The sequence below is a fragment of the Paracoccus sp. NSM genome (genome assembly GCF_052379855.1).
GTDB lineage: Bacteria > Pseudomonadota > Alphaproteobacteria > Rhodobacterales > Rhodobacteraceae > Paracoccus.
In genome coordinates this window covers 1-57671 of sequence record NZ_JBQTCG010000011.1, presented here as the reverse complement: position 1 = coordinate 57671, position 57671 = coordinate 1, and the positions used below count along the sequence as shown (strand labels likewise).

The window sequence follows — 57671 nt, the reverse complement described above, 5'->3', positions numbered from 1 at the left end:
CGCGCAAGGCGTGCTGTCCTCCGACCGGATCACCGAGACCGACATCCTCGACGGCCGGTGGGACAATGCGGCGGTCGAGGTCTGGCGCGTCAACTGGGCGAGCCCCGCGCAGCGCGCGCTTCTGCGCCGGGGCGCCATCGGCCAGATCCGGCGCGGGCGGCTGGCCTTCGTGGCCGAGGTTCGTTCATTGGCCCATGTCCTCGGCCAGACGGTCGGGCGGACGTTTCAGGCCAGTTGCGACGCCGCGCTGGGCGATGCGCGCTGCGGCGTGAGCCTCGAGGCCCCGGCCTTCAAGGGGACTGGCGCGGTGATCGATGTGCTGCGGGATCGGGCGTTCACGGCGTCCGGCCTCGCCAGTTTCGCGGCGGGCTGGTTCGCCTTCGGGCTGGTGGAATGGAGTAGCGGTGCAAATGCCGGGCGGCGGGTCGAGGTGCTGTCGCATGACCTCGTCGATGGCGTGGCGATCTTCACCCTGCTGGAAGCGCCGGTGCGACCGATCACGGCGACGGATGCCTTCGTGGTCCGGGCGGGCTGCGATAAGCGCCTCGCCACCTGCGGCGCGAAGTTCGCCAATGTCGCCAACTTTCGCGGCTTTCCACATATCCCGGGGCAGGACGCCGTGCTGCGTTACGCGACGAAGGACGGCGGGCACGAGGGAGCGGTGCTGTGACACCGTCAGTTCCGGCCGCCGACCCCGCCCGCGTTATAGCCGTCGCGCGGTCGTGGCTCGGCACGCCGTACCACGACCAGGCCAGCCTGCGCGGGGTGGGCTGCGATTGTCTCGGCCTCGCGCGAGGTGTCTGGCGCGAGGTGGTGGGACTGGAGCCATTACCGATCCCGCCCTACAGCCGGGATTGGGGCGAGACCGGGCCGCGCGAGGTGCTGGCCGATGGGGCGCGGGCGATGATGCCGGAGATCGCACCCGCTGACGCCCCAGCCGGTGCGCTGATCCTGTTCCGGATGATGCCCCGCGCCATCGCCAAGCATGTGGGGATCCTCACCGGCCCCGACACCTTCCTCCACGCCTATGAACGGCTGGGCGTGATCGAGGAATCTCTGACGCCGACATGGCGGCGGCGCATCGCCTTCGCCTTCCTGTTCCCCGCACGTTGAGACCTTGCCATGGCCACCCTTGTCCTCGGTGCCGTCGGTTCCGCCATCGGTGGAGCCTTTGGCGGCGCGGTCCTCGGATTTTCCGGGGCCGTCATTGGCGGCTTCATCGGCTCGACCGTCGGTTCGGTCGTCGACAGCTGGATCGTGTCCTCGCTGGCCCCGGCGCAGAAGATCGAAGGCCAGCGCCTCGACAGCCTGCGTATCACCTCCGCGACGGAAGGCGCGATCATCCCGCGCCTTTACGGGCGCATGCGGATCGGCGGCAACATCATCTGGGCGACCGATTTCCGCGAAGAGACGAAGACCACGACGCAGGGCGGTGGCAAGGGCGGTGGTGGTGGCCGGGTCCAGACGACCGAGTATCTCTACTATGCCAGCTTTGCCGTGGCGCTGTGTGAAGGCCCGATCACCGGCATCGGCCGCATCTGGGCCGACGGCAAGCCGCTCGACATGACCGGCATCACCTGGCGCTGGTATCCGGGGAACGAGACCCAGACGCCTGACCCGTTCATTTCGGCGAAGATGGGCGCCGCCAATACACCAGCCTATCGCGGCACCGCCTACGTCGTCTTCGAGGAACTGCCGCTCTCGACCTACGGCAACCGTCTGCCGCAGCTGTCCTTCGAGGTCTTCCGGCCGCTGGCGGATCCCGACACAGCCGAGGGGCTGGTCAAGGCGGTGACCATGATCCCCGCATCGGGCGAGTTCACCTATGCGACCGAGGCTGTCCGCAAGACGGTCGGGGCAACGACCACCATCTTCGGCCAGAACACAGGCGGGACGACCTCGGCCGAGAACCTGAATGCGCTGCCCGATGAGGCTGACATCGTCGTGGCGCTGGACCGGCTGCAGGCCATGGCCCCGGCTGTCGAGAGCGTCAGCCTGGTTGTCGCTTGGTTCGGCAATGATCTGCGTGCCGGGAATTGCACCATCAAGCCGGGGGTGGAGGTGGCGACGAAGGTCACCAGCCCCAAGACCTGGACGGTCAATGGCGTGGCGCGGACGAATGCGCATCTCGTCAGCCGTGACGCCGAGGATCGCCCGGTCTATGGCGGCACGCCCGCGGATTTCGCGGTGGTGCAGGCCATCCGCGAGATAAGGCGCGCGGGCTGCGGGTCACCTTCTATCCCTTCCTCCTGATGGATGTGCCGCCCGGGAACACGCTGCCGAACCCCTATTCGAACAGTGCCGCCACGCTGGGTCAGCCTTCTTTCCCTTGGCGCGGCCGGATCACCTGCTCCCCTGCGCCGGGATATACCGGGACCGCGGACAAGACCGCCGGGGCGGCCACGCAAGTCTCGGCGTTCTTCGGTGCCGCCGCTCCCGCGCAGTTCGCCGTTGCGGGCGACACGGTCAGCTGGACCGGCCCCTCGGGAGACTGGGGCCTGCGCCGGATGATCCTGCACTACGCCCATATCTGCGCCGTGGCAGGCGGGGTCGATGCCTTCCTGATCGGCACCGAGATGCGCGGCCTGACGACGATCCGCTCGAGCGCAAGCGCCTATCCCGCCGTGACGGCCTTCAAGGCGCTGGCGGCGGACGTGAAGGCCATCCTTGGGCCCGGCGCCAAAGTCGGCTACGCCTCGGACTGGTCGGAGTATTTCGGCCACCAGCCGGGAGACGGCAGCGGCGACGTCCATTTCCATCTGGACCCGCTCTGGTCGGACGCGAATATCGACTTCATCGGCATCGACAACTACATGCCGCTCTCCGACTGGCGCGACGGCTTCGACCATGCCGATGCGCAGGAAGGCTGGTCCGCGAACCATGATCGCGGCTATCTGCAGGCCAACATCGCGGGCGGCGAAGGTTTCGACTGGTTCTACGCATCGGCGGCCGACCGGTCAGCGCAACTGCGCACGCCGATCACCGATGGCAGCGCGGGCAAGCCTTGGGTCTTCCGTTACAAGGATCTGCGTGCCTGGTGGTCGAACCCGCATTTCAACCGGCCGGGTGGGATCGAAAGCGCAACGCCCACGGCATGGGTGCCGCAATCGAAGCCGGTGTGGTTTACCGAACTGGGCTGCCCCGCCATCGACCGGGGCACGAACCAGCCGAACGTGTTCTTCGACCCGAAGTCGTCCGAGAGTTTCACGCCCTATTTCTCTCGCGGCTGGCGCGATGACGCCATCCAGCGCGCCTATCTCGAGGCCAGTTACCTCTGGTGGGGAAGCCCGGCAAACAATCCGGTGTCCGCGATTTACGGCGGCCGGATGGTCCATGTCCCCGAATGCGCCGCCTGGACATGGGACGCGCGTCCCTATCCGTTTTTTCCCGAACTGACCGGGATCTGGACGGACGGCCCGAACTGGCGGCTCGGGCACTGGCTGACAGGACGGCTCGGCGCGGTGTCGCTCGCCGCCCTAGTGCGCCACCTCTGCCTGCGCGCTGGGCTTGATGAGGCGTTGATCGACGTAAGTGGCCTCTGGGGCGCGGTCGAGGGCTATGTGATCGTCGCCCTCGAAAGCCCCCGCGCGTCGATTTCCACGATGGCCCGGCATTTCGGCTTCGATGCCATCGAGACCGAGGGAGTGATCCGCTTCGTCATGCGCGGGCGGGCATCCAGCCTCACCCTCACCGTGGATGATCTGGTTGCCACCCGCGAGGGCGAGGCTTTTGAGCTGACCCGTGGCCAGGAGACGGAACTGCCGCAGGCCCTGAAGTGGCAGGTCGCGCGGGCGGACGAAGACTATGACGCGGCCCTCGTCGAAGCCCGCCGCATCACCGTCGATACGACCCGCATCGCGTCCGAGTCCTTCCCGATGGCGATCCCGCCCGAGGAGGCGGAACGCCGCTGCCGCCGCGCGCTGATGGAAGTCTGGATCGGTCGGGAAAGCGCTACCTTCCGTCTGCCGCCCTCGCGCCTCGCCCTCGATCCGGCCGACGTGATCCGGCTGGCGCATGACGGCCGGGAGGTCGAGTTCCGGCTGGTGTCCGTCGCCGATGCCGAAGCGCGGGGCATCGAAGCGGTTCGCCAGGACCGTGCCGCCTACGATCTGCCGCCCGGTGATCCCCGCCCGGCCTCGCTTTCCAGCCCCGTCGTCTTCGGCACGCCCGAGGTGGCGATGCTGGACCTCCCGCAGATTTCGGAGGACCAGCCCGCCCATCGCCCCCTGATCGCCGCCCATGCCAGCCCATGGCCAGGCGAGATCGCGGTGTTTCGCAGCGCGTCTACCGACGGGTTCAACCTCCTGACCACCTTCGGCACTCGGGCACGGATCGGCATGCTGGCCTTCGACTTCTTTCCGGGCCCAACCTCGCGGTTTGATCTCGGCAACGCGCTGGTGGTCGATCTGCTGTCAGGGGCGTTGGAAAGCGTGACGGATATTGCCCTCTTCGGCGGGGCGAACGCACTGGCCATCGAGGCCGCCGCTGGCCAATGGGAGATCGTCCAGACTGGCCAAGCCGAACTGATCGCACCCGGCCGCTACCGACTGACCCGCCTCCTGCGCGGCCAGCGCGGAACGGAACATGCCATGGGCATCCCGGCCCCGGCTGGCGCGCGCGTGGTTGTGCTGGATGCAACGCTGGCATCCCTTCCCATCGCAGAATCCGATCTTGGGTTGCCGTGGAACTGGCGTGTGGGCCCGGCCGCGCGTGCGGTCAGTGATGCGAGCTATGCTGCGCTGGGCTTCACACCGACCGGACGGGGGCTTGTCCCCTTCGCCCCGGTCCATGTCGAACAGCCCTGGCGGACGGCGCGCAGCCCGGGCGATCTGACCATCCGCTGGACGCGGCGATCCCGCGCGCTGGTCGCCGATGCCTTGGAGCAAGTCGAGGTGCCGTTGGCCGAGGACCTGGAAAGCTACGACGTCCAGATCCTCGACGGCGCGGCCGTCAAGCGCACGCTGACCAGCAGCACGACCTCTGTCCTCTACACCGCAGCGCACCAGACCGCCGATTGGGGCGCGCCCCTTGGCCCCAGCCAGACGCTGGCGATCCGCATCTACCAGCTCTCGAACCGCCTCGGCCGCGGCACTCCTGCGACCGTGATCCTCCAGTTCTGATGGAAACTCCCATGTCCGACACTACGACCCATCTGGGCCTGCCCTACCTCCTGGCGGCCCAGGCGCAGAAGCATGTCACCCACAACGAGGCTCTGCGTCTGCTTGATGCCATGGTCCAGCTTTCCGTTCTCGACCGCACGCGGACTGCACCGCCTGCCAGCCCGGCAGACGGGAACCGCCATCTTGTGGCCTCGGGTGCAACAGGTCTCTGGGCCGGGTGGGATCTAAACATCGCCTTCTGGGTGGACGGCGCGTGGATCCGACTTGTGCCGCGCACGGGTTGGCTGGTCTGGGTCGCGGCCGAGGGGCTGTTCCTCGTCTGGACCGGTGCGACATGGGAGGTCGTGGGCGAGCCCCGCGACGTGTCAGACGCGGTATTCAGCCTGGTGAATGACGCCGATCCCACGAAGAAGGCGACCTTCTCTCTCGCGGGGATCAGCGCGGGCACCACACGCAGTTACACGCTGCCGAACACCTCCTCGGAACTTGCGATCCTCGCGGGCACCCGGACCTTCTCTGGCAACAAGACCTTCTCGGGGACGGTCACGGCGTCCGGGACATTGACCGTGTCTGCGGCCAGCGCCTCGATCGGCACGGCGACGACGACTGCCACCTATGGGATGGGCACCGGGGCCACGACCACGGGCGTAACCAAGACCGTGAACCTCGGCACCGGCGGCGCCTCCGGATCCACCACGGTCGTGAACATCGGCTCAGCCACCGCCGGGGCCGGGGGCACTACGGTGGTGAACACGCCCACGGTCACCTTCGCTAATGCCGTCACGCAGGTCGGCATGCCGCAGGCGAACCTGACCGCGCAGCTTCTCGGTCTCGGCGGGGCCACGGCCGACAGCTACAACCGGCTCTCGGTGAACACCCCGGCGGTGCTGCTGAACAACGCCGGGGCCGGGATCGAGGCGACGGTGAACAAGGCGGCATCTGCGAATGATGCCGCCTTCGCCTTCAAGACCGGCTTCTCCACCCGTGCGCTGATCGGGTTGCTCGGCAACGAAGACTTCAGCTTCAAGGTCAGCCCGGATGGGTCGGCCTTCTTCGATGCCATCAGGATCGACCGCACGAACGGCCAGGTAGAACTGCCGCAGCCCACGGTCCTGCCCGGCCTCAGCGCGGCGCCGTCACCGCCGCCTGCGGGTAAGGCCGCCGTGTATGCCCGCAGCCGCGCAGGAGCGCCGTGGATCGATGTGATGCGCCCCTCAGGGCGCGATTTTCCGCTCCAGCCGCATTTCGGGGTGAACCGCATCGCGACATGGTCGCCTTCGGTTACAACGACGATCACCACCGAAGGCATGCCGATCACTTCGGTCGGCACAGTTTCGCACCCGACGCTGGCCGCGACAAACCTCGCCGCCTCGATGCGGCGCTGGCGGCTGACCTCGGCGGGGGTCGTGGACTCGGTCGCCGACCAGCGATCCGCGGGCTGGGCATGCTGGCGCGGCAATGCAGCTGGCCTCGGCGGCTGGACCTTCGTGACGCGGATTTCGCTGACGACCCTGCAGGCGACCGGCATGGGGTTCTTTGGCCTCTACGGATCGACGGCCGCGCTGGCAACAACCCTGACGCTGGCCGCAGCCGTCAACTGCATCGGCATTGGCTTCCAGCGTGGAACCCACACCCGCTGGCAGCTGGTCGCGAATGACGGCACTGGCGCACCGACCTTGACTGACATGGGAGCGAGTTTTGCCATCGCCACGGGCGGCGTGCTGACCCTGTTCATCGCGGCCCCGCCGAATGGTTCATCCGTCTGGGTGCGCGTCGTCGACGAGGTCTCCGGCGCGATCTTCGAGCAGGAGATCACCGCCGACCTGCCTGCCGCGACGCAGTTCCTGTCGCCGCGCCTGTTCCTGAACACCGGCGCGACTGCCGCTGCCGTCGCCTACGACTGCGCCGGGGTCTACCTGGAAACCGACTTCTGACCGACCGCGACCCGCGGCAACGAAAGGACCATCATGAACGACCAGACCACTCTCGCCGGGGAGGTCGCGCGGGCCTTTCGGGACCACGGGATCACCGCCGCGCTGACCGCCCTGATCGGCGGCACCATGGCCCTGATTGCGGCGATCACCCGCAAGGCCTTTACGAACGAGGCCCTGCTGGACCGCCTCGACCGGGAACTGATCGCCGACCGGGACCGGATCGACCGGCAGCGCAGCGAGGATCGCAAGGCCGATGGCGACCGGCTCGACCGGATCGAAACGGACATCCGTTCGATGCGGGACATGCTCTTCGACGCCTTCCAGCGCGGCCGATCCGACTGACCTGAACAACCACTGCGACTGCCACATCCCCCCGCCCCAGAGGCGGGTTTTTCATTTGGAGGATCCACCTTGCCAACCCTGACCTACCCCCACTGGCGTGATGTCCCTGAGGCTGCATGGCGCTGGCCGAACTTCTCGGCCGCCGAAATCGCCTGCCGCGGCACCGGCGCGATCAAGATCAACACCGAGGCCATGGACAAGCTGCAGGCCCTTCGCGACCGGCTCGGAAAGCCGCTGATCATCCGCTCCGCCTATCGCAGCCCGGAACACAACCGTGCTGTCGGCGGGGCCCCGGCCTCCAAGCACATGCAGGGCACGGCCTTCGACATCGCCATGGCGAACCACGATCCCGCGGCTTTTGAGGCGGCGGCGCGGGCGGTCGGGTTTCTGGGGTTCGGGTACTATCCCCGCTCCGGTTTCATGCACATCGACCTCGGGCCTTCCCGGTCCTGGGGCGATCCGTTCCCGGCGCGGCCGGTGCCCTTCGCCCCGGAGTTGCCGCCCGCACGGGAGGCTCTGGCCGAAAGCCGCACCCTGCGCGGTGGCGGGGCCGCCGGGGCGGCGACCGTTGGCGCAGCCGGAGTGGAAATGTTGCAGGACGTCCTTGCGGAAACCCAATCCACCATCCAGCCGCTGGTTCCCTACCTCGACACCCTGCGCTGGGTGCTGATCGTCATCGCGTTGATCGGCATCGCCGTCACGATCCACGCCCGGCTCGACGACTGGAAACGGGGCCAGCGGTGACCCTTCGGCTCCTCAAACATGGCCCGGCGCGGAGGGCGCTGGGCCTGATCCTCACCGCGGCTGCGGTCCTGCTCTTCCTCCTGAACCTGCGCCGCGCCGGTGAACGCGCTGGGCGCGCCGCCGAACGCCTTGATGCCCGAGAGAGAAACGATGCCATCCACCGCCAGATGCTCGACGCCGCCGCCCGCCGCCCTCCTGATCGTGATGCTCTGGCTGACCGGCTGCGCGATGGGCGCTTCTGACGCCCGCGCGCCATGTCCGCCCGTGGTTGAATACAGCGCCGCCGAGCAATCCCGGGCAGCTGACGAGGTTGAAACGCTACCAGAGAGCTCCGTCATCGTCCGGATGCTCGCCGACTACGCCGTGTTGCGCGATCAGGCGCGGGCGTGCCGGTGAAATCCGGGCCGGGCGAAGCGCCTTACAGGAAGCGCCAGAAGCCTCGACCGTGGCGCATTGCCCGGCCCGGTTCATGGATTCACGCTGTCAACGAGCGGCAGGGCTTCGCTGCTTGTCAATGATGGCAGATCCAGTCATTCCAGTCCCCTGCCGCGATGGGCACAATTGTGCACCTGAAAGGGGCTCGCCCGTCGCCCTCACGGTAGTGCGGGGGACATTTCTTCGACGCCAGTCAGGATTCGGCCACGAATGCGGTCCACGAGGTCGGCGCCAGAGGAGATGTCAAAGCTCGCCGTTTCCAGCACTGTCTCCTGACCCGTCACCCGAAACCGCGCGCGGATCCCCTCTGCGTCGCCGAGGGCCATGTGGTGGGGATAGAGCAGTGTCAACCGCGGCGCCTTGTAGAGGTGGGCATAGGCCATCATCTGGTACACGTCCGCCTGCGACACCCCCTGCTTAGGATCGTCGATCCGTTCGGAAATCCGCTTCCATTTGGTGTCGATCACATGGGCGACCTGACCAGCGCGCCAGATCAGAATGTCGGGCTTGGTCTGGAACACCGCCCGATCATCTTCAATCGATGTCAGACAGAACAGGCGGCCACCCTGCAGTGTCACGCGGAATTCGGAACCCGCCAGGGCCCGCGTGACCAGACGGCCGATGTATTCCTCGAAAAGGGCATTCATCTCGAACAACAGGGCCGATCCCTGCCCTGACCCGGCGCTGGTCGTTTGGTACCGGTTGCGCAGAAATAGCTGCGCCATTCCAAAGAGTTCCTGCCACGCGCTGTTCGTGCGGTCGATGACGACATCGTCCCATCGCAGGGCGGGGATCTGCACTTCCGCCACATCAGCATAGACGAAGGCCAGTTCCCGCAGCCGCTGCACGTTAGTCGCGTTGCGCGACATGCCCGCCAGATGCGCGATGGTCGCCTTCATGATCCGGTTGAGGGCGATATCCTCGGACAACTCGTCATAGCGGCACGCCAGGCGGCCCGGGTTTGCGAGATGGCGGGTGAACTGGCGAGGAATATCCAGCGATCCCCGCAAGGTCGCCAGGTCATCGTCGTGAAGGGTGTAGCGGCGCGGCATGCCCCGCCGCACCGCCTCGGTCAGCTTGGCGCAAAAGATGCGGATCAGGATTTCCAGCAGCGTTTCGCGCTGCCAGTCGAGGTCGGTCATCCGTCCGGTCTGGATTTTCAGATCGAGCGCCACCGCGAGCATGTGGACAAGGCGCTTGCGGATTTCGCGGGTCTCCTGGGCCGAGCCTTCCGTTTCACCGACGTCGATCTTCGGCAGGATTTCCAGCGTGCAGCCCGGCACCGCCAAAACGCCGACCACCCCCCGCGCCCGCAGGTCATGGCGACGATCCTCTAACACGCCCCCGCCGCCGCGCCCGGCGAAGGGGGATGCCTTTGCCAGTGCCACAAGGCGCTGGGCAAGATGCGGAGGGATACACCCTTCCCCATCGCCATGGGGCACGGCCTCCCATTCGCGAACGGAGTAGGCGGGCATCAGGCCGCGAACTCGGAGAAGTCGAACTGGTCCTTCACCCGCCAGCGCAGTCGCTCGCCGCTGAAATCATCGGCGGCAATTCCCGGCGGCGCAGTCAGGCGGCGCGCCTCCAGAAACCGGGACGGCCCCTGCGGGCCATCGCCCAGAACGGCAGCGACCTTGGACCAATCCTCGTAGAAATACTCGGACAGGAGGGGAATGACCTTGTGCCGCATGACGTCCTCGACGTCCCCGGGCGATTTGCAGCCGGTGAAATAGGCGTGCCCGATCTGGTGTTCGCGGTCGAAGAGATACTCGATGCGTTCGTTGATCGTGGTCAGCAGCTTCTGCAGGTTGATCCCGCCGACATTCGGGGACAGGACTGAGGGGTTAGGCATCAGTTCCTTGAACGTGAACCGACGGCGCAGGGCGGTGTCGAGCAGTGCAATCGAACGATCGGCCGTGTTCATGGTACCGATGATGTGCAGGTTGCGCGGCACCCCGAAGCGCTTCTTCGAGTAGGGCAAGGTCAGCTGGATTTCGTCGCGCTGCCCGAGGCGTTTGTCCGGTTCCAGGAGCGTGATCAGTTCACCGAACACCTTCGAGATGTTGGCCCGGTTGATCTCGTCGATGATCAGAACATGCGCAGCTGCGGTATTTTGCTCGACCCTGACCTTGGCGCCCGACCTCTGCAAGCCGCCAATTATGGGACGAGTCTGCATCGCGGCAGTTGCGGAAGCCGCGGCTGCGGGCACCAGCCAGGCTTGGTCAGGATGGCTGGCCCAAGTGGGCATGTTGTGTTTCTCCCATCCACCGGTCGGCTCAACACCCGTCTCACGACCGGCGCGCACGAGGCCTTCACGGTATTGGTTGAGAGAGAAGCCCTGCGGGTGTGTTTCCGCCAGTTGCAGCGCGACGTCTTGGGCAAGCTTTCGGAAAGTGCCATCTCGCACAGGCGGAAGTTGACCGACTGTGAACAGCTCTTCCGCCAATCTCGGTTGGGGTTGAAGGTCATCGTTGTCCGCGCCTTCGACCGCGGCCGACGGAAACACATCTGCATTGGGCTCCGGGGAATCCGGCAGCGCTTGCATTGCATCTGCATCCTGCCCGAGGATCACGGCGTCTTTTGCACAGGACTCTGCACGCCGAGCAACTCGCTGGAATATCCCGGCGACTGGTTCAAGGCGGAAGCCTGCGCCATTTTCCGACGGATCCTCCTCGTCGATGACAGGTCTCAGTCCTTCGACAAACTCCTCGTAAGACATCGACTGGTGGAAGGTCACGAACTCGATCCGGCCCTCGGACATCAAGCGCCGGTATTCCGCCATCAATCGCTCACGGTTCTTCGCGCCGGTGAGGTCGACCGCAGCAGCATCGCCCAAGCAGAGACGAACCGCCTCCCACGCCGTCTGGTAGGTCTTGCCGGTGCCGGGAGGTCCGTAAAGGATCAGGTTGGTCGTCTCGATCTGAGGGGCCTGGGACATGGACGGGTCCATCGCCTTTCCGTCCTGCGTCAGGACAAAGGTATACTCGGTCGTGGTGCTGCGCTCTGGCCCGGATCGCGTGGGCGTCGGGACCGAGGCCAGCTTCTGGAACATATCGCCTTCCAGCGCCTGACAGACATTCGCCCAGTTCTTCACAAGGCCCGACATGTCGTGCAGGTCGCCTGCGCGGATGGTTACCGAGGTAAGTCCGGCCTCTCGGGCGGGCTCGATGAAGTATTTGAAAGCCACGAGACGGGCGCGTTCCGCTCCTCGCATCAGATGTGTGTGCTGGTCGGGTAGCGGCAACGGGGTGTCATGCTGGTCGACGATGACGTAACCCGCCGCATGCAGTCTTGCGGCCGCGTCCCCCGGCTGGCTCCACCCACCATTGAATGTGCTCGAAGCCTTGCCGAGAAGGTACCCGACAATCGGTTTCGTCGGAAAGCGCTTGTCCTGGCGCGGGCGGCTGGACCGCACCCAAAAATCCTTCGGCTCTCCGAAACTCGAAAACGCATCGGCATGGGCACCGGACGCGCGGAACTGGTCGTAGGCGTCCATTGCACCCTCGATCCGGTCCCGAGTGAAGGCGTCATCCTTGCCAGTGGCCCCCTTGCGAATGATCTGGTACCCGAGAGCCTCAAGTTTGGCGAAGGCCTGCGCCTCTCCGAAACCGTTGAAGAACTCCTTCGCTGCGAGGGCGCGACCGTCGGGAAGATGCCCCAAGGCTGCCGCGACAGTTGCCTTCGCGGGATAGGACTGATCCTTGCCTTCATCGCTGACCCAGACCTGTGGGCTGGCAAAGCCACCTCGGGCAAGGAACGCCTTCAGGCCCAACTCATCGCATTCCTGCATCGCAGCCTCGACTTCCTTGCGGGTGAGGCGGTCGACCAATGCCTGGTGTTCGGCCTTGTCGGGCACATTGGATTGTTCGGTCAGGAAGGAATGGTACAGCTTCAGGGCCTGCTGGAGGCTGGCAAGACCGGTTCGCAAGACACCGTCGATGGGGACAGGCGAGGGATTGGGGCGTTCTGCACGTTCATCCTCGGCGGTGTAGGCAAAACGGTTCAGGATGCTGTCCCGATCCTCTTGCGCGAACAACTCGTCCAGATCGCCTAGATACTGCTCAACGCGCTTGGCACTGCTCACGCGGGAAGAAGCGGTCGCGTCCGTCTGCCCCTGCGCCACCAGCCATTTCCGGAACTCGTCCTGTTTCATCGCTTGCCCGTCTATCTGCTTGAGAGGTGCTGATCCGAGGGCAAAATCCTTCGTCGTCATTTCACCGTCTAGAAAACTACGGGATGATGATGGCTGGAACCCGATGCGCACGCAACTGCGAGTTGCCTGAGACGATGGGCAGATGGATTTCGTGGCCCCGAATGCAAAAAGCCCCCTGTGAAGGGGGCCTCGTGTAACGTTGAGTTGTTGTTGAGGTGTTTGCGTTTGCTTATACACAAGCGAAACGCTCAACATTTAACTCTCTGGTATTATTGGTATTTTTGGTTGCGGGGGCAAGCAACCACCGCAATCTACCTGAACTTAGCTGCTCGATTTGATACGGGACAAACAAAATCCAAATGTTTCGCCCCACCCGGATGATCCGCGAGAACCGACATACGCGCCTCAGCACAGCGCCGCGATAGCTCCTCGCTAGCCTCTCCTGTGTTTACCACAGCGGCGAGGCCACGAGATCATCACGACGCGACGCGACATCCATTGGTAACTTGCTTTAGGTAGGACGTGCTGAATAAGGATGGAAGCCAGGAAACATTTGCAAGGCCACCATTCCCATGTTGCGTGCCGTCTCGATTGCCGCGGTCGGGACGTTGATCCCGGCGCTGTTGCTCTATTTGTGGAAGGTCAGCTACGGGTTCACCGACCTCGCCGTCATATGGCTATTCTTCATCGCAGCGCTGATTTTCATGGGGAACAGGCTCCTCGTGCTGCAACGCTGGAGAGCCGAGCGGCGCGTGGTCTTGCGGGACGACTCTGTCATTGCGCGATGGATGACGGGGCAGCTCTGGGCGTTCGTCTCGTCGATGCTGCTGGTTGCGGTTCTGATCCCGGCCCTTTCCTGGCGCGCCCTGACCATGCCGGCCGATGTCGCGGGCATTCTGTTCGTCCTGTCATTTGCAGCGGGAGCAGTGTTCATGACCCTGCGCTTGGTCTTTCGGCGCCATTTCATGGCGCCGTTTGACAGGGTCTTCGCGTCTGGACCGAGCACCTGGACCGTGGGGCTGCCCTTTGCCTTCATCCTGTTTTACGTCACCTGGCACGCCCCCCACATCCCGACAGAGATGGGATCGGCCTCGTTCGTGCAAGCTCTCAGGACCGATCTGCATCAGCTGCCTTCGCGCGACAGCTGGCTGTCCCAAGTGCTCCGCCTCGCGTCGAACCTCGAAAGCGTCAAGCTCTGGATCGTAACGCAGGCCGACCAATATCCCGCAGTCGCGGCCTTCTACAATCTCGGCATGGTTCTCTTCGGCCTTCTGGTGGCGCGGGCCAGCATCGTCATCACCAATTACATCGAAACTCATTACGACGGCAGTTCGACATGACACAGCAGAATGACGGCCACGGGCAGGACAGCAACACCATGCAGACGGCTGCCCAAGAGGCTGGCAGGACCAGGGGCTTGGCCCGGTGGTATTGGGGGACCGCCGGCCTGCTCATCGTCGTCGCCCTGGGAATGAGCACTTTCGCCGGCAGGCAGGTCACGCAAGGCGGGCCCCAGGGCCAGGAGCAAGCTGAAAGCGCCAGGGGATGGACCGACGCGGCAATGAGAAAGGCCGAGCAAGCGGCGATGGAGGTCGTGAACAAGATCGACCCGGAGCTGGAGGCTGCTTTTGCGCCCGTCTATGCGGGGATCCCTCGCTACCTGGATTTCCACTATTCGCTGAAGGGCGAATGGCTGGAGCTGAGCGCGAGTGTGCTCAACCAGATGGAGAGTGAGCTCGAACGACACCTTTTCGACGGTTTGGACGACAAGATCGAACGCATTTCCCAAGAACTGCAAATCGATTTCCATCAACGGTGGCGAGCATCGATCGAGGCTTCATTGGCAGAGAGCCCAGCGGCCACAGGACCATTCGCCGAGTTGGCGAGACTGTCCATCGAAGATGCGAGGGACCGAATCGAGAAGACAGCTGTCGTGGTCGGAGTCGGAACTGCCGCGCTCGCGGTCGTGCCGCGCATCGTCGCGAAGAAGCTTGGCACGAGGATCGCCGGCAAGGTCGCCATCAAGACCGGGGCGCGAATGGCCACGGTGGCCAGCGGCGCAGGCGCCGGGGGGATCCTGTGCAGCTGGGCGGGACCGGCCGCAGCGGCCTGCGCCGTTGGAGGGGGGGTGATCTCGTGGGTCACCGTGGATTTGGCCATGATAAAGCTGGACGAGCACGTCAACCGTGACGAGTTCCAGCAGAAGTTGCGGGATCTGATCAGCGAACAGAAGGCGGCAATCCGGACTGACCTGCACAACCTTGTCACTGAGCGCCTGCTTGGCAGCGCACAGGCCACACGCAAGGACACCGTCATGACGATCTCGCTCGCCGAGTTGCCCGACTACATAAGGCGGGTGGCTTGCGAGGCGGTGGACAAGATCATGCCGCATTAGGGGCCGATGGTGGACACTCTCAGAGGCCGATCGCCTGCAACGGTCAATACCGTGATCGACCTTCTCGAGCAGCACGAGGACGACCGCCTCCTGGCGCCGTGGGTCGATCGCGTCCGGGACAGCATTCGGGGTGAAGACCTGAGTAACAAGCTGGGCGACCACGTGAAGATGAGGGTCGAGGTGCCGCAGGATCTTCAGAACAGCTACGAGATGCGCGCCGATCTGATGATTGGCAATACGGAGATCGCGACCCGATGGATCGCGCCCGACCTCGACGGCAATTTCGTCTTTCGCATCCCGGTCGTCGAGGAGAACGGGCTGGCATTGGCTGGATCTCAACGGTTCTACGTCAATCTCTACCAGGATCGTGGGCTTGGGCGGCGGAATAGACATTTCTCGGGGGGAACAAGCTTCCTGCCCCACACTATCCTGCCCGAAGGCCCCGGCCTGGCGGTCACCGGGGAGATTGCTGTTACGACACATGCGGCGGGCGAGATCGGGAGCGGCCCCCGCGTCTCGGTCGAGATCCCTGTCATAGGCGCGCCGCTTGAGGAAGTCCCGCCGCCGGAGTTCTGCACGATTTAGCCTTTCGGGTCCGCCTTTCAAAAGACGGGCTGGGTTCCCTTCGCCATGTCTGTTCCTCAGCGTCGAAGGCGGCGCGGTGGCTTAGAAGAGGCTGTATCGGCTCTGTCGCGACGAAGGGTTGGCGGTCAGATGCCGTCACGGCAGCAAAGCGGACCCGAGGAACGCGCCCGCCGATGCCCTTGGCCCTGATGCAAAGCCTTAAGCGGCCCATTGACTACTCATGCTTCATACATCGCCGCCAGAAGATCAGGGTTCTTTCCGGATCCTTGCAACTCGTCAAGCGCTGCAGACAACAACGGCTGCCACTTGACAGCTACCCGCTCCATTTTTTCCAGCCGCCGTGCGCGCCGCGTCATATCCTCCATCGCCCGTTCGACCGCGAGCGCCAACTGATCAGCAAGAGAGTCGTGCCCGGTTACGAGCGCTCGAGCAGACTTCAGCCGCCAGCGGAGTAAGCCGACAAGCAAGAACGGCGCATAGCTGAACCTTGTGTATTCTGTCTCAAGGCTTGCCTCGAACTCCTCGAGCACACGAGCACCAAGCAGATCGACGTCGGCGCGCTCAAGGAAGGTCGGGCTTTCGTCAGAGCGTGAAAGCAGAAAAGCTGCGGCGGCGGTTTCCTGCCGCCAGTTCCAAGAGGTTCGTGGGGTCTTGAGCAACAACGAGAGCGCCGCGCCTTCATGGTCGGAGGACTTGATGATCCGACCCAATCCTTGACGGATGAGGATCCAGGCCTGTGATGATGTAGCGAGCGGATAAGGCTGTGAGAGCAGGCGCGCTTCCCATGCGTCAAGCAGAAGGGATGCAACCTCACGCGGACATCGCCGGAATTGCCATGTCAGAAATTTCAATGGTGCCGTGTCTGGCTCCATGCTTCCATTCAGCATCTGCTTGAGGTTAAGAAGAGCCCGCCGCGTTAGCTCATCAAGTTGTTCGACCGAATGAGCCGGCGCTTCCGATGGAATCTCACCATCGCTCGAAATGCAGTAGTGACCATTCGGTCGTGCTGCGAGCTTGGTCGCGAGTTCCTCCCAGTCAGGCCTGCTTTTCCGGGAGTTCTGATCGAGCAACGTTATCAGTCCAGGCCCTCTGGGACTATCTTCCCAAGCGAACATACCACAGGGCAGGACAAGTCGTTTCGGAATCGTCGGTGGTGGCGTCGCGAGGTCATCAAGGAGCTCTTCCCAAGTCTGATCCAGAACTTCTGCTGCATCCCAGTCTACCATGAATTGCATGGACAATGTGGGGGCCTGCATCATGATCTTGGCGCGCCCTGCTGCTGGAACCTGTTCGACCCAAAGGTCGACTGGCGCGGCCTCTGGCGATTGTCTGCCGACCTCGACAAGCGCCTTGCGCGGTTTGGCGTGTGTCTCCTTCCTGAGATACACTTGGAACCGGTCCTGCCCGCCCAGAAGCAGAAAGCGTGCGGGCTTTGGGCTTCGATACAGCCTCCCGGCAGGCAAGGTCTCGGACTCGTCGATCAACTCATAATTCCGGGCGCCCTCGGCCCCCTGCACTATGGTTGCAACCCGCGGAAGGAAATCGAAATAGACCGTCTGCCCGCTGGCGTGCCGTCCGGCCGCGATCAATGCCCCCTGCGCCACCGCCGAGACCGGAAGATCAAGAAATGGAACGGGAAGCGAATCCCGCAGCAGATCCACGATGAATTGCCTCACCCCTCCCTCGGTCAGGCTCTCGAAGAGAACGAGGTCGCAACCTACCAGACAGGAAGCAACAGCGTTTGGCAGGGCTTCGAGAGGCAAGGTCAACTGATCCGGCGGCAACAGAACATCCCATTCCCCGTTCGCTCGACGCAATGGCTCGGGCTTCGAGATCAAGCCGAATGCCAGCCTGCCTATCGACCGCGCACTCAGGAAATGCTCTACACGGTTATCTGCGGCCTGCAGCAATATCTGCGCCTTAGCAGTATCAATGAGGCCGTCGTAGCCGAGCGATGAGTTGAAGAGACGGCCCACCTGCCGACGCTCGGGAGCGAGGTGCAAGATGTCACCCTTCCTCTCGGCCCGAATACGAAGCGTCTGCACGCAGAAACCATCTCCGACGTGACCGATAATACCGATCACAGCACCGTCACGGATTGCGCTGGCTATCGTTTCGGCATGGATCGCATAAAGGACAGAAAGGACAGACCTCCAGACCAGGAGAGACTTACCAGCTTTGGCAACTGACAGAGCCGTAAACAGGCGATCCTGCAGGGGCTCTGTAATGCGGTCAGTGTCCTCAATAGAGGCGACGGAGAAGTTGGCCCCCTCGGCTAGGCCGGTGAAGGCTGCGGCCAAGACCGTCGGAGAAGTGCTCTCCTCTTGCATCAGCGATCGGATCGCGTGCCGACGATCCGGATGACCGAACACGCCCCAGCCACCCCCGCGCCCATGCGGGGCCAGATCGGCCTGAGCGCCGCCGATCCAACGAGCGCTCTTGCCGTCCCCGGTGAGAACCACATCTGGAAGAACGGCGCCCTCGACGACTTGCACAACGCCTAACTCTTCTTCATCGCCAGGGCGAGCGACCCAGTTACGCGCAGCGCCGTCGCGCCAGCCATTCACGTCGAAGCCACAGAGCTTTCGGATCTTCATAGGCTCACCGCCAAATATCGCGTCGGATGAACTCCCTCAGCGCCTCCATGCCAAGCGCCAAGCTGACGCCGGACGCATCGAACGCGATGGCATCAACCTGCGCTTTGCCTCTTGATGCGACAAGATGCTGGGGATCTCCCTGTGCCGGCGTGAGGATGAGACCGTCACGCATGATCTCGCCCGATGTGACCTGTCCGATCTCGCTCAGCATCGAGGCTGCTTCTTCGGCGCCGACCTGAATGTCGAGCCGCCGCATCGCATGCGGGGTCCAAACGGCTATCCGCCTCGGCAGTTCGGATCTGGTAGGATCTGTCACCCGCAAAGAGACATGGGCACGGGCTAGGGTCAGAAGCGCGCCCGGCTGCTCCGGTCGCGCCTGAACCTCTACGATCCGGCCTGTCCGTTCCAGCCAGAACACTGCAAGCGGACGATCTTGGTCGAACCAACGGCCCTTGAACGCCTCTTGCCGCCAGACGATAGGGGACTGAGCAATCAGCCGGGCCTCGTCCAGTTCGTCGATGGCCAAAACGATCGCGAGAACGGAAAAGTCCGTCCAGGTCTGTGCCTGCCATGCCCAAAGATCATCGAGGATCCGCTCTCGGCGCAGAAGCCGCTCCCAGTTTTGGCGAACTGTTCGATATCCCTTGTCTTGCATCAACACATAGTTCGGAGTCGTGCCGGGTTCTGCCAATCCGACGCCAAGTCCCTCCAGGTCGCGCGCAATGGCCCTACAGCGAAGACGCATCGTATCGACCAATCGGAACCTATCACTTCCATCGGCCTGCCGGTGCTCTCTTTGCCACTCCCGGGCCACGAGCGCTGCAAGACGGACATAGGAATGAAACACCCGGTTTTCGAGCGTGTCGAAGTTCTCGTGTCGCACTGTAGAGAGGATCCGTTGCGCGGGCCCGGCACGCTCGGCAATGCTCCTGCCCGGCTGGCGGCTCAGCCATAACATCGAGGCGCGGTCCATCTCTTGCACGCGATCCAACGGCGTCAACTCGCGCGTGCGCCTGAGAACGCGGCGGATCCGCTTTTCGAGGTCCTTTAAAACCGGACTGACCTCGCGCGCCTGCTTTACGATCTCCGCCATCCGTGGATCGGCCTCATCCTCGGCGCGCTTCCACGCGTCGCGAAGACGAGGCCAGATCTGCGAAGGATCATCCAGAGCATCCTCAAGCTCTTGGATGCGGGCGAGAACCTCGTTCATCCGGCGCAGAGTATCAGATGCGAATTTCTCGTCCGCGGTTCTGGGCTCACTGTTCACCGGGGGGCGTGTGGGGAATCCTTCGCGTAAAGGATTCTGATCGCGGCTGCGCTTGGGGTAAGGATGCAGCAGCAGCCTGCGCACCTCCCCCCGAAAAGAGCCGGACATCAGCTCGGCGTATGACATGGCGTTTGGAACATGCGGCCCGCCCTCGCTCAGCAGACAGGCTCCGGGACCATATGGATCGCCTTCATCAATTTGCCTCGAAGACCAAGGCCGCAGCAGCCGCTTCATTCGCGGCCGACTCCCAGCCAGACAAACTGTCCTGTGGTGTCGGCGACCTCAATTGATTTCCCAATCGCTTCCGCGAGTTGATCATCGCCAAGTCCCGAAACAAACGCTTCAAGCTTGTCGAATTCCTGACGTTTCGCTTCGACCTCAACGCCCCGTAGCTTGGGCAGCAGCCGCATCTCGACCTGATCCGCCAGAGCCTGGTTAACGATGTTCGGAACGCCCTGGGTCCGGGGATACAAATCGACATAAGACAGCATCGCCCGACCCAAGCGGTGACCAAAGGGGCGACCAAGATCTTTCATCATATCGACCATCTGTTCGATCTTGCTCGCAGCGTCCTTCCGCTCGTGATCCGCGCGCCTGGGCTGCGCCCAGCGCTCCCAGGTTCTGCGCTTGAGGGCCACATCGACTGGTCGCTCACCTCGTGCAGCACCGCTGTCGATCCTTTTCGGAGCTGCAAATCGGATCACATTGGCCCGGTCGACAACTTTGTCAGACAAGGATTGCGTGCTCTCGTCCTCATTCATGGTTCCGGCAAACAGAAGATTGTAGCCTGGGAAAATGCGCGGCACTTTACCGTCAGGCGTTGGGATCTCCAGTTCGATCTCGGCGTCTTTTCGACGGCTTTCTTCCCCGACCTCGTGCGCGGCGGGCCGGCTTTCCAGTCGGCTGAGGAAATCAGAGAAATAATACTCAACCCGTGCGAGGTTCATCTCGTCTAACAGGATCATCAGCATCCGGTCGCTCAGAGCCCCATCCGGATTGTTGATCTCGTCCATCGCCCAAAGTGCCCGCGCCATATCCGTGGGACGGAAACGGCCTTCAACATAATTGTAAAACCCCATCAGGTCCTGCGGGCTGTCCCATCGGGGCTGCACCGGCACCTGCAGAAAGCCAATCCCCATACCTGCCGCGTATTGCCGGGGAAGCTGACTTTTGCCTGTGCCAGATATCCCTGCAAGCACAGCCATCTGTGTGCTTTCGTTTACCTTCATTGCCGTGTGGAAAGCACGGAGCTTACGGTCAGAGTAGGTCAGGCCCGTGGCGCGGAAATGTCCCTGGACGCGCAGCAGCGCGTCATTCTCGTCGATGATGTCGCTTTCTTTCCAGCCTTTCAAAACACTGATCAACTGCGGCTCCACCTTCAGTTCACGAAGGGGATCTTCATCGGAGCCGCCGGCCTCACCGCTTTGGCGTGACAGTTTGGCATTGCGAGCTTCCAGCATTGCTCGCGTCTCTTGGAGACGGTCGATCTCGCGACGCACTTCGTCGAGAGAAACGACCGCGCTCGAGCGTTCGGCTGCCAGCACAGTCTTTTCCTCTTGCAGTGCGGTGCGGTAAGCCGTCAGCTCGCCGAGCTGATCTTGCAGATCGGTCAGCTTCATACGTGATGTGTCCAGATCGGCCTCAACGCGATCAAGCTCCGCCTGTTTGCGCCGCATGCGCTCTTCTGCGTCCTGACTCTGCGCTTCGGTGCTGCGCAGCGCCAATTCTGTTGCAGAAAGATCAGCCAACGCTTTGGTCCGCGCGCCTTCGATATCCGCCGCAGCGGTCCGCGCCTCTGTAATCCGAGCATCCAGCTCATCGGCCCGGTCCTGACCTGCGGCGATCTGTCCCTGAAGCCTGGCAAGATCGGCCTCAAGCGCGACCGCCCGGCCATCAAGGTGCGCAACTCGCTCCTTGGCCTCCTCCAAAAGCCGAAGCTCGGGCTTGAGCTGCTCAATTCGATCCGCAAGTTCCTCGCGCTCCTTCTTCAAGCTTTCAACCTGATCCAGAAGTCGCTCTGCCCGTGCCAGCCGGTCGCGAATTTCTTCATGCTCGGCCTTGGCTGCCGCGAACTCTCCATCGAAGCGCAGCTTTTCAACTTGCACCTCCTCGAGCTCCCGGCGCAGGGCCAAAACCTCCTGCCGGCGGGGCTCCATCTGGTTCCACTCATCTAGCAGATCGTCGCGCTTGCGCGTGAGCGCATCGACCTCCAGCTGAACGTCGGCGACGACTGCCAATGCCTCTCGGCGTTTCTGCAAATCATGCTCGATATCCGCCAAGGTCGCGCGCTTTTCCGTGATGCGGGCAGAGATCGCCCGTTCCTCCTCAAGCGGTCCTTGGATCGAACGGCCGTGATCATAACGTGTCGCAAGCCAAAAATGGACAACCGTGAGAAACGCGAGGGCACCAGCGACGAAGAGAATGAGAATGGGGCTTCCGGTCAACATGTCAAAGCTTTCTCAATTATTCATCGGTCAGAGGGGTCTGAGTTTGTTCTGAAGAAGTATCCGGGCCCCTCATTGGTCCGATCTCTTCAACTGGCAAGGCCTCGACCGGTGGAAGAGTGACGCTCACCGGCTGGGCGTCATCCAATCCTTGGGGCACGATCTCACTCTGAGTCGCGGTCGCTGCGACCTCGCCACGCAACGTCGTCAGTCTTTGCTCCCAGATCTCGATTTGAGCAGCGAGCTCTCGCCCACGGGCCTCAGCCAGTTCCACCTCTGCAAGAATCGCACTACGCACGACGATCTGCTGTTCAAGGCGTGCCAGATCAGCTTGAGCCGAGGTCCGCGCAGTTTCCAAAGCCTCGCGCTCAGCCACCGCCGCGGCCAACGCTCCCTGGGCCTCCGACAGGGATTCCTGCAGTGACCTTTCTCGTGCTTCGGCCAATTGAACGGCCGCCTCGACAGCACTCCTTCGCGCAACAGCGGCGGCTTCGGCGGTCTCCGCAGCAGCTTGACGTGTCTGAATGGCAGCCAGAGCCTCTTGCGCCTTTTCAAGCGACGACGTCGCCTCGGCAAGCTGGGTGGACAAGGCACCGATCTCAGTTTGCCTGCGCGCGACCTCTTCGGCCAGCGTGTCGCGCTGACCGGTCAAGGTGGCGATCTGGCCCTGCGCGGCTTCAATCTGGGCAAGGACGCCACGATCACGCGCGATCGCTTCCTGAAGCGTGCCAAGTTCGCCCTGAGCACGGTCGCGCTCTGCCTGCGCGGTATCACGGTCGGTCTGGACCTGCTGGAGCGCTTGCCGCGCAGAGGTCAAAGCAGACGCCGCTTGCTGCTGTGCTTCCTGTGCGGCCTGCCGGGCCTGTTCCGCCTGCTGAAGCTTCGTCGCCGCTTCTTCAGCTTCGCGGGTCCAATCACCACGCTGTCGCTCCAGACCGTCCACCTGCGCCCTAAGACTTGCGAACTGCCCCTCGGCCGCCCCGCGGGCCTGCACAGCCGCCGCCAGCCTTGAGGCTTCCTGTTCGACCTGCTCCTGAAGGGAGGCAAGTCGATCCTGCGCAGTCTGCTGGCCGACTTCGATGTCGCGCAGCGCGATACGGGCCGCTGATACCTTCTGCCCAAGCTCGGTGTCCTCGGCTCGCAGTGCCTCAACGCGAGTCCTAATCGGCTCGAGCCCTTCTTTTTCAGTCTGGAGCCGCTGGACGTCGGAGGAGACGGTATCTCGTTGGTCCCGCAAAGCAACCAGTGAATCCTGCAACGTCGTCATCTCCGTGCGGGCGGCAGAGGTTGAGGCTTCCAGCTCTTGCTTCCGGCGCTCGAGGTCAGCGACAGCGCGCTGCAAGGTCTCGTTCTGCGCGGTCAGCGACTGTAATCTCCCCCTTTCTCGCTCGCCTGTCGCGATTATCTCGCGGGCCCCTGCCTCGCGCTCGCGAAGGCTCTCGAGCCTAGTCTCCGCGGCGTCTGTCGCCTCAAGAGCCGCCTTCTCAGCCGCGGCAGCCTCGTCGCGCCCCTGTTCCGCGCGGCGCAGTTCATTGGAAGCAGAACTAAGCCGTGCCTCAAGCTGCGAGAGATCAGAGCTCAGGCTCTCTCGGGCCACTCGCAGTTGCTCGCGCTGTCCCGAGTAATGATTGATATCCCGCTCTATCTGGCCATACCGCTCACTGAGGCTATTAACCTGCCATGCCAGCGCACCAAGTCCAGCAAGAGTCAGAACGGTCAGGACACCTGCGAGATAGCTGAACGCCCGCGATCTACGAAAGGTCTCGTTCGACGAGGTCAAGACATGCCTCCATATCCTTTGAAAGTTCATCGACCCAGAACCGGCGCACCTGCCACCCGAGCGATTGCAATTGATGATCACGCCACACATCTGACATCTTGCGACGACCGTCGCTGTCCTGATGCCAGTGTCGGCCATCGACCTCTAGGTCAAGCTTCACACCGTTCCGACCGAACAGGGCAAAATCGAGACGCCTGCCCGCGATCTCGTATTGCGGCTTCGGGTCTAGCCCACGATCCTTCAGACCATGGAACACTCGACGTTCCCATTCACTGTCAAACACACCTTCTCCGGTGGCTCGCCTTGGCTCAGTGGCAACGGCAGCAAGCCGGGCCAAGGCACCCACTCTGCCGGAACGTGCGTAATCGAGGTCGCCAAAAATGTGCGCCACAGCACGCGCCCTTGAAATGGCAACATTTATGCGCCGAAGGTCCTTCTGTAGGAAGGTAACAGCCGAAAGCGCGCTGCTTTTGGACAGGCAAGGCGAAAACAGGATCAGGTCGCGCTCTTGTCCCTGAAACCCATCGACCGTCGCAGCACGAAATTCAGCGCCCTCCAGTTTATGCGTTGGCACTTTCGATCGCACCGCCGTTTCGATCGCTTGAACCTGCGGACGAAAGGGTGAGATCACGCCGACGCTACCATCGTATCCTTGCTTAACCAAAAGCTCGTGGACATGCGCGGCAATCGCCTCGGCCTCTGCGGAATTGACGTTGCCCGTCTGCGCCAATGCAGGCGCCGACACATGTGTCCAGGCAATGCCCGGTTTTTGCCCCAGAGGAGGCCGCATAGAGGATGGGTCGTATGACGCGGCCAGTTGCCCGCCATAAAAGGTTGAGCTGATGTAGTCTACGATCGGCCCCGCAGAGCGGTATTGATGCCTTAACAAGACGCGCGACACCGAAGGGACACGCTTCGCGAAATCGAACAGCGACTGCCGACTCTGCGCAAAACGACCCATACCCGATGTCGGAAGGCCCTGGGCCTTCATCAGGTTTCGATCCTGCGCCTGACCCAGTTGCGGGATAAAGCTGAGCTGCCGATCGTCTCCCACAACTACGGCTCGTTTCGCCCTAGCAAACAGAGGGAGCGCAGAAGCGATGTCGCATTGGCTCGCCTCGTCGAAAATGACGAGGTCAAACATTCCGTCGTCGAGGGGGATCCTCTTGGGCGTCCCAAGCACCGAGGCGAGCCAAAGAGGCCTGTGCTGCAAAACCGGTGTAACCAGCTCTGACGGGAGCGCTTGGCTTCCGTGGAACTGGTGGTCGGCATAGGCGGCCTCCAACACTTGCCGGTCAGCCTCTGACAGAGCCACACGTGCGGATAAGGCGGCAGGCAGGATGGTTTGCGCCAAATCCTTCAACTCTTCAGTCTGCCTGACGGGATCTCCCGCATTTGAAAGCGAATCGCGCTCTGCGCGGACGGTCTCAAGACGCGCCCTCAGGACCGTCAGCGGCACTCCCTCGGGGAGAGAGCCTCGAGACGCTTTCTTGTGGCTGGTCACCGGTCGTTTGAAAAGGGCCGAGAGCAAGGTCCAAACTCGGCGAAAAAGCCCCGGCGCCTTCTGGTCTGGAATAGCCTGCTGCCCCCTTGGTGGGGCGAACTGCTCGCGTGCGGCAATCCGCTCTACCAGTTCGGCGATTTCGCATTCCAGAGCTGCGCGCTTGCGGACGAGTTCAAGCGACGTCCTTCGGTCTGCCGAGAGCGAAACTGCCTTCGCTAACAGTTCCTGATCCACCGAGCGGGGTCGCGCCATCGTGTCCTTGAGCATCTCGTTCAAAGCTTGCTCAACTGACGTGTCGATATCGCGCTGCGGATCGAGCGTCCGCACGAGGAACGGAAGATCAGGCGCGAGCCCGCCCAAGCGCTCCTCTACTGCATCCAGCGCTTGGTGATTCTTGGACGCAACAAGCACCGTGCCGCCATTCAGCAGGACCGAAGCAGCCATAGATACGATCGCTTGGCTTTTTCCAGTGCCCGGCGGCCCGGTCACCACGGTCAGCGGTTCTTGGCAGGCGTGGCGAACAGCATCGCATTGCTCGCCGTTGAGCAAGCCGACGTTGATGTCGGCTGTCGATCGGTCAGCGAGGGTTGGCTCCAGCCCCAGAACCGGCGCCAAGGCCGTTCGACTAAGCCGTTCAACCGACCACGAACCGATCGCATCAAGGTCGCGCACGGCCCCAGCGGTGAAGGTCGACTCGGTCGGGAGGAAAAGCGCAGCAATATCGTAGACGCCGCCCGCTTCAGTATTGATATGAGAAGCCAACTGATGACCAGCGATCCGCCCACGCAGATGCTTTGCGGCTACCTCACGAAGCTTAAGCAAGAACTCTTCTGTGCGGAGTCCCACACCGTCGGTCGAGGAGAGAATCTCGGCCAGTTCGGCCTTCTTCCAGCCGAACGCTCTGGCGGCACCCTCCAACCATGCCGGGTTCACGAGGACATCGTCCTCATCGATGGTCACGCGCAAGCAGTTCGTGGATCGCGTCCATTCGGCAGCTAGCAGACCTACCGGCCAAATCGCCGGGGCGCCTGACTGCCTGCCGACCATGATCGGCCAGCCGACGGCAAGCGTCATTTCGTTCGCCTCACGCCGGAGCAATGCCTGTCGAAACTCCGGGGGAAGAGAGTCCAACTCGAACGACAAGACGCGCCGCGTGTCAGGCTCGGGGGTCAAGGAACCCTGCCCCGTCACCAGGACCCACTGAGCACCGTGTCGATCAGGCGCTTGGGCGACCGCACCCCTTGGATCAGACCTTAAGGCCGAACGCCAGTAACGCAGCAACGCATGCGGATCGACGCGGCCAGAGCACCCATCATCCTCTCCAAGCTCGTCAATGAGAGACAAGGACTCGGTTTGAAACACGCCCGGGACCGCATAAAGACAATCGCCTTCGCCACTTGCAGCCCCTGCGACGGTTCCTCGCAAAGTCGGAGCAACGAGAGCCTGATTTGCTGCGATTGGTGTCCAGCGGCCTCCACGTTCAGAACGGATTTCGCCGGAAAGCGCCAGTGCCTGCAGTTCCGCCAGAACCGCTCGTCGCTTGTCTTGGTCGAAAGCTGCGCCAACAAGGACGATCAGTTCCTCCGTAGTTCGGCCTCGGGGAAATGCTTCAATCGTTCGTTTGACAATAGACACTTGCTGAACTCTTCCCAGATCTCGACAGACCCGAACCCACTTTCAAAATGCCGCTGTCCCCTGCCTTGCAGCCTTAGGGCTTAGTGCACCCGTCAGTCGAAAGACGCTGTCGGGAGATCAGGGTGCTACAGTCAGCGGGTAAATCACCTTCGCGTCTCCGACAAGGTCTGCGAAACAGCTCCCGCGCTGATGCCCACGCACAACAAATTCCAAACGCTTGGCGTAAGCCATATTGCTCCCCCGCATGGACGATCTGCGCCTGAAATAATTCAGCGTCTGCGCGTAAGACTGCCTCGGGAAATGGTGAAGTTCCGCAAGCAATTCCTCACTCATCCCGTTCAGTTGGAGATACTCGGCAGCCGAGACAACATCAGCCGGGCTTAGGTGTTCAGGCGTTACAACAGCTGATCGGTCGTCGGCACTGTCATCGCGGTTTATGGTCCCCACCTCATGAGCACTTGCAGCCCAGCCTGAACCGCAGATTTTCTGGGCGTCCGCGAAGGCCTGATCAGGACAGATGCCAGACAGCCATTCGGTTGCTCGCCCTGTTCGTCCCAGCATGCGAAAAGATGCGAAATGGGCGTGCAGCAAGCGCTCGATGCGGGCAGGATTCTGTTCGAAAGCAAGGACTTGAAAGCGCAGGCGCTCAGCGCCGAACGTCCGGCGGTAGGCCGCGTAACGTGCTCGAAGATTGACCGAGCTTCCATATTTGCAGTTTGTGCAATTGACATGGACGCTTAAGTCCCGCCGGATCGCATCGGCGTTGTTCACAGAGATCAATGCTTCGCCCGAAAGGCGCACGAAATAAACGCCTGGCTTCGACATTATCTCAAGCGCCTCAAGCTCTGAACGCACTTAACCCTCCACCGCACACGGGAGCATCCTGAAAAATGGACACCAGGTCAATGCTTACCCGACAGTCAGGATCGGAGCTGAAACAGCACTGTTCGCAGACTAGAGAGACCGGCCTCAAGATTCTCGATGATCTCCTCAGCCAGCTCGTCTGGTTCTGGTAGATTATCAAGATCGGTCAGGCTCTTGTCCTTCAGCCAAAACAGGTCGAGGCTTGCCTTGTCTCGTGCCAGAAGCTCTTCCCGTGAGAATGCACGCCACCGGCCATCCGGCGACTTGTCGCTCCAGGTTGCCTGTCGTTCAAATCGATTCGCCGGACAGTATAGCCGGACAAAATCCGCGAGATCTTCATACCGGAGCGGCTTTTTCTTCAGCGTATGATGCACGTTGCTCCGATAGTCATAATACCAAACCTCGTGTGTCTGCGGGTCCTTGGAAGCAGGCCGGTTGTCGAAGAAAATGACATTGGCCTTCACACCTTGCGCGTAGAAGATCCCGGTCGGAAGGCGCAAAATCGTGTGCAGGTCGCATGTCTCAAGAAGCTTGCGCCGGATGGTTTCGCCTGCGCCGCCTTCGAACAGCACATTGTCAGGCACCACCACGGCAGCCCGCCCGGTTGTCTTCAGCATTGCCCGGATATGTTGGACAAAATTCAGTTGCTTGTTTGAGGTCGTCGCCCAGAAGTCCTGCCGGTTGTAGGTCAGATCTCCCTCCGCTTCGCCTTCGTCTGTGGTAAAGGTCATGGAGGACTTTTTTCCGAAAGGCGGGTTTGCCAAGACGTAGTCGAACGTCTGCGACGGAGGTGCGATCAGCGCATCGGCGGGGGATATCGGACTGTCGCCGATGAGGTCACCGATGTTGTGGAGAAACATATTCATCAGGGCGAGACGACGCGTTCCAGCGACGATCTCGTTTCCGAAGAACGTCGAGTCCTTCAGGAAAACCTTCTGATCCCGGTCCAGCGATCGCGCGGTCAGGTAGTCATAAGCAGCGAGAAAGAAGCCGCCGGTCCCACAGGCGGGATCCGCGATCGTGCGCTCGGGGACCGGAGCCATACACTCCACCATCGCCCTGATAAGCGGCCGGGGCGTGAAATACTGCCCTGCCCCGGATTTCGTGTCTTCGGCGTTTCGTTCCAGCAGGCCTTCGTAAATGTCCCCCTTCACATCCGCGTCCAACATCGTCCAGCTTTCCTCGTCCACCAGGGCGATGAGGCGAGCAAGCTTGGCAGGATCCTGGATCTTGTTCTGTGCCTTGGTGAAGATCTGGCCCAGGATGCCCGGCCGCGTCCCAAGCTCGCGCAGCGTATCGACGTAGTGGACCTCCAGCTCGGCGCCCTTCAAAATTCGCAGGCTGCCCCAGTCGTAGCCACGCGGAATGCCCACATCGCGGTTCCGCGGCGGACGCGAGACTTCGTCCGCCATCTTGAGAAAGATCAGAAAGGTCAGCTGTTCAAGATAATCACCATAGCCGACGCCGTCATCGCGCAGCGTGTTACAAAAATTCCAGACCTTCTGGACGATGGGTGCGGTGCTCATTCAACGAAATCCGTGCCAGTTTTCTCGCCGAGGCTCTTTGCCTCAAGATCGCCGAGGCTCTGCCCCGTTCCTTCCACGATCCAGCTTTTGGGGCCGGACGCGGGGCGCCCAGCCACCACAGCTGCTGCTGCGCTTGCGCTCGAAAAGCCGAAACTCTGGGTAAAGATGGCATGCTGGCCGTTATCCGCCAGAATGCCCTGATCCAGCAGCTCCTGATGAAGCGGCATGTAGGTGGCATGGACTGCTCCCTCCCACTTGCGACGGGCAAGCGACCCCGCCTCGACCACGAAATCCCCTTCGTCGATATGAGCCCGAGCCTTGATCCCGTTTTTCGGCACCTCGAATACAAAGTGAACCAAAGGCGCAACCGGGGTAAGAACGGCGGGCGCCTGCGGCTTGGCGTTCTGAGTGAAGAGATCAAAGCGCAGCGCCGGGAGGACCAGGTAGATGTTTTCGAGGAAATCATCCATATGCGCGCGCGCAGCGTCACTAAGCTTGCTTTCGGTCGGGCTCTGCGAGTTTCCAAGCGTGACCTTTGCGACCTGAGTTGCCCGCATGTAGAGGCGATACTCCAGGTATCGGGCATGCGCCTTGTTCAACGGCTCGCCGGAGGATGAGATCAGCACAACCGTTTCCCACCAGTCCTTTTGGGCTGCGTGCTGCTTGGTGCGGGCGCGAAGCTCGTCCGTTTCGCCGATATACACCGTCGGGCTGCCATCCCTGTCCCCGACCAGAAGATACACGCCAGGCCGCAAGGCTTCATCCCGTTCCAGCGCCTCTTTCAGCTGGGTCCGGCGCGTCACCAACACGTGACCCGACCATTGAAACGGAATCGTCGCCGTGACCATGCCGTCGGGAGTTCCATCGACGAAAAACAGCTCAATGGATCGGCCGCGCTTCGGGCTCATGCTTGCCTCTTTCTTCTTCTGCTCGGCGGCGTTTTGAGGTCTGCTGGACGGAGACGCGCCAGAAGGGCGCTGGCGGGCTCATCGGAGGGGTCCTGCGGAACAAGGAGGCCCGAAAAGGCCTGCTTCAGGATGGATTGACGCAGAGCGTTGATCTTGGCGAGCGTTGTGGTGATCTCGGCCTCCATCGCTGTGACCTGAGAGAGGTTTGCTTCAAGTAGCGTTTGGATCTCCCGCTGTTCCGCCAGTGAGCATAACGGAACGGGCATAGCTTTTAGGTCAGCACCAGATATCCCAGCTTGTCCTGCAGTGGTCCTGACTCGGCTTTCGATAAATGCTCTCGATTCACCAGAATTTACCGCCTTTTCCACATAGCCTCCCACCAGTGAACTCGAGTTCAAGTCACAGCGGATTAATTTGTCCGGGTAAACGTGCGAGCCATCTCCATTGTATAAGGCAGCTACCCCAACATATGCCCGAGATCCATTATACCGCGTAAATACGAGATCACCCGGCCGCAGACGGAAGTTATCCAAAGCGTCATTCGATTCTAGAAACCGAAAGTCTGAAAGATCAAAGAAGTTTGAGCGAACAGCACTAATACGGAAAATTTTGAGGCTTCCGGATTCCTGGGGCTTCTTTGAAATGCCATTTCGGATTGTATAGGCCAAGCACTCGAAAGGCGCGTAGGCCCAACCCTCTGGCAGCTCTGCCAAATCCTCGTAAGCCGGCGCATCCGGCCATTCAGGGCGCCTCGGTTTTGCCGGTTTCAGCCCCACTTCTCCCCCGGCGCGCCATTCTGATAGGGCGTTTTGCCAGTCATCCAGCGCCTGTTTGTAGCGGGCATCCCGCTCTGCGCGGATGCGGGCGAGGAGGGTTTCGGGGTCTTCCAGCTTGTCGGGGTTGGCGGCGCGCCAGTCGGCGGTCAGGCGGCCCTCAAAGGCCGCCTTCAGCAGGGACTGGCGATACAGCCCCAACTGCGCCTGCGCCCGCAACAGGCTCTGCTGCCCGGCATCGAGTTCCGAAAACAACGCCTCGATCTTCGCGACGATCCGACGTTGTTCGGGGAGAGGGGGAAGTGGCACTCGAAGCTGAGAAAATCGGTCGTGGGTCAAATTCAAGCCACTGTCATTGATCCCCGTTTTCATCCGATCGATTTCAAGCTGGGTGTCTCGACGCTGGATCAGGTATGCCAGATATTTGGGATCGAGCACCTCTGAACGCGGGCGAAAGCGATACATCTTGCCTGACATCATCAGCCTGGCAGGTGTTGCTTCGATCAGACAAGCAACTCCGCAGCGGTTCCGTGGACCAGCACACGTCATAAGAACGTCGCCGACCTTTACTTCGATTTGTGGGCGGGGGGCCAGGCCGGATGGAAGGGCCTTATTCTCTTGAGGCCAGAACTCGCCGTGCTGGATGGCAGTCGTCTTTAGGACACCCCACTGTTCCGGCTTCGCAGGGTGATTTTCGCATTGTGGACTCCAGCCCTGCTGAAAGGGGCGGCCGTTCTCATGTGGAGCAAGAACTTCGATAATTTCAACATCGGTCCAGCTTTCCGGCAGTTCCTTCATGCCGACAGCGCCTCATTCATCTCATCCATCACGTCCGCATATCCCGGTCCGAACAAGGCATACATGCGCCCCAGCCCCCCTTGCGCATCAAAGGGGGCAAAGTCCAGATCCTCAGGCTCGATCCGGATCGAGGTCGCCACATGGTCGCGGATCATCCGCAGCCAGGCCATCTGCGGATCGCTGAATTTCTCGCCCGCGCCAGAGTGGCGGCGCAGGACCCAGTTCTGGAAGTTGCGGCGCACCCGGTCCTCGTTCGGGGTCAGCCGCTCGTCCAGCCCGGCGACGCGGCGGATCAGCGCCACAAGCTGCGTCAGTTCGCTGATCGGCGTCTCGCCCTTGAACTCGTCCAGATGGGCATAGGCGCGCCAGACATGGGCGGGAGCAAGGCGCGGCCGGTCAGTGCGCAGCGTGGCCAGCAGATCCTTGATCATCCGGTAGGTGACCTGAGCGCGCCGGGCGGGCTGGGTGAAATAGATCGACAGCGCCTGGATGCGGTCGCGGTTCTCGGTCAGCCAGCTTTCGAAATCGTCGGCAATGGCCTGAGCGTTCTGCGTGACATCCCCGGCCCAGCCAGCGCTTTCGACCTCGTCCAGAATTTCATGTGCGACGGTCTGTTCGTGATCGCGGCGGATTGTGTCCAGCAGGGTGATCAGCTCTCCGGTCAGGACACGGGCGGCATCGGTCACCAAGCGATCGCGGGCGGCGTCCAAGGCCGGTTCGTCTGGATCATCCTGGCCGGTGGACTGGCGCGCCAAGGTCTCGATCCGGTCGGCATCAATGGCGTCGAACAGGTCGCGGGTGATCGACCGCAGGGGGCGGCCTGCCTTTTCGGTGATACGGGCCTGTTCGCCGGGACCCAGCTGCCGTTCAAGGCGCGCAAGGCGCGCGGCCAACGAGGATACGGTATCCTCATCCGTCGCGCCCATCATCACCTCCATCGCCAGATCCTTGAAGGGGATCGAAGGCTTGGTGTCCAGGGGCTGGCTGGCCGTCTTGACCGACCGGGTGACGCCGACGGCGTCGACGATCACATAATGCGTCTTGGCTGTCGCCGAAGGGGTGACCTTCTTTAGGTCGTCCGCCTTGACCACGCGTGTGCCCCTGCCCTTCATCTGCTCGAAATAGTTCGCGGACTTCACGTCTCGCAGGAACAGCAGGCATTCCAACGGCTTCACGTCCGTCCCTGTGGCGATCATGTCCACGGTGACCGCGATGCGCGGATAATAGGCGTTGCGGAAATCGGCCAAGACGGATTTCGGGTTGTCGGCCTGATGGGTGATCTTGCGGCAGAAGTCGTTCCGCTCGCCGAACTCCTGCCGGACGATTTGGATGATGTCATCGGCATGGCTGTCGGTCTTGGCAAAAATCAGGGTCTTTGGGACCTCCTGTCTGCCCGGAAATATCTCGGGGAGCTTTTCACGAAAGGCGCGGATCACCGTCCGGATCTGGTCAGGCACCACGACGGAGCGGTCGAGCTGCTTCGCTGTGAAGTCCTCATCTGTATCCTGGCGTTCCCAGCGCTTTGCGCGTGTCTGACGCTCTCGCTTCTCAACCATCTGCCGGGCTGCGATCCTACCCCCTTGCAGGCTGACCTTGGTCTCGATCAGGTAGACTTCGTTGCCAACGTTGACCCCGTCGGCAACCGCCTTTTCATGAGTGTATTCACTGACAACATTCTTCTGGAAGAAGCCGTAGGTGCGCGCATCCGGCGTCGCCGTCAGTCCTACGAGGAAGCTGTCGAAATACTCGATCACCTGCCGCCAGAGATTGTAGATCGAACGGTGGCATTCGTCGATGATCACGACGTCGAAGAACTCAGGCGGGACCGTGGCGTTATAGACGACGGGCAACGGTTCGCGGCGAAGGCCAGATCGTTCGGCGGGATGCTCATCTTCTGCTCCGTCCGAAAGCGGCTCTCCTTTCAGGATCGAATACATTCGCTGGATGGTGCAAATGCAGACCTGCGCGTGCGGGGAAATGAATGACGACGTGAGCCGCTGAACGGTATAAAGCTCCGTGAACTTGCGGCTGTCGTCGTTCGGGACGTAAGCCATGAACTCCTGTTCAGCCTGCTCACCAAGGTTCTTGGTATCGACAAGAAACAGCACGCGCCGCGCACCGGCATGCTTGAGCAAGCGGTAGACTTGGGTAATTGCCGTGAACGTCTTTCCCGAGCCGGTTGCCATTTGAACCAGCGCCCTTGGCCGATCTTCGCGAAGCGAGTTTTCCAGCCTGGTTATCGCGGCAACCTGACAGTCGCGCAGGCCCTCTGTGTTCAGCGGCGGCAAATCCTGTAAGCCAGCGCGGAACGAACGCGTTTGGCCTGACCATTCAAGAAGAGTCTGAGGCTGATGGAAAGTGAATACCTCGCGGGAGCGCGGTTTTGGATCACGACAATCAGTGAAGCGAGTAATCTGGCCTGTCGCCTCGTAGATAAATGGCAGCGGTTCCGAGTTCTTGACCCATCTCAACTCCGCCGCCGCATAACCTGCTGATTGTTGCTCGACTGTCGTGATTTTCTCTCCCCATGCATCGGGCTTGGCTTCCACAACCCCAAGCGCCCTCCGATCGGCAAACAGGGCGTAATCAGCTGGACCAACCGCTGTCTGATACTCGCGAACAGCAACCCCGGCACCAGCCGAATGATCGATACCTGCCGCTGTTTGCACAGCCCAGCCGGCCGCCCTGAGCCTAGCGTCAATCCGGTCGCGGGCAATCTGTTCAGGGGTTTGGTTCAGTTTCGGGTCGATCAAAGGTAATCCGTTGCAAGCTAAAGATCAAAGAGTGCGACACGAGCAGCCGCAAAGCAACGGCTCACGTCTCAGGCCACCACATACACACAGCAGATCTCGGCGATCCCGCCTACCCTTCTGGGCCCTGATAAACGCTGCGAGCGGCCTCGGCCCAAATTCCTTGGATGGCATCATGCTGCGCCGGATAGGCCGCTCGAACCCGGGCGGACGGGTGGGCGGAATGCCAGACCGGAAGACCGCGAGACTGAAACAGCGGTGCAGCACGGCCCGCCTTCTTGCCGACGAGGACCACCGCTTGCAGCCGGGGAAGCGCCTCCATCAGCATCTCGAGATGGCGTAGGCCGTGCTTCCACTCGGCCGCACGGATGGTGATCGTCTCGTCCCACCAAGGCACGACGTTCCAGATGACGACATCCTTGCGGTCCACCCTCGCATTCCACATGAAGGTAAAGACCGCGGCAGCAGTGGGGTCATCATTGTCCCGCGAAATAAAGCCTGAACCGCCGTTCCGTGGGTCAGTCTTCGGACCGGGTTTCTCCATAAGGAACAGGACCCGGGCGTCGACGCCACCATCCAGCGGATCGAAGTCCGGAACATACCCCCGCCCCTGGTCGCGGAGCTTCGACACCAGGTCCACGAGAGGACGGGCATGGGGTTCATCCATCAAGGCCCGCCTGCGCTCTCGCTCTCCTTCGTGCCGCAGGCTCCGCGTTGCGCTTGCCGGGAGGTCGGGTTCGGCAGGCGTGATGATCAGTCCTGCAGCGTCTTCGGCATCCCATACAAATTTGCTCTTCACAATATTACCCCTTTTTCCTTACCCGAATCCGCTGCTCACAGCCCCCCCCTCATCCCGGCCTAACCCAGCGCCGCGATGATGTCCGCGCCCAGGCGTCGGGTGTTCTTGGGGTTGCCTGTCGCCCCCATTGGATCGACGCCGATCTCCCGGGCGATGATCCGCAAGGCCGGCTTGGCCATGGGCAACAGCGCGCCATCCTCGCGCACGAGGATCGTGCCGTTCTCGAGCTGGGCAACCTCGTAGCCGCGCCATGCCGCACGGGCGACCTCCTTCAGGTCGCCCACCGGCCTTGCGACGCGGGTCGATGCCAGGATCCGGTTCACCGGCAGGTAGGTGCTGCCCTCCAAGGTGCGAAGCATCGGCTGCAGGTCCTCGACCGGGCAGTCCAGCACCTCGCGGATCGAGGGCTCGCCCTCGTCGATGACGATCTGCAGGATCATCACCCTGGACGCGTTGTGCAGAGTCGCGGGGTTGAAGTTGATCCGGGTCGAGGATGTGAAGCTCTTGACCGTGATCCGTTCGCCCTCGGCCGAGACGACGTCATAGCCGACCTGGTTCACCGACAGCGCCATCTGCCCGCGGGTGATCATCGCCGCATAAAGCTCGCCGATGCGGCCTGTCAGGTGCCGCAGCTCGGCGACGGGCGCGCCCCAGGCAAGCTCCTTCTCGAACCACTGAAGCGCATCGGCGAGGGAACGGATGATCTGGGTCTGGCTGAGGGTCATGACCGCAGGGTAACGCGCGCCGCCGCCGCCAGACAAGAAGCGATCCACCAATCCGATCTTTGGTGTTATGGTCCCCTTGCCGGGGTCATTTTGCCTCAGCCTTGTGTTGTCTGGTTTTGAGGAAGGGTGTTTCCATGTCCGTGTTCAACTGGCTGTTCGACCGCCCCTCCCGGAAGCATCCTGATCCCCGTCACCATGCCAATCGGCTCGCGCCGATGCCCGCCACCGAGCCGGGCAGATCCCGCTTCGGCCATGCGGACAGCATCCCCTCCGGTCGCTTCCGGTTCATCGCGATCGACGTCGAGACCGCCTGCAGCGACGCGGCCAGCATCTGCCAGATCGGCATCGCCTGCGTGGACCCCGATGACCGGATCGAGACCTTCTCGATGCTGGTCAATCCGCGCATGCGCTTCGATCCGTTCAACGTCCGGCTGCACGGGATCGACCCCGACCGTGTTGCCGATGCGCCCTGCTTCACCGATGCCATCGAGATGCTGATGCCGCTCCTCGACCCGCATCACCTCCTCCAGCACAGCAATTTCGACAGGCAGGCCGTCACGGCCGCCTGTCGCAGCAGCGGGCTGGACGTGCCGGATTGGCGATGGGCGGACAGCGTGACGATCGCCCGGCGGGCCTGGCCCGAGCTGAAGGGGAATGGCGGGCATGGGCTGGCGAACCTCAAGAAGAGGCTGAAGCTGGACTTCCACCACCACGACGCGGGCGAGGATGCGCGGGCGGCGGCGATGGTCGTGCTTCATGCCGAGCGCCAGCTGGGGCTGCGCTTCGAGGATCTGCTGAAGCCCCAGCCACGCAAGACCTTCGCCGCCAAGGTGACCCTGGAGGGCGACCCGGCGGGTGCGCTGGCGGGTTCGGTCGTGGTCTTCACGGGCGCGCTGCAGATGTCGCGGACCGAGGCCGCCACGCGGGCCGCGCAGGCGGGGATGTGCGTGCGGGCCGGGGTGACGAAGCAGACGACGCATCTGGTGGTCGGGGATCAGGACCTCAGCGTCTTGGCCGGTCACGACAAGAGCAGCAAGCACCGCAAGGCCGAAGAGATGCGGGACGCGGGTCACCCGATCCGGATCATCGGGGAAAGCGCGTTCCGGGCGCTCGTCGCAGGGGCAGGCGAGCTGTGACAAGGGCTGCGCGGTGGCGATGCCTCACGCCAGCCGCATGACGGCCTTTCTGATCCCGCTCGCCTGATCCTGCGCCAGCTGCAGGCCGCGGGCCAGGGCGGCAGCATGGGGCGGGTCCAGCCCCTCGCCGGCCATGGCGATGAGATGCAGCAGTTCCTCGAGCCGGGCGAGGCGATCCTCGATGTCGAGAAGCGCGTGGCGCAGATCAGGCGTGTCGGGGCGGGCATCGGTCATGCGGGAGGCCGGTTCAGGGTTGTGACAAATGAGGTGGAAGCAGCGCCTATTCGGCCAGCACGAAGATCAGAGGCACGCGGTCCTCGGCGCCATCCACCGCGAAGAGGCTCACTTGGCGACCGGGATTGGTGATGCCGGTAGTGCGCGCCAACGGGTCGTAGGGCAGCGTCCCCGATGCCGGATCGCCGGCCGTCGCCATCATCGCGGTGACACCCAGGCCGCCGGTGACGGGCGCCTTCCGCGCCAGGCGCAGGTCCTCGCGATCATAGGCGACAAGCGTCTCGCGCAGCGTCACGCCGACGGCGTCAGGCGTGGCGCCGAAGGCGGCCAGTGCCTCGGTCAGGGCCAGGGTGCCGGGCATCTCGATGACGCCGTGGATGCCGGTCAGGACGTGGCCGTCATTGCGGGGGGAGAAGGTCAGAACGGCGCAGCGGTCCAGCGCCTCGGGCGTGCCACAGGCCAGGCCGCTGCCGAGGCCGGCGGTGGAGAGCCCGCCCTGCCCGAGGATGTCGGTGACGCTGAAGGAGGTTCCGTCCTGCGGTAGCCAAGGCCCCTCGACCTGCTGCAGGAAGAGCCTGAAGCCCTTGTCCGGATCATGGGGCGTGTCGGCCTCGACCACGCCGTCGCGCTGGACGAAGGCCAGATGCCGCCCGGTTTCCGTGTAGCTCCAGGCATCGCTGACGACCAGCGGCCAGCCTTCGGCCAGATCGGCCTTCGCCACCTCCCAGCTGCTGCCGAGGGCGGGCAGGCCTGCTGCCGCCTCGAGCGCGGCACGGATGGCGGCGGCGCCGGCGGCGATTTCGTCCGCGCTGGAGACCCGTTCGGCCGGTGCCTCGATCCGGGCCAGCTCCTCGCCCGCGCGGCTGCGGTAGACGACCTGAGAGACATGGGCGTCATACGTGCCCGGCCGGGTCTCGGACGGGCGGATGGCCTGCAGCGTCATCTCGGCCACGACGCTGTCCAGACCGATCCTCGCGCGCAGCGCGCGGGCGGCGTCAAGGTCGGCAGGCAGGATCTGGAGGGCCTGCCAGTTCCGGAAGCCCAGACCGCGACCCGCCACGGAAACGGTGGTCATCGGGCCAAAGGCGCTGACCGGAAAACCCTCGCGGTCGGCGTCATAATCCTCGAGCCGGGCGCCGACGCGCATCACTACGACCGTCCCGTCCGGGTCTATGGCGTCACGCGCGGCCTGCGCCTCGGCGATGATCTCCGCGAGCACAGGGGCGCGGTCGAATTCCCCCGCCCCGAGATAGCGGAGGTCGCGACGGGCCAGCGCCTCGAGATCCGGATCGCCAGCCCCCAGCCGGTCGATGAACGCCGCCCACCAGGTGTCGTCCGGTTCGGTGACCACTTCGGCCAGGGCAGGGGCACTGGCGGTCGAGAGGAGAGCGGCAAGAAGGGCGGCGCGGATTTGCATGGGCGGGCTCCGGAAGAAACAGGTGATGGAAATGAGAGCGGGGAAAGGGTCAGAAGGTCAGATCGCTGCCCAGCATCGTCGCCACGAGCGGCGGCCCGGCAAAGAACAGCCCCGCCCAGAGCAGCACGCCCAGCACCGGCAGAAAGCCCACGCTGCCGATGGTCAAAAGAAGCGCGGGCAGCGTGAAGACCGCGGCGGCCAACACGAAGGCGCCCACGACCTTGATCATGACAGCGGCAACCCCGGTTCCGATCATCATGACGGCCAAGACCAGCCGGGGGAGGAGGCCGAAGTTCGCGCAGGCGATATAGATCCCGCCCAGCACCGCGTAGGCGGCCATCACCGGCAGCGCCACCCAGGGTTCCAGCGCGACATCGCGCCCGAGGAAGGCCCTGCCCTCGGTGACGATGACGTCGACCGACAGGAAGGGAAGGGCAAGGATGCCAACGCCGATCGCGGCGGTGAGGACATCGAGGATGCCCGCGCGGCACCATGCGGCCACCGGCCATCCTCTGCCGGATACATGTTGCGGCATGGACGCCTCCCGAGGTAAATGATGAGGTATGCTGCATGATTATATGCAGTATGCTGCACGATCTTCAAGAGGCAAGAGTGACGCGAGGCGAAAAGACCACAGAGACGGCGCCGATCGTCATGGCCTTTGCCGCCGTGCTGAAGCGGTTGCGCCGGGACGCGGGCTTGTCACAGAGCAGGCTTGCAGAGGCGTCCCGCGTCAGCCTGCGCTACGTGGCTGCGCTCGAGGCCGCCAGCTACCAGCCCAGCATCACCGTGATGCAAAACCTGGCGCGGGTCCTCGGGCTGCCGCTCTCCGAGATGATGAGGCTCGTGGAGCAAGAGCTGGCCGCATTAGAAAACGGGACCTCCCACGCGTGACCACAAAGGGATTGACATGAAGAACCACCTTATCGCGATGATCATCGCCGCTCTTCCGGCATATGCGATGGCCACCACTCTGCCGGCCGGCACCAGCCCCGAGCAGGCACGGCAGGTCCAGGACTGGCAGCTCTACTCGACGGCCTGTCGCGGAGGCTTGATGGACGAGGCGAACCGGGACGACACCTTGGGCTATTGCGGCGTCGCCCGTTATCTCATGTTCCGGCTTGGGCAATCGGGGCTTTGCACCGAGGACGGTCGCGACTGGAGGGCCTGTCCGCCTCAGGGAGAGGATCCTCTCGAAGGCTTCCCGTTCTGAGCCAACCGGCCCTAAGGCGGACGACAGGGTGCTTTGAGAGCACCGCTTCGGCGGCCACTAGGGCCAGGTCTTCAAGGGGTGCGCTTGCGCAAATGCATCATTATGCAAATGCATATTAGAGGCGGGTCCAGTCTGTCGACAGGGACCGAGAGCCCCAGCCGCAGGCTCAATAAGTCATCACACGCTTCATCTAGCGGGCGGTCATTTCCAGCCACTGAACCAATGCCCGCCGGATCATCTCCGGTCGAGACGGCAGATCGGGCTCAAGACGGCGCCGGGCATCAAGAAGTTCGATGACTTCGTTAGGCAGTCTGACGTTGACGGCACTCGTATCAACAGGTGGCCTGCCCCGCCTATTTCCGGTCATGGGTGGTTTCCCCTTGATTTATGATTTAATAGCGCTATATAATCGGGCATGGTCAAGGGTCACTACCCCAAGACCATGCCCTCTTCACCGGCATCCTAGGGAGATGACAATGAATGTGAAAATAGATAGCAGCCGCACCACGGGCATGGAAGATGCGCAACTCGCTTTCACGCACAGCCCCATATCCAAGGCTTTTTCGGCAATGACGCTGCTCCTGGCGGCGCATATCGAGGCCGAGCGGGATCTCGAACATTCCGGCTCGTGGGACATTGCATGTGACGCATGGCTGCGCGACGCAGAGGCTGCCCGCCAAGCGCTGCTCGACGTGCTGGCGCAGGTGATCTCGCTGCACCGGGAACGTGCCGAGGACCGCCCGATGCAGGGAATGGCAATGCTGATCCGCGCCTTGGTTGTCAGCGACAACGGGATGGAAGCCGCGCAGCTTGCGGCCTTTGCCACCGATAGCGAGGCGCTGCTGCGTTCTCACGGCGACACTCCGCTCGCGCGGCGTGTGGACGCGTATCTCGAGACCGCACAGCGGCAGCTGGTCGCCCTGCGCGCGCTGCCTGACTACGCCTGCATGATCGACGGCACCTGCAGCGAAGTGCCGCCCGAAGATTGCGGTGGCGCCCCTGCCACGCCGGATGTCTTCGAGATCCCCGACGACATCCTGTTTCGTGATGTCGCGCGGGAGCCCGCAGCACCGGCACCGGTCTTCTAACACCCGGTTGCGCGCGACGCCGGGACCTCTCCTACGCGCCCCTTAGGCTCCGGGCTCGGCCCGGAGCGAGCCCTGCCGTTCCAGCCCCGATCCGCGGGCATGGTATCGGTTGGAGCCAGCATGATGTCCCGTCGTGTCCAGCCCGGTGATCCCGGGCGAACGCCCCGCGCCCTCACCACCCACACTCTCTTCTTGTCATCGCCCGCCAACGGGAGGCTGCCCCATGCCCGAACGTCCATTTTCCGATAACTCGACAACTGCCGGCCATCCGGACGCGAGCAGCCTGCCCTCGTGCGACCTGCCGCCCTTTCAAGGCCCAATTCGGCCCCACTGGCAAAATGCGGCCCGCGCGAAAGGCTTCGAGATCATCGGCCGCGTGCGGGACCGGTATCATCTGCACCTGCGCTGCGGCGACTGTGCCGGCACGCATGTCACGAAGCTCTTCGTCCTCATGAGCGCCCGCCCGCTCTGTCCGCACTGTCTCGCGGCGCGGCGCCGTGCCACCGCGGAGGCGGCGGGTGTCACCTTTCTGCGCCAGGATCCCGAGGCCAGTCTTTACGGCTTCTACCGCGCCGACTGTGGCCACGTCCTGCGCCGCCAGTTCGAGATCGTTGATCGCGCCGCCCGCGGCGCCACCGGGCTCCGCTGCGGGATCTGTCTGATCCAGCGCGAGGAAGCCGAAGCTCAGCGCTACGGCTGGCAACGCCTCGGACCGGACGAGACGCGGCCCAGCAATTACCGCCTCTACCGCCACGGCTGCGGGCATGTCCAAAGCATCGCCCAAGCCAATATGCTGTGGGGCCAGTGCGACTGCGCCGCCTGCGGGGAGAGCTGGTCATCCCGGCCGAGCTTCATCTACCTTTTCGACATCCGGCTGCCCGCCGACGACGACGCCCCGTCGCGGCGCTACCTCAAGCTGGGCTATAGCGCTCACCCCGTGAAGCGGTATCGCCATCAACTAGGTCTGCCCATCGGCGCCGAGGTCGAGGTGCTGCGAGTCGTGCCGATGCCGACCGGTCATGCCGCTTGCGGCACCGAGAAAGCGGCCCATGCCCGGCTGGTCCGCGCCCATCCCGAGGCGGTCGTGCCCGCCGCGGAGCTGGCCGGTCGAATGAAGCTCAGGAGTGAGATCTACCGCCCTCATCTTCGCGCCGTCATCGAAGCCGAGATAGACCGCATCGCGCGGGATCAGGGGCCGGATCGTGGTGATGCCGTGTCAGCCGACCCGCCCGGCTGAACCTTCGGCGATGCATCATTATGCAATGATATAATTATGCCTTTGCGCAAAGGCCCTGGCCCGCGCCCGATGTCGCGCGGCATGTGTCCCAGTTCCCCGCACCAGCCGATAGAGGTCCGTAATGGCCGATCCTTACGTCATCGACACGCCCCGTGCCGCTCTCGCCACCGCCTGCGATGAGGTGGATGCGCTTGCGGATCTCCTCTGGCTGGTCTTCCTCGCCGGGGAAGGCATGACCACCCGCGACGGCGCCGCCGTCGCCTGGGCGGCGCTGCTTGCCCTCGATCACGTCACTGCCCTGCGGGAGGCGCTGACCGCCCTGGAAGCGGCCGAGGCGCAGGATGGCGCCGATGCATAATGATGCAATTGCGCAAAGGCATCATTGCATAAAGATGCAACCTGGACCCGTCGGGAAAGCCGACCTGTCCGCCGTGCCCGAGGTCTCGGACGACGGGCGCCCCGCTTGCATAAAGATGCAAATATGCACGCGATCCGTCGGCGTGAACGGACACGCCAGATATGATGTTCGCCCGGATCTCGGCCGTCCGGGCCGATATGCAATTGCATATTCCCGGGCGGCACCCCGGGAGCCGACGCCTCATCGACAGGTGCGTGGCATCGGCCCGCGAATGCATATTTGCATAAAGGACGCGGGGTGCCGCGGACTGTCCGCCCGGCGGTGGACTGGTCCGGCACCGGGCGGGGCAGCGCGAGGCGCGACAGGCGGAAACCGTGTCTGTGCTGGCCGGAGCCATTCCCTTCCGGCGGAACCCGACACCGGATGCGGGTCGGGCCCCTTGCGGCAGGCTTGCATAATTGCATCACCCGGGGTGCCGCGGCGGACGATGGCGCCACGCTCAGCCCCGCCTCCACCGGCTTGCGCAATTGCATCTTTGCGCAAGCGCCGCCGGTCCCCGGCGCTCCGATGTCGACGGTCGCCTGACCATACCCTTGCGCATTTGCATAAATGCGCAAGGACCGAGGCCCCGGCATCGGAGCGACATCGCCGCCCGGATCGCCGCGTATGCAATTGCATCATTGAATAATTGCGCAAGCACCGAGGGCGCTCCCTCCACCGTTTCCGCCTGCCCGCACACCTTCCCGCCCCCCTTTCGCCCAGAGACGACACCCGCTTCGTTCTCACAACCCTCCCTCTCCTGCCCCTCGCCCCTCCCGCCCCGCCACCCGCCCAAGGAGCTGCCCATGCCAAACCGCTACCGGATCTTTGCCCGCCCCATCGTCACCTCGCCGGGCATCTCGACTGTTGCGCTGATTCAGCGCCTGGAAGCATACCGACACCGTCTCCGGCTTAAGAGGATGGCACGCGCCGAGACGGACCCCGCCGGCAGCTTCAGCATCGAGGAGATCGGCATGCTCTGCGAACTCGATGCCCTTCTGGACATGCCGCCCGACGACTTTGGGGGCGACGTCCACGCCGATGACTTCGCCCCCGATGCGGGCAACGCGGCCAGCATGCGCCTGCGGGACAGGGCCGCGGGCTGGCTGATCCGGCGCAACGACCTCTATCTTCAGCAAGTGGCGCATCTGAAGACCGAAGAACGGCTGCAGATCGAACAGGCCATCGGACGTGGCCGCGTCTCCGGGATCGTCAGCCAGCATCAGATGCACGAGCGCGTGGCGGCGCTGCACGCCGAAGCCCCGTGGATGTCCCCTGCTGCCACGGCCGTCATGGAAACGATGACCCGCGAGACCGCCCAGGGTCCCGCCCCGCTCCGGATCCCGCCGGTGATCCTCCTCGGGGCGCCGGGCATTGGTAAGACGGAGTGGGCGCAGCGCGTCGCGCAGGCATTCCAAGTTCCGTCCATTACCCTGGATGTCGGTGCTGCCAACGGCGGCGTCTTTGCGCTGAGCGGCGTCGAGAGAGGGTTTTCCAACGCGGCGCCCGGGCGGGTCGTCCGCAGCATCTTGGCAACGCATGTCGTCAATCCTCTGGTCATCATCGACGAGCTCGACCGCGCCTCCGAGCGGACGCAGACGAGCCGCGGCCAGCAGCCCGGCCTCGCCGCGGTGCTCATGAGCTTGGTGGAGCCGTCCTCGGCGCGGAGCTGGACCTGCCCGTTCTACCAACTGCCCTTCGATCTGAGCCGGGTGTCGTGGATCATGACCGCCAACTCCCTGGAGGGCATGCCCGCGCCCCTCATCGACCGCTGCCGCGTCATCGCCTTGCCGGACCCGACGCCCGCGGATCTGGAACTCGCCGCAGCTCGGATGATCGCTCAGAGAACCGCCGATGCGGATCACGCGGACCTGCTCACCACGCTCGTCGCGGAGGTCTTGCGGCAGCGTCGCCGCGCGGGTCGGCGGACGTCGCTGCGGCAACTGTCGAGGATCGTCGCCCGGCTCGAGGTCGCCGGGAGTGCGCCGATGCTGATGTGAACGGTCACGCACAACCTGCTACAGAAAGAGGGGTTCCAAAGGAACTCGGCATGCTTTCCCCCCTTGCTGTATAGACCGTTGCAGCTCGTCTCGCCCGAGTAGGCATTTGCCATCGCAGACACTTGGGCTGCGACGACCCCGGTCGGTCACATAAAAGTCGCGGCCCCAGCCGCCGCAAAGGAGGGCAACGGTCGGAAAGCGGTTCGGAGAGCCGAACGTCATTTCAAAACCCGACGGACGGCGAGAGTGTCCGACCTTCTGTGTATTAGTGATCTGGTCCATGTTTCCTGAGAGGAGCAAGGACGATGACGATTTCGAACGAGTTGCTGGACGAACTGCTGAAGGGCTGCAAGCGGCCTGATGATCTGCTCGGCGAGGCCGGGCTGATGAAGGAACTGAAGATCCGGCTGATGGAACGGATGCTTGGGGCCGAACTGACCGCGCATCTGGGCTACGAGGCCGGTGCCGAGGCCCCGCCGGAACAGTCCAACCGCCGCAACGGGATTTCAATCAAGCGCGTGAAGGGCTCGGATGGTGAGGTCCCGCTGGCGATTCCGCGCGACCGGGACGGCAGTTTCGAGCCTGAGCTGGTGAAGAAGGGCCAGACCCGGATCGACGGGGTGGATGACAAGATCATCGGACTCTATGCCGCCGGTTTGTCGGTGCGCGACATCCAGGCGCATCTCGAGGATCTTTATGGCTTGCGGGTCTCGCCCGACCTGATCAGCCGCGTCACGGATGCTGTTCTGGACGAGGTCCGTGAATGGCAGCACCGGGCGCTGGACCGGATGTATCCGATCGTCATCTTCGACGCGCTGAGGGTCAAGATCCGCGATGCTGACAGCCGGATGGTCAAGAACAAGGCGGTCTACATCGCCCTGGGCGTCACCCGGGACGGGGAGCGCGAGGTCCTCGGGCTCTGGATCGCCGACAACGAAGGCGCCAAGTTCTGGCTGTCGGTAATGAACGAACTGCGCAACCGGGGCGTCCAGGACATCCTGATCGCGGTCGTGGACGGTCTGAAGGGCTTCCCGGAGGCCATCACGGCGTCCTTCCCGGACACCACGGTTCAGACATGCATCGTTCACCTGATCCGGCATTCGATGAACTTCTGCAGCTGGAAGGACCGCAAGGCCGTGGCTGCCGATCTGCGCCCAATCTACCAGGCCCCGACGGCCGAGGGGGCCGCCCGCCAGCTCGACCTGTTCGAGGAAAAATGGGCCGGAAAATACCCCTCCATCGCCCCGGCCTGGCGCCGGGCCTGGGCGGAGGTGATCCCGTTCTTTGCCTTCAGTGAAGCGATCCGGAAAATCATCTACACCACCAACGCCGTGGAATCCCTGAACCGGGTGCTGCGGAAGACGCTGAAGACCAAGGGGTCATTCCCGACCGAGGAGGCCGCGACCAAGCTGATCTTTCTGGCGATCCGCAACTTCGAGAAGGGTGGCCGCGCGGTGCGCGAATGGGTTGCGGCCCGCAATCAGCTGGCCATAATGTTCGCCGGGCGATTCGACGCCTGACCGTATCTGAAAACCGCATGGGCCAAGTCAGATACACAGAGTTTCAGACACTCCCACGGACGGCTCATACCTAGCGCGGCCCCAGATATTCATTGTCGTCTGGCTTGGCAGCCTGACGGCCGCCCGCCTTCAGCATCACGTTCAGAAACCGGTCGAGCAAATGGCGCATCCTTGCCGTCCCTTCGGTGGCCTTCCGGCTGAAGAACCGTCTGACGGCATCCGGGAGCCCCCGAACGCCGGTCTCCTCGGGAGCCGCGATCAACTCGTCATTCTCAAGCGCCGTGATCGTGGCATCCATCGCCTCGACCAACGCGCCAAGCGCATCCTGTTGCTCGATGAGCGCGGCCTGCGCTTGCTCGATCTGTTTTTCCCGGGCATCGAGGGCAGAGCGTTGGCTGGAGACGCTCTCCTTCGCCCTGGCATAGTCACGGCGGAACTCCTCGTCACGCGTAGCCGCTGCCGCTTCCCGCGCCTTCACGGTTGCTTCCCGTTCCGAGAGAACTCGGCCTTGCTGTGCCAAACGGCGCTCCAAGTCGGAAAGGCGTTGTGCCTTTGCCGCCTGCAGGCTGCGGTCGCGTTTGATTTCGTCGCCGACATCAGCAATCAGATTGGCGTTGTGGGTCAGCCGCTGCTTTTCGGCATCATTTGCCTTCCGGTCCTGCGCGATCTGGGCCAGGTCCTGCGCCAACCGCTTCGCCTGCCGCTTTGCCTCGGCGTATTCCTTTGTTGATTTCCTTTCCAGGCGGGGTCCGACCCGAAGCAGCCCGCAGGGCTTTCCGACCGCCTCATAGTAGGCGTCCTGAAGGCTGCGCAGCCCCTCGCTATAGGCGTCCTTCACCTTCGGCTTCCCGCGAAGGCGTCGGGCTTCCTTGAGGTGCAGCTTGTTCTTTGCCTCCCACTCTGCCTGACGGGCGTCGTTGGCCATTTCCACGGAGCGGCACTCGTCTTCCCAACGGGACAGCACCGCCGCGTCTTTCTCATTATTCTTCTTCTGGGTCGTCCGGTTCTTCGAGGGCTTCGACTTCTTGGGCTTCTTCGGACGCGGCAGAAGCTCGGGCTTCGGCAGAGATGCGATCGCGTCGCTGTCATGACCCTCCCGATAACGCGCGGCCGCGGCCTTCCCGGCATGGAGCTTGTTCGCATCCAGCTTGGGATCGCCGCTGTTGATCGCCAGGACGTGCATGTGGACGTGCTTCTCATCCAGATGCATGATCGCCGTGAAGTCCACCCCCGGCGGCATGCGGGCCCTGAAGTCGTCGATCACACGGGCCTGCCAGGCGCGGATGGCGGGGCGGGTGCTATCGCGATCGGCCTCGAACTCTGCCACCGTCATGGGGTGGGAATGGATCTCGGTGTAGAGCGTTGCAGCGTCTTTCCGGAGGCGGCGAGTATAGGTGGTCCCGTTCTTGGCGGATACGGTTTCGGTGATGGCGGCCAGCTTCTCAGCGCGCAGGGCGATGAAGGCGTCAAGTTCCATGACGCCCTCCAGCGCGACCGGCTCCGGGCATTGAGGGTCGGGCACGTGCTGTGAATGGATGGGGTCGCGCCGTGCCTCCCCCATCACCTGGGCCGCGCTGTTGAAGTGGGTCTTGCTGCCAGGAACAGGCGTGGCAGCCTCGGCGTAAGTCTCGACGTGGATGAACTGATAGGCCATGCTGCGAATCTCCGGGTTGCAGGACATGGCCCTCCAAGTATCCGGACTGGGCGAAAAAACCTAAGTTGGAAAATGCACCGGCGGGGTGGAGCAGAGGCATCAGGGCAGACACAGGCCGCAGCCTGTGTCGGGGTGCTGGCGGCTACCTAGAGAGACAGACTGTAGGTAGCTGAAGCTACCCCAGCTGCCCCTTACGCCGGGGGGGCGCTCCGTCACTCATGGAGTGACTGCGCGGATGGCCTTGAGGGCCATCCTTGCACAAGTCGCCCGGGCCTTGGGCCCGGTCGCATAAGTGCCCCGCCCGATGGGGCCGGGTGCTTGGAAAAGGTGCGGCAATGGCCGTGGCGGCCCCTCGGCGAAACAGTCAGCAGTCGCCGCCCGGAACTGCAGTTCCGGCCACCCCGTAGTCGCGATTGCGACCGCCGACGTCCAGCGATGTCAGCGCGACGGCTGTGCCGGTCACCCCGCCGCAAACGCGCCAGGGCCTGACCTGTCCGTGACCCCCCGGGGCGGCCACGGATGTCCGGGCGCGCCAATCTGCGCCCGGTCACCGCCTCTGCCATCACCCGTCGGCGCGGCTGGCGGCGACCTCCGGAGCATCGCGGCCACGCGTTCCGGTCGAGCGGTCGAGAGCGCTACAGCCCAGTTGGATTGCCGGAGGGGGAAGCCCGCCGCTGCCGGGCTGTGGTGCAACACGGGCAACGGCTGCCCGTCGTTCAATCGGCCCGTCGATGGATATCACACCGGCCCCTCGACCAGCGACAATGCCCGATCCGGCAGGGGCCGCTGCAGTTCCTCTGCCCGGATGCCGTCCAGCCAGGCCCGCCATTCCTCGGGGCGGGTCAGGATCACCGGCATGGCCTTGGGATGGATGCGGCCAACCTCGGCACTGGGCGGGCAGGTCAGGAAGGCGTAGAGGTCGTCCACCGTCTCGCCATCCTTGACCTTGCGGAGCGAGGTCCAGCCCCGCGTCTCGATCCCCGCGAAGAACATCGTGGTCTGCGTGTCACTCGGCGCGAACCATTGCACGCCCAGCCCCTTGCCTCGCGGCTCGGAGAAGCTCGTCACCGGCACGAGACAGCGGTTGCCGCGCCCGAGCCAGCGCCGCCAATGCGGCGAGGAAAGGTTGCGCACGTTCGTCACTCCCGGATCGCGGGCGGTCTTCAGGACCGATGGCGGGGAGGGCATGCCCCACCGCGCCTTGACCAGTTCCGGCCCGTCCTCGCCATGGCGGATGATCGGCGCCAGCTGATCGGGATAGACGCTGCCCGGCGCGACATTGCCCGCCCGGTCGGTCAGCCTCTCGACCAGGCGGATCATCGCCTCCTGCGTGGTCGTGACGTTGTAGAGGTTGCAGATCGCCCGGCCCTCCTGCTGCTGCCCCGATCTTCGGCCCGGGCAGCCCCGGGGTCAATGTCCGGGTCGTGGTGCATGGGTCGAACCGGTGGCCACCGGACTTATCCCCCGATTTGAATCGCGCTTTTCCAGAGCCTTGCAGGCGGGGCGGCAAATCGCCCGCCCGGATCGCCTCCGCCGCGGTTGACAGGACGGGGCGGCAAGAACAAAACAGGAACTGCTGGAACACGCCACCCCCGAGTCGCAGGAGACCGTCCCCCATGCCCGCCGCCCGTCCCCCCCTGGCCGACCTGCGCGCCCGGATCGGCGAGATCGACGGATCAGGGTCGCGCCAGCACGGCGTCCTGCCCTTCGGCCTGCCCGCGCTGGACCGGCGGTTGCCGCAGGGCGGGCTGGCGCGCGGGGCGCTGCACGAGGTCGCAGGCGGGGGCCATGGCGCCGTGGATGGCGCAGCGGCGGCTTGCTTCGTGGCGGGCATCGCCGCGCGGAGCCAAGGCCAGGTCCTCTGGTGCGTCAGCCGGGCGGATCTCTTCGCGCCGGGCCTTGCGCAGATGGGCCTGCCGCCCGGGCGGGTCATCCATGTCGAGGCGGGCGACGATGTCTCGGTCCTGGCCGCGATGGAGGAAGGACTGCGCCATGGCGGCCTCGGCGCGGTGGTGGGCGATGTGGCGCGGCTGTCGATGACCGCCTCGCGCCGCCTGCACCTGGCGGCCAAGGGCACGGGCACGATCGGCATCGCGCTCAGGCGCTGGCGCAGGCAGGCCGATGCCAGCGACTTCGGGCAGCCGACGGCGGCGATGACGCGCTGGCGGGTCTCGGAACTGCCCTCGGCGCCGCTGCCTGTGCCGGGGATCGGCCGGGCGCGCTGGCTGGTCGAGCTGATCCGGGCGCGGGCGGGCGAATCCTTCGATCTGGAACTGGAGGCATGCGATGGCACGGGTCATCTCGGTCTTCCTGCCGCTCTGGCCGATCGACCGGCGACAGCGGCAGGCGGGCAGCGCGCCTTCGGCTGAGGGGCCGCTGATCATCGCGGGCCGGGCGGGCAGCAGGCGAGTCGTCACCGCCGCCTGTCCCGCCGCGCAGGACCTGGGCCTGCGCCCCGGTATGGCCGTCGCCCGTGCCCAGGCCTTGATGCCCGATCTGCGGATCGAGCCCGATGATGCGGCGGCGGATGCCCAGACGCTGGAGCGGCTGGCGCTCTGGCTGCTGCAGCGCGTCGCGCCCATCGTCGCGGTCGATCCGCCGGACGGGATCGTCATCGACTCGACCGGCGCCGATCACCTCCATGGCGGCGAGGCCGCGATGCTCGAGGCGCTGGCGGGCAAGCTGGTCCTGTCGGGGATCACCGCGCGGCTGGCCATCGCCGACAGCTGGGGCGCGGCCCATGGGCTGGCACGATGGGGGGCCGAGACCGTCACCATCGTCGCGCCCGGCGGCTCGGACGCGGCCTTGGCACCTTTGCCGCTGGAGGCCCTGCGCCTGCCCGCCGCCATGGCGGCCGGTCTGCGGGTCCTGGGCTTTACGAGCATCGGCGACCTGATCGACCAGCCGCGCGCGCCCTTGACGCGGCGCTTCGGCGATCTGCTCTGCCGCAGACTCGACCAGGCGCGCGGGTTCGTGTTCGAGCCGATCGCGCCCCTGCGCCCCGAAGGCCTGATCGAGATCCGCCGCGCCTTCGCCGAACCCATCGCCGCCCCCGAGACCATCGCCCGCTATATCGGCAAGCTGGTGGTCCGGCTCTGCGAGGCCCTGGCCGCCAAGGGCCTCGGCGCGCGGCGCCTGGACCTGCTCTGCGCGCGCATCGACAACCGCACCGAGACGCTGCGCGTGGGCCTGGCTATCCCGCAGCGCGACCCGGCGCGGCTGACGCGGCTTCTCTGCGATCGGATCGTCACGCTCGATCCCGGTCTCGGGATCGAGATCATGACCCTGACCGCCACCATCGCCGAGCCGCTGGCGCCCCGTCAGGCCAGCACGCTGCTGGACGAGGCCGCGCCGGACCTGTCGGGTCTGATCGACACGCTGTCGAACCGGCTGGGGCCGCGCGCGGTCTTCCGCTTCGCGCCCGTGGCCAGCGAGGTGCCCGAACGCGCCACGATCCGCATCCCGCCCCTGGCGGAGCCCGCGCATGCCTCGCCCGATCTCGGGGCCTGGCCCGATCACTGGCCGCGCCCCGCTCGCCTGCTGCCCCGGCCCGAGCCGATCGAGACGATGGCGCTGCTTCCTGACCACCCGCCCCGCTGGATCCTCTGGCGCGGCATCCGCCGCCATGTGCAATGCGCCGACGGGCCCGAGCGCATCTTCGGCGAGTGGTGGAAGCGCGACGCCGAGGCGCAGGCCGTGCGCGACTATTTCCGCATCGAGGACGAGACCGGCGCGCGCTACTGGATCTTCCGACAGGGCGATGGCGAGGATTGGGCCACCGGATCGCATCGCTGGTTCCTGCACGGGGTGTTCGGATGACGGCGCCCGGCTACATCGAATTGCAGGTGACGACGCAGTTTTCCTTCCTGCGCGGCGCCTCCTCGGCCGAGGAGCTGTTCGCCACCGCCGCCCTGATGGGCATGAAGGCCCTGGCCGTCACCGACCGCAATTCCCTGGCCGGGATCGTGCGCGCCCATCTGGCGGCGAAAGAGACCGGTGTCCGCCTGATCGTCGGCTGCCGATTGGACCTGACCTGCGGCATGTCGCTGCTGGTCTATCCGACCGACCGGTCGGCCTGGTCGCGGCTCTGTCGGCTGCTGTCGGTCGGCAAGGGGCGCGCCGGCAAGGGCAAGTGCCACCTGGAATGGCCGGACGTGGTCGCCGCCTGCGAGGGACTGATCGGCGTGCTGATCCCCGACCGGGCGGATGATCTCTGTGCCCTGCAGCTGCGCCGAATGCGCGAGGCCTTCGGTGATCGCGCTCATCTTGCGCTGACCCTGCGGCGGCGCCCCAACGATCAGCTGCGTCTGCACGAGCTGTCGAACCTTGCCGCCCGCCTGCGCGTGGCGAGTGTGGTCACCAACGACGTGCTCTTCCACACCCCCGACCGCCGCATCCTGCAGGATGTGGTCACCGCGATCCGCCACAACACCACCGTCGACGCCCTGGGCTTTCGCCGCGAGCGTCACGCCGACCGCCACCTGAAGACGCCGATGGAGATGCACCGGCTGTTCGCCCGCTACCCCGAAGCGCTGGCGCGCGCGGCCCGGATCGCGGAGGCCTGCCGCTTCTCGCTCGACGCGCTGGAATACCAGTATCCGGAAGAACGCGACGATCCCACAATGACCGCCCAGGCCACGCTGGAGCGCCTGACCTGGGAGGGCGCGTCTGAGCGCTATCCCGAGGGCATCCCGCCCGGGGTCACCACCAGCCTGCACCACGAGCTGCGCCTGATCGACCGGCTGGACTATGCCCCCTACTTCCTGACCGTGAACAGCATCGTCCGCTTCGCCCGCTCGCGCGGCATCCTCTGCCAGGGCCGGGGATCGGCCGCGAACTCGGCTGTGTGCTTCGTGCTCGGCATCACCTCCATCGATCCCGGCCGCAACGATCTCCTGTTCGAGCGCTTCGTCAGCGAAGAGCGCCGCGAGCCGCCCGACATCGACGTTGACTTCGAGCATGAGCGCCGCGAGGAGGTCATCCAGTGGATCTATCGCACCTATGGCCGCGACCGTGCCGCGCTGACCGCCGTGGTGACCCGCTATCGCAGCAAGGGCGCGCTGCGCGACGTGGGCAAGGCGCTCGGCCTGCCCGAGGACCTGATCCGCACGCTCTCCGGCCAGATCTGGGCCTGGTCCGAAGAGGGCATCACCGATGACGACCTGCGCGCCCTGAACCTCAACCCCGCCGACCACCGCCTGCGTCTGACGCTGGAGTTGGCCGGCCAGTTGCGCGGGACGCCGCGGCATCTCAGCCAGCATCCGGGCGGCTTCGTGCTGACGCATGACCGGCTGGACGACCTGGTGCCCATCGAGCCCGCCGCGATGGAGGATCGGCAGGTCATCGAATGGGACAAGGACGACATCCGGGCGCTGCGGTTCATGAAGGTGGACGTGCTGGCCTTGGGCATGCTGACCTGCATGTCGAAGGGTCTGCAGCTTCTGGCCGATCACAAGGGCATCCGCCACGACCTGGCCTCGATCCCGGCCGAGGATCCCCGCACCTATGCGATGATCCGCAAGGCCGACACGCTCGGCACCTTCCAGATCGAGAGCCGCGCGCAGATGTCGATGCTGCCACGGCTCAGGCCGCGCACCTTCTACGATCTCGTCGTGCAGGTGGCCATCGTGCGCCCCGGCCCGATCCAGGGCGACATGGTCCACCCCTATCTGCGCCGGCGGGCGGGGCGGGAGGCCGTGGACTTCCCCACGCCGGAACTGGAGAAGGTGCTGGGCAAGACGCTCGGCGTGCCACTCTTCCAGGAGCAGGCCATGCGCGTCGCCATCGAATGCGCGGGTTTCACGCCGGGCGAGGCCGACCTGCTGCGCAAATCCATGGCGACCTTCAAGTTCACCGGCGGCGTCTCGAAGTTCCGCGACAAGCTGATCGAGGGCATGGCGGCGCGCGGCTATGACCGCGACTTTGCCGAACGCACCTTCCGCCAGCTGGAGGGCTTCGGCAGCTACGGCTTTCCCGAAAGCCATGCGGCGAGCTTCGCGCTGATCTCCTATGCCTCGGCCTGGCTCAAGTGCTGGCACCCCGACGTCTTCTGCGCGGCGCTCCTGAACAGCCAGCCGATGGGCTTCTACGCCCCCGCCCAGATCGTGCGCGATGCCCGGGATCACGGGGTGGAAGTCCGCCCGGTCTGCATCAACGCCTCACATTGGGACTGCACGCTTGAGCCGCTTGGCGACGGCAGGCGCTTCGCGGTCCGGCTCGGGCTGCGGATGGTCAAGGGGCTGGCCAACAGCCACGCCGCCGCCATCGTGCTGGCCCGCGCCGACGATCCCTTCGCCTCGGTCGAGGATCTGCGCCGCCGTGCGCCGGTGCCGGTGGCGGCGCTGACCCGCATTGCCGAAGCCGACGGCTTCCGCCCCGCCTTGGGCCTCGCCCGCCGCGAGGCGCTCTGGCAGCTGAAGGCCCTGCGCGACGGTGATCTGCCCCTCTTCGCTGCGCCGACGGCCGGGGATGCCGAGCCCGCCGTGACCCTGCGCCCGATGCCTGCGGGCCGCGAGGTGGTCGAGGATTACGGCCATACCGGCCTGTCGCTGCGCCGCCATCCGGTGGCCTTCCTGCGCGAGGACCTGACGCGCCGCCGCATCATTCCCTGCGCCGACGCAATGGCCGTCCGCAACCGCCTGCGCTGCGAGGTTGCGGGCATCGTGCTGGTCCGCCAGCGCCCCGGCTCTGCCAAGGGCGTGATGTTCATCACGCTGGAGGACGAAACCGGCATCGCCAACCTGGTCATCTGGCCCAGGGTCTTCGAGGCCAACCGCCGCACGATCCTCGGGGCCGGCATGATTGCCGCGACGGGCCATATCCAGCGCGAGGGCGAGGTTGTCCATCTGGTCGTCCACCGCATCGCCGACCTCTCGTCGGCCTTGGCCAGCATCGGCCAGCGCGGCGGCACCTTCCCCCTGACCCAAGGCCGTGGCGACGAGTTCCGCGGAAGTGCCGGCACTCCGCCGCCAAGCCCGCGCGACATCTACATCCCCGATCTCAATATCGACAGCGTGAGGGTGAAGGCGAAGGATTTCAGGTAGGCGCCAAGTCAGTCACGCATGGGCGGAGAGCGGTCTGAAGGCGTTGCGTCGTGGCAAATGGGCAATGGCGCCCGCCCTGCAGGCCGCGCGGAAATGGCCGCTTGAATTGCTCAAGCAGGATTAGGCGCGGCAACGCGTCGGCTTGATCGACGCGGACTGTTCGGGCAATGCAGTTCCTCTATCTGACGGAGTGTCCGATGCGCCTGCCGCTTGTCCTCAGCCTGATCCTGCTGCTGTCGGCTTGCGGGGCGATCCCCCGGCAATCGGGCGGGGACATTCTGATGATCGGGGATTCCGTCCTTGCCTGGAACCGGCTGAGCGGCAGGGATGCGGGAAACCGGCTCGAGGATGCGCTTGGCCGCGAGGTCGTCAACCGGGCCGTGCCGGGCGCGCGGCTAGGGGCAGGTCCACTAGCCGCATTCGGCGGGCTCAGCATTCCCGATCAGTTGCACGGGCGCTGGAACTGGGTGGTGATGAATGGCGGCGCAAACGATCTGGCTGCGGTTTGCGGCTGCGGCGACTGCGAGGGCCGGATCGATGCGCTGATTGCCTCGGACGGCGAAGCAGGCGCGATCCCCGATCTGATCGCGAAAGCCCGAGCGGGCGGCGCACAGGTCCTATGGCTGGGCTATCACGAGGCCCCGGCCTCGCGTGCCTTCCGGGGCTGCCGCCCGGCCCTGGTCGAGATCGAGCGTCGTATCGCCCGCCTTGCCGCCGTGCGCGAGGGCGTGCATTTCGTCGACCTTGAGGATGTGCTGGACCCCGCCGCGCCGGGCGTTCTGGCCTCGGACCGAACCCATCCCGGCCCGGAGGGTTCGGCGCTGATCGGGCGCCTCGTCGCGGCCGAGATCGCGCGGCTGTCGCGCTGATCCGGGCGCAGGCGCACCCTGCCGCGGGGCGGCGAGGCTGTCCCGAACCGGAGCGCCGGTCTCGGCCTCGACCGGGGACTCGACCATCGGGCCGCGCATGTTGATGTTCAGGGTAGGACTGGCTGCTACGTCCCGCATCGGCGACACCGCCCACTCAGACTTGCCACGAGTGGCCGGTTTGGTGAAGCTGATGTGGCATAGCTGCGCCCCTGACCGCAGCTAAGGGCCACCTCCGGCCACCGCCGTCTGGCTTTCACGCGACAGCCTCTCGTATTCCGGTCCACCCCGTCGCCTGGTGAGTCCTGAGCTGAACGGCCCCCTCAACATTTTCATACTTTTTCTGAGTTTGTCGGACTAGTGGGAGTGTCATGCGTCGTTTGGAGGTGATTCGCATGATGGAGAGAGGCTTTGAGGCTCGTGTGAGTGAGCGGGTGGCGCGGATCACGCGGTTCGTCTCGGAGAGGCGGCAGGCGCAGCTGCGTTGGCCGGAGCGGATCCACCTGGTGCGGGCCTTCGCGGCGCGGCGGCTGATGGAGGAGGACGCCCTAGCGCGGGAGAGACGACGCGCAGGGCGGGGTCTTGATGCCAGGACGGAGCGTCCCCACCCTCCTCCTCATCCCCTGCTGCTGGAGCTGGCGCGCCTTCTGGGCCGGGCGGCGGCGGAGGCCGACATCCTGACGCAACGCCGCGCATCGCAAGAGGGAGACCCCGCATGAACCGCCCCCTCCGCGCCCTGATCTACGCCCGCTATTCCAGCGACCTGCAATCGGCCAGCTCGACCGAGGACCAGATCCGGGTCTGCCGCCGGCTTTGCGAGGCAGAGGGCTGGACGGTCGTCCAGACGATCGAGGATGCGGCGATCAGCGGCGCCTCGCATCTGCGTCCAGGCTTTCAGCGCCTGCACGAGGCGGCGCGGGACGGGGCCTGCGATGTGATCGTCGCCGAGGCGCTGGACCGGCTGTCGCGGGACCAGGAGCATATGGCGGGCCTCTACAAGCGGCTGGCCTATCACGGGGTCAGGATCGTCACCCGGTCGGAAGGCGAGATCGACGAGATGCGGGTCAGCTTCGGCGGGCTGATGTCGTCGCAATTCCTCAAGCAACTGGCCGAGAAGACGCGGCGGGGCCTCGAAGGCCGGGTGATGGCGGGCAAATCGGGCGGCGGCAATTGCTACGGCTACCGGGTGCGGCGGGGCTTCGACGCGGGGGGCGCGGTGATCACCGGCGAGCGCGACATCGACGATGCCGAGGCCGCCGTGGTGCGCCGGATATTCGCGGATTACGATGCCGGCCTCTCGGCCCGGTCGATCGCGGCGGCGCTGAACGCGGAGGGCGTCGCCCCGCCCCGCAGCGGCGGCAAGGGCTCGGGCAGCTGGGGGTTTTCGACGATCCAGGGCAACTGGCGGCGCGGGACGGGCATCCTAAACAACGAGCTTTATGTCGGGGTGCGGGTCTGGCAGCGGCAGAGCTTCGTGAAGGACCCCGACACGGGCAAGCGGCAGGCGCGGCTGAACCCGCCGGAGATGTGGGTGACGACCGAGGTGCCGGAGCTGCGGATCATCGACGCGGCGCTCTGGGACCGGGTGAAGGCAAGGCAGGCCGGCATCCGCGAGGCGATGAACCCTGCCGGGGTGAATGATCCCCGCCCGCGGCCGGAGCGGGCGCGGCGGCCCGATTACCTGCTGTCGGGCCTGGTGTGCTGCGATTGCTGCGGGTCGGGATACTCGATGATCAACCGGACGCGCCTCGGCTGCAGCGGCGCGCGCAATCGCGGCGCGGCGGTCTG

42 protein-coding genes and 1 pseudogene (1 of these 43 running past the window's edge) are annotated in these 57671 nt (G+C 64.3%); 23 read left to right on the top strand and 20 right to left on the bottom strand.

The genetic code is table 11. From position 1 onward, the window contains the following. The 7 genes and pseudogenes from ACTZWU_RS13920 to ACTZWU_RS13890 all read left to right on the top strand — a co-directional run. On the top strand, positions 1-670 hold the 3' portion of the coding sequence (locus tag ACTZWU_RS13920) for a DUF2163 domain-containing protein (RefSeq protein WP_444737963.1). Its footprint begins 215 nt before the window's first position; the window shows 670 of its 885 coding nt (coding positions 216-885); its start codon lies off the left edge, out of view; it ends in the stop codon at positions 668-670. Beyond that, positions 667-1113: an NlpC/P60 family protein gene (locus tag ACTZWU_RS13915; protein ID WP_444737962.1), complete on the top strand. Its 447-nt coding sequence runs from the start codon at positions 667-669 to the stop codon at positions 1111-1113. Before ACTZWU_RS13920 ends, ACTZWU_RS13915 begins: the two co-directional genes overlap by 4 nt. 9 nt (positions 1114-1122) lie before the next feature. After that, positions 1123-5120, top strand: a pseudogene (locus tag ACTZWU_RS13910) (baseplate multidomain protein megatron). A gap of 11 nt (positions 5121-5131) precedes the next feature. Continuing rightward, positions 5132-7054 carry a DUF2793 domain-containing protein gene (locus tag ACTZWU_RS13905; RefSeq protein ID WP_444737961.1) on the top strand — a complete coding sequence of 641 codons (1923 nt, stop codon included), beginning with the start codon at positions 5132-5134 and terminating at the stop codon, positions 7052-7054. A 33-nt stretch (positions 7055-7087) separates the two neighbouring features. After that, the gene (locus ACTZWU_RS13900; protein ID WP_043132951.1) at positions 7088-7396 is read left to right on the top strand and encodes a hypothetical protein; all 309 of its coding nucleotides are present in this window, start codon (positions 7088-7090) and stop codon (positions 7394-7396) included. Between the two features lie 69 nt (positions 7397-7465). Continuing rightward, on the top strand, positions 7466-8140 hold the full coding sequence (locus ACTZWU_RS13895) for a YcbK family protein (RefSeq protein ID WP_444737960.1): 675 nt from the start codon (positions 7466-7468) through the stop codon (positions 8138-8140). Beyond that, positions 8137-8382 (top strand): hypothetical protein, encoded by a 246-nt coding sequence (locus ACTZWU_RS13890; RefSeq protein WP_444737959.1) that lies wholly within the window; start codon positions 8137-8139, stop codon positions 8380-8382. Before ACTZWU_RS13895 ends, ACTZWU_RS13890 begins: the two co-directional genes overlap by 4 nt. Before the next feature lie 351 nt (positions 8383-8733). Here the strand turns inward: ACTZWU_RS13890 and ACTZWU_RS13885 are convergent, their stop codons facing one another. Continuing rightward, positions 8734-10050, bottom strand: coding sequence for an McrC family protein (locus tag ACTZWU_RS13885; protein ID WP_444737958.1), 1317 nt, complete (start codon positions 10048-10050; stop codon positions 8734-8736). Then, positions 10050-12728 (bottom strand): McrB family protein, encoded by a 2679-nt coding sequence (locus ACTZWU_RS13880; protein WP_444737957.1) that lies wholly within the window; start codon positions 12726-12728, stop codon positions 10050-10052. Before ACTZWU_RS13880 ends, ACTZWU_RS13885 begins: the two co-directional genes overlap by 1 nt. 572 nt (positions 12729-13300) lie before the next feature. Between ACTZWU_RS13880 and ACTZWU_RS13875 the strand changes: the two genes are divergently transcribed. The 3 genes from ACTZWU_RS13875 to ACTZWU_RS13865 are packed head-to-tail and all read left to right on the top strand — an operon-like array spanning position 13301 to position 15708. Further along, entirely contained in the window at positions 13301-14068 is a 768-nt protein-coding gene (locus ACTZWU_RS13875; protein ID WP_444737956.1) for a hypothetical protein, read from the top strand. After that, positions 14065-15123 (top strand): hypothetical protein, encoded by a 1059-nt coding sequence (locus ACTZWU_RS13870; protein WP_444737955.1) that lies wholly within the window; start codon positions 14065-14067, stop codon positions 15121-15123. The genes ACTZWU_RS13875 and ACTZWU_RS13870 overlap by 4 nt, the downstream gene beginning before the upstream one ends. Positions 15124-15174: 51 nt before the next feature. Then, positions 15175-15708 (top strand): hypothetical protein, encoded by a 534-nt coding sequence (locus ACTZWU_RS13865; RefSeq protein ID WP_444737954.1) that lies wholly within the window; start codon positions 15175-15177, stop codon positions 15706-15708. A 218-nt stretch (positions 15709-15926) separates the two neighbouring features. Here the strand turns inward: ACTZWU_RS13865 and ACTZWU_RS13860 are convergent, their stop codons facing one another. From ACTZWU_RS13860 to ACTZWU_RS13805, 12 genes are all read right to left on the bottom strand, one after another. Next, positions 15927-18305: a hypothetical protein gene (locus tag ACTZWU_RS13860; RefSeq protein ID WP_444737953.1), complete on the bottom strand. Its 2379-nt coding sequence runs from the start codon at positions 18303-18305 to the stop codon at positions 15927-15929. 4 nt (positions 18306-18309) lie between these two features. Continuing rightward, a complete protein-coding gene (locus tag ACTZWU_RS13855) occupies positions 18310-19806 on the bottom strand; it encodes a hypothetical protein (protein WP_444737952.1) in 1497 nt (498 codons plus the stop codon). After that, entirely contained in the window at positions 19803-22019 is a 2217-nt protein-coding gene (locus ACTZWU_RS13850; protein WP_444737951.1) for a chromosome segregation ATPase-like protein, read from the bottom strand. Before ACTZWU_RS13850 ends, ACTZWU_RS13855 begins: the two co-directional genes overlap by 4 nt. A gap of 16 nt (positions 22020-22035) precedes the next feature. Next, on the bottom strand, positions 22036-23796 hold the full coding sequence (locus tag ACTZWU_RS13845) for a hypothetical protein (protein ID WP_444737950.1): 1761 nt from the start codon (positions 23794-23796) through the stop codon (positions 22036-22038). After that, positions 23768-26374, bottom strand: coding sequence for an AAA domain-containing protein (locus ACTZWU_RS13840; protein WP_444737949.1), 2607 nt, complete (start codon positions 26372-26374; stop codon positions 23768-23770). The genes ACTZWU_RS13845 and ACTZWU_RS13840 overlap by 29 nt, the downstream gene beginning before the upstream one ends. Before the next feature lie 678 nt (positions 26375-27052). Further along, a complete protein-coding gene (locus ACTZWU_RS13835) occupies positions 27053-27790 on the bottom strand; it encodes a GIY-YIG nuclease family protein (protein ID WP_444737948.1) in 738 nt (245 codons plus the stop codon). Positions 27791-27855: 65 nt separating this feature from the next. Then, complete coding sequence (locus tag ACTZWU_RS13830) at positions 27856-29325, bottom strand: N-6 DNA methylase (RefSeq protein WP_444737947.1); 1470 nt, start codon at positions 29323-29325, stop codon at positions 27856-27858. Further along, positions 29322-30233, bottom strand: coding sequence for a GIY-YIG nuclease family protein (locus tag ACTZWU_RS13825; protein WP_444737946.1), 912 nt, complete (start codon positions 30231-30233; stop codon positions 29322-29324). Before ACTZWU_RS13825 ends, ACTZWU_RS13830 begins: the two co-directional genes overlap by 4 nt. Next, positions 30230-31804, bottom strand: a complete 1575-nt coding sequence (locus ACTZWU_RS13820; RefSeq protein WP_444737945.1) for a restriction endonuclease subunit S — start codon at positions 31802-31804, stop codon at positions 30230-30232. Before ACTZWU_RS13820 ends, ACTZWU_RS13825 begins: the two co-directional genes overlap by 4 nt. Beyond that, positions 31801-34557 carry a type I restriction endonuclease subunit R gene (locus ACTZWU_RS13815; RefSeq protein WP_444737944.1) on the bottom strand — a complete coding sequence of 919 codons (2757 nt, stop codon included), beginning with the start codon at positions 34555-34557 and terminating at the stop codon, positions 31801-31803. The genes ACTZWU_RS13820 and ACTZWU_RS13815 overlap by 4 nt, the downstream gene beginning before the upstream one ends. A gap of 109 nt (positions 34558-34666) precedes the next feature. Continuing rightward, positions 34667-35221 (bottom strand): uracil-DNA glycosylase, encoded by a 555-nt coding sequence (locus ACTZWU_RS13810; RefSeq protein ID WP_444737943.1) that lies wholly within the window; start codon positions 35219-35221, stop codon positions 34667-34669. A gap of 191 nt (positions 35222-35412) precedes the next feature. Beyond that, the gene (locus ACTZWU_RS13805) at positions 35413-36126 is read right to left on the bottom strand and encodes a DUF6998 domain-containing protein (protein ID WP_444737942.1); all 714 of its coding nucleotides are present in this window, start codon (positions 36124-36126) and stop codon (positions 35413-35415) included. 86 nt (positions 36127-36212) lie between these two features. Here ACTZWU_RS13805 and ACTZWU_RS13800 point away from each other — a divergent pair, with 86 nt between their 5' ends. Next, on the top strand, positions 36213-37214 hold the full coding sequence (locus ACTZWU_RS13800; protein ID WP_444737941.1) for an exonuclease domain-containing protein: 1002 nt from the start codon (positions 36213-36215) through the stop codon (positions 37212-37214). 24 nt (positions 37215-37238) lie between these two features. Here the strand turns inward: ACTZWU_RS13800 and ACTZWU_RS13795 are convergent, their stop codons facing one another. From ACTZWU_RS13795 to ACTZWU_RS13785, 3 genes are read right to left on the bottom strand one after another with little or no spacing between them, the layout of a single operon-like run. Next, entirely contained in the window at positions 37239-37448 is a 210-nt protein-coding gene (locus ACTZWU_RS13795) for a hypothetical protein (RefSeq protein ID WP_444737940.1), read from the bottom strand. 46 nt (positions 37449-37494) lie between these two features. Further along, a complete protein-coding gene (locus ACTZWU_RS13790) occupies positions 37495-38865 on the bottom strand; it encodes a hypothetical protein (RefSeq protein WP_444737939.1) in 1371 nt (456 codons plus the stop codon). A gap of 49 nt (positions 38866-38914) precedes the next feature. Beyond that, positions 38915-39367, bottom strand: coding sequence for a hypothetical protein (locus tag ACTZWU_RS13785; RefSeq protein ID WP_444737938.1), 453 nt, complete (start codon positions 39365-39367; stop codon positions 38915-38917). A gap of 83 nt (positions 39368-39450) precedes the next feature. Here ACTZWU_RS13785 and ACTZWU_RS13780 point away from each other — a divergent pair, with 83 nt between their 5' ends. Both ACTZWU_RS13780 and ACTZWU_RS13775 read left to right on the top strand, forming a co-directional pair. Continuing rightward, entirely contained in the window at positions 39451-39759 is a 309-nt protein-coding gene (locus ACTZWU_RS13780; RefSeq protein WP_444737937.1) for a helix-turn-helix transcriptional regulator, read from the top strand. 16 nt (positions 39760-39775) lie between these two features. After that, positions 39776-40078 carry a hypothetical protein gene (locus ACTZWU_RS13775; RefSeq protein WP_444737936.1) on the top strand — a complete coding sequence of 101 codons (303 nt, stop codon included), beginning with the start codon at positions 39776-39778 and terminating at the stop codon, positions 40076-40078. A 190-nt stretch (positions 40079-40268) separates the two neighbouring features. Here ACTZWU_RS13775 and ACTZWU_RS13770 read toward each other — a convergent pair whose 3' ends face one another. After that, entirely contained in the window at positions 40269-40445 is a 177-nt protein-coding gene (locus ACTZWU_RS13770) for a ribbon-helix-helix protein, CopG family (RefSeq protein ID WP_444737935.1), read from the bottom strand. A 103-nt stretch (positions 40446-40548) separates the two neighbouring features. On the opposite strand from ACTZWU_RS13770, the gene ACTZWU_RS13765 reads away from it, so the two are divergent. The 5 genes from ACTZWU_RS13765 (at position 40549) to ACTZWU_RS13745 (ending at position 46320) form a co-directional block, all read left to right on the top strand. Next, positions 40549-41166 (top strand): hypothetical protein, encoded by a 618-nt coding sequence (locus tag ACTZWU_RS13765; RefSeq protein ID WP_444737934.1) that lies wholly within the window; start codon positions 40549-40551, stop codon positions 41164-41166. A gap of 223 nt (positions 41167-41389) precedes the next feature. Further along, on the top strand, positions 41390-42403 hold the full coding sequence (locus ACTZWU_RS13760; protein WP_444737933.1) for a hypothetical protein: 1014 nt from the start codon (positions 41390-41392) through the stop codon (positions 42401-42403). A gap of 121 nt (positions 42404-42524) precedes the next feature. Beyond that, the gene (locus ACTZWU_RS13755) at positions 42525-42761 is read left to right on the top strand and encodes a hypothetical protein (RefSeq protein WP_444737932.1); all 237 of its coding nucleotides are present in this window, start codon (positions 42525-42527) and stop codon (positions 42759-42761) included. An 845-nt stretch (positions 42762-43606) separates the two neighbouring features. Continuing rightward, a complete protein-coding gene (locus ACTZWU_RS13750) occupies positions 43607-44800 on the top strand; it encodes an AAA family ATPase (protein ID WP_444737931.1) in 1194 nt (397 codons plus the stop codon). 305 nt (positions 44801-45105) lie between these two features. Beyond that, the gene (locus ACTZWU_RS13745) at positions 45106-46320 is read left to right on the top strand and encodes an IS256 family transposase (RefSeq protein WP_444737930.1); all 1215 of its coding nucleotides are present in this window, start codon (positions 45106-45108) and stop codon (positions 46318-46320) included. 70 nt (positions 46321-46390) lie between these two features. Here the strand turns inward: ACTZWU_RS13745 and ACTZWU_RS13740 are convergent, their stop codons facing one another. Together ACTZWU_RS13740 and ACTZWU_RS13735 are read right to left on the bottom strand one after the other, a co-directional pair. Then, on the bottom strand, positions 46391-47974 hold the full coding sequence (locus ACTZWU_RS13740) for a Mob protein (RefSeq protein ID WP_444737929.1): 1584 nt from the start codon (positions 47972-47974) through the stop codon (positions 46391-46393). A 738-nt stretch (positions 47975-48712) separates the two neighbouring features. Beyond that, a complete protein-coding gene (locus ACTZWU_RS13735) occupies positions 48713-49333 on the bottom strand; it encodes an SOS response-associated peptidase (RefSeq protein WP_444738000.1) in 621 nt (206 codons plus the stop codon). 257 nt (positions 49334-49590) lie between these two features. Here ACTZWU_RS13735 and ACTZWU_RS13730 point away from each other — a divergent pair, with 257 nt between their 5' ends. The 5 genes from ACTZWU_RS13730 to ACTZWU_RS13710 all read left to right on the top strand — a co-directional run. Next, complete coding sequence (locus ACTZWU_RS13730) at positions 49591-50343, top strand: ImuA family protein (RefSeq protein ID WP_444737928.1); 753 nt, start codon at positions 49591-49593, stop codon at positions 50341-50343. Further along, on the top strand, positions 50261-51793 hold the full coding sequence (locus tag ACTZWU_RS13725) for a Y-family DNA polymerase (RefSeq protein WP_444737927.1): 1533 nt from the start codon (positions 50261-50263) through the stop codon (positions 51791-51793). The genes ACTZWU_RS13730 and ACTZWU_RS13725 overlap by 83 nt, the downstream gene beginning before the upstream one ends. Continuing rightward, positions 51790-55017 carry an error-prone DNA polymerase gene (locus tag ACTZWU_RS13720; RefSeq protein ID WP_444737926.1) on the top strand — a complete coding sequence of 1076 codons (3228 nt, stop codon included), beginning with the start codon at positions 51790-51792 and terminating at the stop codon, positions 55015-55017. The genes ACTZWU_RS13725 and ACTZWU_RS13720 overlap by 4 nt, the downstream gene beginning before the upstream one ends. Before the next feature lie 197 nt (positions 55018-55214). Continuing rightward, positions 55215-55886 carry an SGNH/GDSL hydrolase family protein gene (locus ACTZWU_RS13715; RefSeq protein WP_444737925.1) on the top strand — a complete coding sequence of 224 codons (672 nt, stop codon included), beginning with the start codon at positions 55215-55217 and terminating at the stop codon, positions 55884-55886. A gap of 712 nt (positions 55887-56598) precedes the next feature. After that, positions 56599-57671 (top strand): recombinase family protein (locus ACTZWU_RS13710; RefSeq protein WP_444737924.1); only part of this gene is annotated, 1073 nt, incomplete at its 3' end.

Coding starts and splice junctions, on each gene's coding strand:
- ACTZWU_RS13905 (WP_444737961.1), top strand. CDS start 5,132: ATGTCCGACACTACGACCCATCTGGGCCTGCCCTACCTCCTGGCGGCC.
- ACTZWU_RS13900 (WP_043132951.1), top strand. CDS start 7,088: ATGAACGACCAGACCACTCTCGCCGGGGAGGTCGCGCGGGCCTTTCGG.
- ACTZWU_RS13885 (WP_444737958.1), bottom strand. CDS start 10,050: ATGCCCGCCTACTCCGTTCGCGAATGGGAGGCCGTGCCCCATGGCGAT.
- ACTZWU_RS13880 (WP_444737957.1), bottom strand. CDS start 12,728: ATGAAACAGGACGAGTTCCGGAAATGGCTGGTGGCGCAGGGGCAGACG.
- ACTZWU_RS13875 (WP_444737956.1), top strand. CDS start 13,301: ATGTTGCGTGCCGTCTCGATTGCCGCGGTCGGGACGTTGATCCCGGCG.
- ACTZWU_RS13870 (WP_444737955.1), top strand. CDS start 14,065: ATGACACAGCAGAATGACGGCCACGGGCAGGACAGCAACACCATGCAG.
- ACTZWU_RS13860 (WP_444737953.1), bottom strand. CDS start 18,305: ATGAAGATCCGAAAGCTCTGTGGCTTCGACGTGAATGGCTGGCGCGAC.
- ACTZWU_RS13855 (WP_444737952.1), bottom strand. CDS start 19,806: ATGAAGCGGCTGCTGCGGCCTTGGTCTTCGAGGCAAATTGATGAAGGC.
- ACTZWU_RS13850 (WP_444737951.1), bottom strand. CDS start 22,019: ATGTTGACCGGAAGCCCCATTCTCATTCTCTTCGTCGCTGGTGCCCTC.
- ACTZWU_RS13840 (WP_444737949.1), bottom strand. CDS start 26,374: ATGACGCTTGCCGTCGGCTGGCCGATCATGGTCGGCAGGCAGTCAGGC.
- ACTZWU_RS13830 (WP_444737947.1), bottom strand. CDS start 29,325: ATGAGCACCGCACCCATCGTCCAGAAGGTCTGGAATTTTTGTAACACG.
- ACTZWU_RS13825 (WP_444737946.1), bottom strand. CDS start 30,233: ATGAGCCCGAAGCGCGGCCGATCCATTGAGCTGTTTTTCGTCGATGGA.
- ACTZWU_RS13820 (WP_444737945.1), bottom strand. CDS start 31,804: ATGAAGGAACTGCCGGAAAGCTGGACCGATGTTGAAATTATCGAAGTT.
- ACTZWU_RS13810 (WP_444737943.1), bottom strand. CDS start 35,221: ATGGATGAACCCCATGCCCGTCCTCTCGTGGACCTGGTGTCGAAGCTC.
- ACTZWU_RS13800 (WP_444737941.1), top strand. CDS start 36,213: ATGTCCGTGTTCAACTGGCTGTTCGACCGCCCCTCCCGGAAGCATCCT.
- ACTZWU_RS13795 (WP_444737940.1), bottom strand. CDS start 37,448: ATGACCGATGCCCGCCCCGACACGCCTGATCTGCGCCACGCGCTTCTC.
- ACTZWU_RS13790 (WP_444737939.1), bottom strand. CDS start 38,865: ATGCAAATCCGCGCCGCCCTTCTTGCCGCTCTCCTCTCGACCGCCAGT.
- ACTZWU_RS13780 (WP_444737937.1), top strand. CDS start 39,451: ATGCTGCACGATCTTCAAGAGGCAAGAGTGACGCGAGGCGAAAAGACC.
- ACTZWU_RS13775 (WP_444737936.1), top strand. CDS start 39,776: ATGAAGAACCACCTTATCGCGATGATCATCGCCGCTCTTCCGGCATAT.
- ACTZWU_RS13770 (WP_444737935.1), bottom strand. CDS start 40,445: ATGACCGGAAATAGGCGGGGCAGGCCACCTGTTGATACGAGTGCCGTC.
- ACTZWU_RS13765 (WP_444737934.1), top strand. CDS start 40,549: ATGACAATGAATGTGAAAATAGATAGCAGCCGCACCACGGGCATGGAA.
- ACTZWU_RS13760 (WP_444737933.1), top strand. CDS start 41,390: ATGCCCGAACGTCCATTTTCCGATAACTCGACAACTGCCGGCCATCCG.
- ACTZWU_RS13755 (WP_444737932.1), top strand. CDS start 42,525: ATGGCCGATCCTTACGTCATCGACACGCCCCGTGCCGCTCTCGCCACC.
- ACTZWU_RS13750 (WP_444737931.1), top strand. CDS start 43,607: ATGCCAAACCGCTACCGGATCTTTGCCCGCCCCATCGTCACCTCGCCG.
- ACTZWU_RS13745 (WP_444737930.1), top strand. CDS start 45,106: ATGACGATTTCGAACGAGTTGCTGGACGAACTGCTGAAGGGCTGCAAG.
- ACTZWU_RS13740 (WP_444737929.1), bottom strand. CDS start 47,974: ATGGCCTATCAGTTCATCCACGTCGAGACTTACGCCGAGGCTGCCACG.
- ACTZWU_RS13730 (WP_444737928.1), top strand. CDS start 49,591: ATGCCCGCCGCCCGTCCCCCCCTGGCCGACCTGCGCGCCCGGATCGGC.
- ACTZWU_RS13725 (WP_444737927.1), top strand. CDS start 50,261: ATGGCACGGGTCATCTCGGTCTTCCTGCCGCTCTGGCCGATCGACCGG.
- ACTZWU_RS13720 (WP_444737926.1), top strand. CDS start 51,790: ATGACGGCGCCCGGCTACATCGAATTGCAGGTGACGACGCAGTTTTCC.
- ACTZWU_RS13715 (WP_444737925.1), top strand. CDS start 55,215: ATGCGCCTGCCGCTTGTCCTCAGCCTGATCCTGCTGCTGTCGGCTTGC.